This window comes from Anoxybacteroides voinovskiense (assembly GCF_014196205.1).
Taxonomy (GTDB): Bacteria; Bacillota; Bacilli; order Bacillales; family Anoxybacillaceae; genus Anoxybacteroides; species Anoxybacteroides voinovskiense.
On sequence record NZ_JACIDE010000023.1, the window covers coordinates 1 to 51421 of the forward strand.

The following is a 51421-nucleotide window of genomic DNA, read 5'->3' on the forward strand; positions in this document are numbered from 1 at the left end:
CGTATTATCCGGTATTAGCACCGATTTCTCGGTGTTATCCCCGTCTACAGGGCAGGTTGCCCACGTGTTACTCACCCGTCCGCCGCTAACCGAATAGAAGCAAGCTCCTATTCGATCCGCTCGACTTGCATGTATTAGGCACGCCGCCAGCGTTCGTCCTGAGCCAGGATCAAACTCTCCATCGAAAGTTTTGTTCCAAACTCATATTTTACTCGTTCATTCACGAGGACGCTTCGTTTTGTTCAGTTTTCAAAGAACATTTATTTTTATTAGTCGCTTAAGGCGACCTCTTTAATATATCACGTTCTATTTCCTGTAGTCAAGATGTTTTTTGTTTTTTTGTTCACCAAGTAAAAAATGACGTTTTTTAATTTACCATACTGGTTATTCTAAGTCAACTATCATTTTTGGAGAAATAGGGAGCACTATTATTTTGCGCTCCCTTAGCTAAATTATTTATTGCGCATTTGTGGAAATAATAACACATCACGAATGGATGGAGAGTTTGTTAGCAACATAACAAGACGGTCAATACCAATTCCTAATCCACCTGTTGGAGGCATACCGTATTCTAACGCTTCAATGAAATCTTCATCCATCTCGTGCGCTTCGTCATTTCCTTGTTCTCGTTCTTTTAGCTGGGCTTCAAACCGCTCACGCTGGTCGATCGGATCGTTTAATTCGGTAAAGGCGTTAGCGTGTTCACGTCCGACGATAAACAATTCGAAACGATCAGTAAAGCGCGGATCTTCTTGGTTTTTCTTTGCCAACGGTGAAATTTCGACAGGATGGCCGTAAATAAACGTCGGCTGAATGAGTTTATCCTCTACTTTTTGTTCGAAAAACTCGTTTACGATATGTCCAAATGTCATATGCGGCGCTACTTCTACCCCATGTTCTTTTGCTAGTGCTCGCGCTTCTTCATCGCTCATTTGTTTCCAGAAGTCAACCCCAGTGTATTCTTTAACGGCATCCACCATATGCAGCCGCTTCCATTTCGGAGTCAAGTCGACTTCATGTTCTCCGTATTGAATTTTTGTCGTTCCTAATACTTCTTGAGCAATATGAGCGATCATATTTTCCGTAAGTTTCATAATGTCCTCGAAGTCGGCATATGCTTCGTACAACTCAAGCATTGTAAATTCAGGATTATGGCGTGTAGATACTCCTTCATTGCGAAAGACGCGACCAATTTCGTATACTTTTTCTAGCCCGCCGACAATCAATCGTTTTAAGTGCAATTCAATCGCAATCCGCATATACAACGGGATGTCCAACGCATTATGGTGCGTAATAAACGGACGGGCTGCTGCTCCACCAGCAATCGAATGCATCATCGGTGTTTCCACTTCTAAATACCCGTGGTTGTCTAAATAACGGCGCATCGATTGGATAATTAAGCTACGCGTAATAAACGTATTTTTACTTTCTGGGTTCATAATTAAATCTAGGTAACGCTGACGGTAGCGTTGTTCGATATCTTTTAATCCATGATATTTTTCTGGTAAAGGACGTAATGCCTTTGTTAATAACTCATAAGAAGAAACTTTAACAGACAATTCGCCCACTTTTGTTTTAAATATCGTTCCATGGACACCAACAATATCCCCTAAATCCGATGTGTCGAACAATTCATATTGTTCTTCGCCAACATCATCTTTTCGAACGTAAATTTGAATTTGTCCCGTTAAGTCTTGAATGTGGGCAAAGCCAGCTTTCCCCTTGCCACGTTTTGTCATAATACGTCCAGCGATTGCTACTGGAATTTGTTTTTCTTCTAACTCTTCTTTAGATAAGTCTCCATATAACTCAAACAGCTCTTGCGCTTTATGAGTGCGCTCAAACCGTTTCCCAAACGGGTCAATCCCTTTTTCTCTTAGCTTATTTAATTTTTCTCGACGAACTCGTAGCTGGTCATTTAATTCTTCATGACTCATAACATTCACTCCATTTTGCAATTTTATTAAAAATACTGCCAGCAAAAGCTGGCAGTGAACGAAACCGGTAGACATCTTTCATTACACAGCCTGCGCGTTTTGTTTTGCTTCTACTTCTTCCACAAAATTCATTAATAAAGAAACAAGCTCCTCACGAGTATTACATTCATTAACCGCGTTACGTACTTTCGCATTTCCACGAACGCCCTTTAAGTACCAAGCAGCATGTTTCCTCATTTCTTTGACCGCAATATGCTCGTTTTTTAAAGCAATCAACCGGTCAAGATGTAAAATGCACACATCGATTTTTTCGCGGACAGAAGGTTCTGGAATCAATTCCCCTGTTTCTAAATAACGAACTGTCCGATAAATCATCCAAGGATTCCCAAGGGCAGCACGACCGATCATTACACCGTCTACTCCTGTTTCTTCAAGCATTCGTTTCGCGTCTTGCGGCGTTTGGACATCACCATTTCCAATAACAGGTATATTTACTGCTTCTTTCACTTGTTTAATAACGTTCCAATCTGCTTTTCCTTCATACATTTGTGCTCTTGTTCTACCGTGCACAGCAACCGCCTTTCCGCCAGCCCGTTCGACGGCTTGGGCATTTTCGACCGCGTAAATATGGTGTTCGTCCCACCCGATCCGCATTTTTACGGTGACTGGTTTTTCGACGGCGTCGACAACAGCACTTACGACATCGTAAATTTTATTCGGGTCTAACAACCATTTTGCCCCAGCATCACATTTGGTAATTTTCGGAACAGGGCATCCCATATTAATATCAATGATGTCCGCATTTGTATGTCGGTCAACAAATCGTGCTGCCTCCACCAACGTTTCCTTTTCTCCACCAAAAATTTGTAAACTCAACGGTTTTTCTCGTTCATCGATGTAAAGCATATCTAACGTTTTTTCGTTATTAAATAAAATCCCTTTATCACTCACCATTTCCGCACAAACAAGCCCGGCGCCAAACTCTTTCACCGTCAAACGAAACGCAGAGTTACATACGCCCGCCATCGGGGCAAGCACGACGCGGTTTTTAATTTCAACATCGCCAATTTTAAACATACTATCCCTCCTTTCTGCATATTTAACGCACAAATAATGTTGTTGCCAGGCGTGTTGATTAACCAATAAAAACCAGTTGACATCGCTCTATTTCTAGCTTTTCTGCCTTAGTCGGCAAGCGAACCGCTTGCCGACTGGGCATGCGCACAGCATGCCCTCCGCGAACAATGAACGCTTTGCGGGCAAATGTCATTTGCCCGCCGGCGTTCTTGTTCGAGGGAAGAGGCAGAAAAGCTTGTGTTCAGTCATATGATTCTGTGTTTTTTTAGTAAAATAATGGATAATCAACACCCGTGTGTTGTTGCTACTTTTGTTTCATTGCCGGTACAGCTTCTTCCATAGGCGACATTAGTCCTGGTGGGTACAATTCTTCGACCGTTACGTTTAAACAATTAGCTGCTTTTTGTAAAAATTGCGCGGTCGGTAGCCGGTTTCCACGTTCAATTTCTCCTAAAATGGACACCGACACGCCTAAATCTTTCGCAAATCGTTCTTGTGTATAGCCTTTTAACTTTCGAAAAGCGCGAATACGTCTCCCCCATTTTTCTGCTTCCATAGGCGTACCCCTTCTTTGTCTGGTAGTTCATCTATCTGTGAAGCCACACAACGTTGCACCGTCGGAATATATATGTCCCCATTCAATTCGAATAACGGAACTAACACAAACGCTCGTTCAGTCATCCGAGGATGCGGAATCGTAAGTCGCTCTGTTTCAATATTTTCGTGATTATATAATAAAATGTCAAGGTCTAACGTGCGCGGCCCCCAGCGAATTTCCCGTTTTCTTCCTAATTCCTCCTCAATTATTTGCGTTGCTTCAAGCAACGCAAACGGTGAAAGAGACGTTCGAACATGAATAACCATATTTAAAAAATGGTCTTGTTGAACGTAACCGATAGGAGCGGTTTCATAAATCGAAGACGTGTCGATAACAGAAATTTGTTCATGCGTTGCTAACTTTTCGACCGCCTCATGTAAATAGCGAAGACGGTCACCTATGTTTGAGCCAAGCGCAATATAAGCATAGTTTTCCATTTAACGACCCCTTACTATTTCGACTGCAACTGATTGATAATGTCCTTTAATCGGTGGGTTTGGTTTGCTCACCTTTACTGTACACTGCTCAATTGTTGGAAACGAAGATAAAATACGCGAAGCAATTTGCTCTGCAACTGCTTCAATTAAGGAAAATTGCCTTTCTTCCACTATTTCCCGACATATTTCATACAGTTGTGCATAGTTAATCGTATCGGTCAAACAATCGCTTTCTCCTGCTTTTTTTACATCTGTTTCTACGATTATATCGACAAGAAAGCGTTGGCCGAGTACGTGTTCTTCCGGAAGTACCCCGTGATAGCCGTAAAATTCCATGCCGGTCACATAAATTTTATCAATCGTCTTCGCCCCCTTTTCCAAGCATTGCATCCACCATTTTTGCCATTCTTGCCATCGGCAACACGTCATGGACACGAACAATATGCGCACCTTTCGCAATGCCAAGACAAACAGTCGCTCCTGTTCCTTCCACTCGTTCGTTTACCGGCAAATCAAGAACGTGACCGATAAAAGATTTTCGCGACGTCCCTAGCAATAGCGGATAGCCTAGTTTGGTAAACTCCTCTAAATGGCGCATTACTTGCAAATTGTGCTCTGCTGTTTTCGCAAAGCCGATGCCTGGATCTAAAATAATCGCCTCGTCTTTTACCCCTGCTTTTTTTACAATTTCCACACTTTCAAGCAAATCGGAGATCATATCTGGAATTAAATGTCGGTAGTCCGGCTTTGGGCGATTGTGCATCAAAATGATGGGGACACGATAATGCGCCGCCACTTCTGCCATTTTCGGGTCAGCTTTTGCCCCCCACACATCGTTAATGATATCGGCGCCTGCTTCGATCGCTTGTTTTGCCACTTCTGCTTTATACGTATCGATCGAAATAGGGACATTTACTTCGTTAGCTACTGCTTTTATGACTGGAATTACCCGTTGCAATTCTTCTTCAAGCGGCACTTGTTCCGCCCCTGGACGCGTCGATTCTCCACCAATGTCGATGATATCCGCACCTTCTGCGACTAGCTGTTTTGCATGCTCTACGGCGCGGTCGAGAGCATTAAATTTTCCACCATCAGAGAATGAGTCGGGAGTGACGTTTAAAATGCCCATAATGATTGTTTTTCGTTGAATGTTTAGTGTATACCGCCCACACGGAATGGTTTTTACCATTTGTTAGTCGACCCTTTCTATTAACTCATGTCTTGTCCATAAATGAGTAACGTAACGTTCATAATATTCCTTGAGCTGTTTCGTCACCGCTCCTTCTTTTCCAACGTAGCATCGGTCATGAAGACGGACAACCGGTACAATTTCTTGGATTGAGTTTGTTAAAAATAGTTCATCTGCTGCTTCTAATGCAGACAACCGATATAACCCTTCTTCATACCGAATTTGTAACGTCGTAAGGAGCGATAATACAAATTGACGTGTAATGCCATTTAACGCTCCTGTGTCAATAGAAGGGGTGTATACGATGCCGTCTTTCACCCAAAAAAGGTTAGAAACAATCCCTTCGGTCACAAATCCTTGTTCATTCAGAAAAATACCTTCTACCCGAGGATCGTTACCGATTTCTCGTTTCCCAAGGATGTTGTTTAAATAATGGTGCGATTTCCATCGCTCTTTTCCTTCTGGACTATTTCTTCTCGTTTTTAAAACGGTGCATACTTTTTCCATCGAAATAGTGGAAGGAAGCGGCTTCATATAGACAATGACAACAGGTGCTACATAACCGTCGGTTTGTAAGCCGATATCGCCAATGCCTGCAGATACATTTAAACGTACGTACGCATCTTTCAGCCCGTTTGCTTGCAGCAGCTGATGAACAATCTTCACGACTTCTTCCCGCTGTAAAGACAAACGAATGTTCATCTCGGCTAGACTATTATTTAGTCGCGCAAGATGGTCGTCTAATAAAAAAGGGTGGCCATTATACGTACGAAATGTTTCAAACGCCCCGAGCCCATACATAAAGCCATGGTCAAAAGGGGAAATGCGCGCTTCTTCTCGATGAACAATCTCTCCATTAACGTAAAGATACATCATCGTTCAACCCTTTTTGTATGTGTGAATAAAGTTTCGTAACAATTCCATGCCATGTGTCGTCATAATCGACTCCGGATGAAATTGAACACCTTCCACCGGGAGCGTTTTATGGCGAATGGCCATAATTTCATCGTCCGCTGTCCACGCCGACACGTCGAAGCAAGTTGGCAACGTTTCTTTTTTCACAATAAGCGAGTGATACCGTGTTGCCGTGAACGGGTTAGGGAGATTAGCGAAAATCGTTTTTCCGTCGTGAAAAATTTGTGACGTTTTCCCATGCATTAATTTTTGCGCTCGAACGACATCCCCGCCAAACACTTGGGCAATCGATTGATGTCCTAAGCAAACACCAAAAATCGGGATTTTTCCAGCGAAATACTCAATGGCAGCTAAGCTAATGCCTGCTTCATTCGGGCTGCAAGGTCCTGGTGAAATCATCAAAAAATCCGGACGCATCGCTTCAATTTCCTCAACGGTTACTTCATCGTTTCGCTTAACGATTAGCTCTTCGCCTAATTCCCCTAAATATTGAACTAAATTGTACGTAAACGAATCATAATTATCAATCATTAAAATCATCCATCTCACCTCGTCATAAATGGTTACTCTGCTTCACTCAGCTCTTTTGCTTTCCATAAAGCAATCGCCTTTTTTAAACATTCTTTATACTCGTACTCCGGTCGGGAGTCGATGACGATTCCTGCCCCCGCTTGAACGTGTGCAACGCCATCTTTCGCAATCATCGTCCGAATGGCAATGTTCAACTCCATATCGCCATCAAATCCAATCCAGCCGATGGAGCCTGTATAAACGCTGCGTCTTACCGGCTCCAACTCCTCGATAATTTCCATCGTTCGTACTTTTGGAGCACCAGTAATCGTCCCGCCTGGGAAGACGGCACGAATGACATCGAACGCATCTTTGTCTTCTCCCAATTCGCCAGATACGTGAGAGACGATGTGCATGACGTGAGAATATGCTTCAATCGTCATCCACTCATCCACTTTTACTGTACCATATTTGCATACCCTTCCTAAATCATTTCGTTCTAAATCAACAAGCATTACATGCTCTGCCCGCTCTTTTTCGTTTTCCAACAACTCGCTCGCAATGTGGCGATCTTCCTCTGCTGTTTTTCCGCGTGAACGCGTTCCAGCAATCGGTCTTGTACTTACAAAAGCGCCACGTTTTTTCACAAGCAGTTCTGGAGAACCGCTGACGAGTTGGAAATGTGGCGTATGAATATATGCCATATACGGAGAAGGGTTGAGTAGCCGTAGCTGTTCATAAATGTGAAACGGATGTGTCCGCAGCGGCTTCGATTGCCGTACGGATAAATTTACTTGAAATACATCCCCTTGAGCAATGTAGCCTCTGACTTTCTCGACCGCCTTCATAAATTCTTCTTCCGTCATCGACACAGCTTCTTCGTCCGCCGTTATGGTAAATGGAAAATGCTTTATTTCGTCGTTACCTTTTCCCCATAATGATTCATACATAGACAAACGTTGTTCCGCTTCTTGCTGTTTCCCCTCGTCATAATGAACGAGGACATGTAACACTTGTTCTTGGTGGTCATAAACAAAAACATCGTCAAAAATGAAAAAGTATACATCAGGGAGATTAAGATCATCTTTCGCCATTTCTGGAAGCCGTTCAATATAGCGAGCGCAATCGTAGCTAATATACCCGATTGCTCCACCTTGAAAATCCGGACCATCAGAAATGCGTTCCACTTTCCATTGTGAAAACCATTGTTTCATTAAATGAAGCGGGTTTCCTTGTAGCCGAGTTTCTTCGCCTTTATATTGAATAACTAATTCTTCGCCTTTTCCTTGCACGATGCCGATCGGACGCATGCCAATGATGCTATAACGCCCTGCTCTTCCGCTTTCTAATAATACATGGTACGGTTCGTTTTGAATAAGCGATTTATATTGTTGAAACCAATCTCGTTGTTGATACGAAATGCGTCTTGCTGCTATTTTCCGCAGTCCCATAAGAGGCGGTTACACTCCTTCCTTTGCTGCACATGCCGATTAATTGCTTGTTCCATACATACTACTTATTTTAATATATATAAAAAAATTTCGACAGGGAATATCCCTGCCGAAATGATGCTTTCCTTATTCCTCGAATTGATATAGAGCCGTACTTAAGTAGCGTTCGCCGTTACTTGGAATAATGGCTAATACTTTCTTCCCTTTTCCAAGCTGCTTTGCTACCTTTAACGCGGCATGAATCGCTGCACCCGAGGAAATACCGCCCAAAATTCCTTCTTCTCGCGCTGCACGGCGAGCGGCATCGAACGCTTCTTCTGTTTTTACAGTAATCACTTCATCATAAATTTCCGTATTTAAAATATCTGGGACAAATCCCGCACCAATTCCTTGAATTTTATGTGGGCCTGGTTTTCCGCCGGACAATACCGGAGAATCCGCTGGCTCTACGGCATAAATTTTGATGTTTGGATACGCTTTTCGCAATACTTCACCAGCGCCTGTAATCGTTCCGCCAGTGCCGATTCCAGCCACAAACGCGTCTAGTTGGTCACCCATTTGCTCGACGATTTCTTTTCCTGTCGTCAGGCGATGAATTTCTGGGTTCGCTTCGTTTTTAAATTGTTGCGGCATAAAGTACCCGTGTTCGCTCGCAAGTTCTTCCGCCTTGCGAATCGCTCCACGCATTCCTTCGCTTCCTGGCGTTAATACTAACTCTGCTCCATAAGCACGCAACAAGTTTCGGCGCTCTAAGCTCATTGTATCTGGCATAACAAGAATCGCTTTATAGCCTTTTGCAGCTGCTACCATCGCTAATCCGATTCCTGTGTTTCCGCTTGTCGGCTCAATAATGGTATCGCCAGGCTTGATTTTTCCTTCTTTTTCTGCTGCTTCAATCATTGCTAGCGCAATCCGATCTTTCACGCTGCTTCCTGGGTTCATGAATTCTAATTTGACATATACGTCTGCACTGTCTTCATCCACGATGCGATTTAATTTGACTGCCGGTGTATCCCCAATTAATTCTGTAATGGAGTTTACTGCGCGTGCCATATTATCCACCCCTAATCCCGAGTAATTTTATCGAATTTGTTTAAAATTTATCAACTATTTTCTCAATTGTCAATTATTTTTTATTCTGCTGGTGATTCTGCCAGTTGTTTTAGTTTTTCCAAGTCTTCTCGTGTAAAATAATATGTTTCATTACAAAAGTGACACGATGCTTCCGCATGTCCTTCTTCGTCGATGATATCTTGAATTTCTTTCGGTCCTAAACTGATGAGCGCATCAGCAATTCGCTCTCGCGAACAACGGCATACAAAAGCGACTGGGACTGTTTCCAACACTTTGACATTCCCTTTTCCAAGCAACTCTTCTAAAATTTCTTCCGGCGTTAGTCCTCTTTCCACCATTTTAGACACCGGTGGAATCGCTTTTAATCGTTGTTCAATTTCGTCAATCGTTGCATCCTCCACATCAGGCATTAACTGAAGGATAAATCCACCAGCAGCGAGAATCGTGTAGTCCGGATTCACTAACACCCCTACCCCGACAGAGGAAGGGACTTGCTCAGAAGACGCGAAATAATACGTAAAATCTTCCCCAAGTTCACCAGAAACGAGCGGAACTTGCCCAGTGAAAAAATCGCGTAAGCCTAAATCTTTTACGACCGTTAACATACCGCTTGTCCCGACCGCTCGAGCAACATCTAGTTTCCCATGCTGATTTAACTCAAAGTGAACATGAGGATTCGTTACATATCCTCTGACTTCCCCGTTGGCGTTGCTGTCTACGAGAATGGCGCCGAGTGGACCGCCGCCTTCAATTTTAATCGTTAGTTTGCTGTCACCTTTTAGCATCGCTCCCATCATGACACCTGCTGTCATCGCGCGTCCGAGCGCTGCAGAAGCCGTTGGCCACGTTTGATGGCGACGCTGTGCTTCACGAACGGTTTCGGTCGTTCGCACCGCATACGCCCTTACTTGGCCGTCATATGCTAACGCTTTTACTAAGTAATCTGACATAACATGCTCACCTTTTTCTATTTTTTGTCTACGTTTTTCATATACAAAAGATGCAAGCCTTTCAACGTTAAAAATGGATCAACAATATCGATGACGCTCGACTCGTGAGCGATTAGAGGAGCCAATCCCCCTGTGGCAACGACTTTCGGCGGAACAGGGCTTTTTTCTTTCATCCGCGATACAATTCCTTCTACTTGTCCGACGTATCCGTATACGATGCCAGCTTGCATCGCGCTGACTGTATTTTTTCCGATAATATCGTCGGGGCGGGCAATTTCAATACGCGGTAATTTCGCGGCGCGCGAATAAAGCGCTTCCGTCGAAATCGTAATCCCTGGCGCAATAGCTCCCCCCATATATTGTTTATGTTCGTTAATGTAACAATACGTCGTAGCCGTACCAAAATCGACAATAATTAATGGGCTGCCGTATAGATGAATACCTGCAACAGCGTTGACGATACGGTCCGCCCCGACTTCTTTCGGATTGTCGTATTTAATGTTTAATCCTGTTTTAATCCCTGGACCAACAATTAACGGCTTAATGTGAAAATACTTTAGACACATCCGTTCTAAAGCGAACATAATCGGCGGAACGACCGAAGAAATAATAATGCCGTCAATATCCGAAAAATGAAGACCGACGTGATTCAGCAGCGCTTTAATTACCATGCCGTATTCATCTTCTGTTTTCCCGCGGCTCGTTTCAATGCGCCAATGATGTTTTAGTTCATCCCCATCATACACACCTAATACCGTATTCGTGTTGCCGACGTCTAGTACAAAAATCATCGCTTCATCCCCACTTCTCACAAATGCTTACTTTTTTTCATCATACCATAAGAGGAGAAAACGGTAAAAAAAGATGTCCCTTTAAAGAGACATCTCATTCTTCTTTCTTCGATTGGATATTTACTTTTACATCTTCTTGTTTTCCGTTTCGATCCGGCAATGTTCCGTGCTCAAACAAATGCTTAATTTGTTCTGCGTCTAACGTTTCTACTTCAAGCAATGTTTTCGCAATAAGCTCTAGCTTGTCACGGTTTTCCGTTAAAATTTGTCGCGCCTTTTCGTAACACTCTTTAATAATGCGCTGAATTTCTAAATCAATTTCATAAGCAATTTGATCGCTGTAGTTTTGTTCGTTATGCAAGTCGCGACCTAAAAACACTTGTCCGTGTGACTGGCCGAATTGTAATGGGCCTAACTTTTCGCTCATTCCGAACTCGGTTACCATCCGGCGAGCAATGTTTGTGGCGCGTTGGAAGTCGTTATGCGCTCCGGTGCTGACTTCGTTGAAGACAATTTCTTCCGCGACACGACCACCTAGTAAGCCTACGATTTTATCTAACAACTCCGGCTTCGTCATAAAATAACGGTCTTCCTTCGGCAACATGACGGCATATCCACCTGCTTGGCCGCGTGGAACGATGGTTACTTTATGCACCATTTCCGCATCCGCTAACACCATGCCAATAACGGTATGACCTGCCTCATGGTACGCGACAATGCGACGCTCTTTTTCAGAGATGACGCGACTCTTTTTCGCTGGTCCAGCAATGACGCGGTCTGTCGCCTCGTCAATGTCGCTCATATCAATTTTCTTTTTATTTTGCCGCGCAGCAACGAGTGCTGCTTCGTTCAATAAGTTTTCTAAATCCGCACCAGAAAAACCTGGTGTTCGCATCGCTATCGCTTTTAAATCCACCGACTCATCGAGCGGCTTGTTGCGAGCATGGACGCGGAGTACCGCCTCGCGACCTTTGACGTCTGGACGGTCGACCGTGATTTGTCGGTCAAAGCGCCCTGGGCGCAACAAGGCAGGGTCTAAAATGTCTGGACGGTTCGTTGCTGCGATAATAATGATACCTTCATTGCCGCTAAACCCGTCCATCTCAACAAGCAATTGGTTGAGTGTCTGCTCGCGCTCGTCATGGCCGCCGCCAAGTCCGGCGCCACGTTGACGACCGACCGCGTCAATTTCGTCGATGAAAATGATACAAGGTGCATTTTTCTTTGCTGTCTCGAACAAGTCGCGGACACGCGACGCCCCGACCCCGACAAACATTTCGACAAAGTCTGATCCGCTAATCGAGAAAAACGGTACGCCCGCCTCTCCAGCGACCGCCCTTGCTAATAACGTTTTCCCTGTCCCTGGAGGTCCAACGAGCAGCACGCCTTTTGGAATACGTGCGCCAAGTTCGACAAATTTGCGAGGGTCTTTCAAAAACTCAACGATTTCTACAAGTTCTTGCTTTTCTTCATCCGCTCCAGCGACATCGCGGAAACGAACTTTCTTCTTATCCTCGCTATATAACCTTGCACGGCTTTTGCCGAAATTCATCACCCGACTACCGCCGCCTTGCGCTTGGTTCAGCAAGAAGAAAAACAGAATGAAAATAATGACGAACGGAATAATGGAAGTGAAAAACGTCACCCAACCACTCGTTTCATCTGCTGGCATTACTTCCACTTTTGTCCGTTTGGCAGCTGCATCAATCCGGTTTAAAATCGGATCACTGTTCATGACATACGTCGAAAAATATTGTCCTTCGGCATATGTTTTCAACTGCCCGCGAATTTCATATACGCCGCGTTCCGGCTTCATCGAAAACGACTTTACATCGCCGTTTTCAAGATGTGCGATAAAAGCATCGTACGTCATCGGTTCCGTCCGTTGGTTCGTTCCATTAAAGAAGCTGACAACTCCAATGACGACGAGAAAAATCAGTAAATAAAAAATCGTATTACGGAAGATCCGATTCATTTCTTGCCTCCTCCCATATGAAACACACTATACTCAATAGTATCATAGAAAATCATTCCAATACAACCAATTCGCCATACGGACGGATTGCTTTATTTGCTGTACACTTCTGGCTTTAATACCCCAATGTAAGGAAGGTTCCGGTATTTTTCGCAATAATCTAGTCCATATCCTACAACGAACTCATCCGGAACGATAAACCCGACGTAATCCGCTTCAATATTTGCTTTACGGCCAGACGGTTTATCTAACAGCGTGACAATTTTAATCGTTTTTGCTTTTCGATAACGGAACAAATCGACTAAATAACTTAACGTTAAGCCACTATCGATAATGTCTTCAATAATTAAAATGTCGCGCCCTTCGACAGAGGTGTTTAAGTCTTTTAAAATTTTGACTTCTCCTGATGAAACAGTTGCGTTTCCATAGCTTGATACATCCATAAAATCCATTTCTAAATATGTATCTACATGCTTTAATAAGTCCGCCATAAACGGCATTGCCCCTTTTAACACCCCGACAGCCAACGGAAAACGCCCTTCATACTCTTCTGTCAACACTTTGCCCAATTCTTTCACTTTTTCTTGAATTTGCTCTTGTGTGACTAAAATTTTTTCAATATCTTGATTCATCCCCATTTTCATTTCCTCCTAGATGTTCATTGCTCTTTATAGTGTAATACAAGATAATGCGTTTTTGTAATATCTGTTGCTTCAAAAGCAGATTTTTTTAGCTTTGGTAGCCATAAAATCCTCCCTTGCCCATCTTCCACCACCGGCCACATGTCTCGATCATGTAACGGGATTTTATGTTCGATAAAAATTTCCTTCAGCTTCTTCGTCCCGTTCATTCCTTTCACCGTCATTCGATCCCCAGTACGTCTCGTTCGCACACGCAACGGGAAAGTAATCGCTTCGGGAGAAATGACGAAAATATCAGCCCTTTTTGCTTCCTCCGGATAGTGTTCCCGAAATTCGCTTACAATTACATGTCCATTTGGCAAATCAATCGTTGCTGGAACGGGTACATCCAATACATAAGCATCCGCTTTTTTTTCCTGAAATGTAAAATAACAAACATCGTACGCGCGGATGATTTTTAAACCATCTGGAAAATCTAACTTGCCAGAAGGATGGTTATTCATCAACAAAGCTAAAGCACTGCTTATATGTATGGAGGACAAAGAAGAAGGAATGCCGTCATAGAGATAGTTCAATATTAGTTGAATCCCTCTTCTTTGTAAAGGCTTTGGCATTGCTTGAAATGGACGAATATGCAACCTAACTTCTCTCGGCGTTGTTTCCATTACGTTATTCATCGCTTCATACGTTAATTCCTCTAAAAATGCTTCGTCTTCTAGCACCATTTCACTATAATGCTGGAAACGCTCATGGACACGCGGGTTTTCTTTTTTTAGAAAAGGGAGCACGACATGACGAAATCGATTCCGCGTGTACTCATCTTTTTCATTGCTGGCATCATAGCGTGGCTGAAGGCGATGCTTTTGGCAATACATTTCAATTTCTGCACGGCTGACGCATAAAAACGGACGAATGATATACCCTTCTTGAAACGGGCGTTTAAACGGAATGCCTGCATAGCCTTTTTTGCTACTGCCTCGGACGAGTCGCATTAAAATCGTTTCGATTTGGTCATCGCCGTGATGTGCTAACGCCAAAAAGGAAGCAGCGTGCTTTTCCATTACTTCTTGGAAGAAACGGTAGCGGCATTCGCGCGCCGCTTCTTGTGCTCCCATTTTCGTCTGACGTTGAAAAGCAGGAACGTCGATTTGTTTTGCCTCACATATAATACCGAGCTGGTCGCAAAAATGTTTCACAAAATGCATTTCTTCTTCCGATTGGCGACCACGAAACATATGGTCGACGTGAGCAGCAACAATGGTGATGTTCCATTCTGTTTGGATCGTATAAAAAAAATGAAGTAACGCAAGCGAATCTGGGCCGCCGGAAACACCGATAACCACGGTTGTATTCGGTATTAATAGCTGATGTTTTTTGATAAACGAACAAACGGTTGAGCGCATATCGCCAAAACCTCTTTAACGAATGGTTTATATTATTAATCGTATCATTAATAAAATATTTTCTCAAAAAAGAAGTTCGGATTTAAAGAATTTGTCCATATAAATACAAGGCGTACATACACAATAGTGTCACAACAATGAAGGCAGTTTCAATCATGCCGCTCCGTTTTTTCTTATGATGCTGTTTTCGCGATGGCGATTGCTTTATGCCCGCCCGCGGCACATCGTGGTGAATGGCAGCTACAAGTTCTCGTTTCATGTCCATCGCTCGAACATACGAGCCGTCAATAGCTTTCATCAATACGTGCTCATATTTGCGTAACGTAGCATCAGCTTGAATCATCGTAAATAGCTGCTTTCGACCATTTTCTTTCCGCTCGAATTTAGTCGGGTAACATGCATGAATCATCATCATTGCCACGGCAAACAAATCGTAAGCAGGGTCTGCTTTGCGCGAGCCTAGTCCCCAATAGCCTCGATCATAAAATTCAGTAAATTCTTTGACAGCTCGTCCTTGCAGCGTTGTGCCTCCAACATCGAGCAATCGGATAGTTGGTGGATTGCCCGCCACTAAAACATTTTCGGGCTTTAAATCTCCAAATACCCATCCTTCTTCATGAAGCTGCTCCAACGCAGATAATAGTTGAAGCACTAAAATAACGAGCCATTCTTTCCCGCGTTTTCGAATAAAAGAAAAAAAATCTTCCCCCTTTATATACTCCATCACATAAAATGGAATCGTTCGGTTTATCTTTTGGTCCCACCAGTCATCCATATCTAGCAAAGAAGGTCCAAGGGCGGCTCCCTGGACCTTGGAAAATCGTTTTAATACATTTACTTCAGACGTAATCGTTGTGCTGCTGTCGCTTACCTTTATCGCGACAAGTCCTTTCTTGCTTTCTGCTAAATAAACAGCCCCGTTCGCTCCGTTGCCGAGCGGTTTGACGATTTTATACGCCTGCTTGTGCCATTTTCCAACGATCACTGTACCAGCCGGTAGTTTACATAGACGATTCTTCAAAATAGGATTCATCACGCCCAATCAAGCTCCTTAACGAACGTTTTTTCTGAAAATGGCTGATCGCTTGGCGCAGAGCTGGTCCCGTTGGCGTAAGCCCACCCGATGTTAGTTTAGGAAACACCGACGAAAGCGCCTCAAGCTTCGGTGTCCAATCTAATATTTTTTCCACGTCTTCCTGTTTCCCTGGAAATACAAATACAGAGAAGAGATTATCACCCATGCGAGCATTTAAGCTGAGCGATAAATCAAACAGCGCTTCTTTTACCGTCGGTAACTTTGTTTTCATGCTTCCGCTCGTATCTATTAATATTAAAACTTCCAATTCGACCGTTTCACCGAGCTCATCGACAATTTCCATCACTTCTCCGCGCTTTTCTGGCGGTAAATCTTCCATTGAAATATTTGATCCTAAAATTTGCTTTAACTCCCGATTAACCACCCCTTGTAACGTCTGTGTCATCGCTTTGCGTGTCACCATTTGCACCGTTTGTGACAATTGCTTTGCATATACTACTTGGCTTATGCCCCCTCCTGCCGTCGCAATTCCTTCGACTTCTCGAAGTCCATGTTCGTCCATTACATCTTGGTCAAGTACCCCAATCACGTTCACCGTAATTCCTTGTTCTTTTGCGAGTGCTGCCATAGCGATTGGGTCTTCTCCATGGTTAGAACAACCGTCCGTAATTAATAAAATTTGCCGTAGCGTTCCTTTCCGCACCTTCCATTCCCTCCTCACTTGTAGTATTCCCATCATTGCCGGAATGGAAGCATTTTATACTTATTGCGCCTTTTTCGTATACATATACGCTGGAATAGTTGCCCACTTTGGCGTATTATGTTTAATTTTTGCGACGACGATTGTCATGTCGTCTTCGATTCTTCCAGAGCTCGCACGAATTACCTCCTCCATAATGACATCCGCTACCGCTTGCGGATCAGTCGTTTTTAGTTCTTTAATTTTCCGTTTCATCCATGCTTCGTGATTTTCTACTAACGGTCCTTCAAAAATCCCATCGCTCATCATTATCAACAAATCACCAGACTTTAGTTGTTCATTGACTATTTCAAACTCGGCCTCTTTAATAATGCCAATCGGCAAGTTGCTTGACTCCACTTTTATGACATGATTCCCCCGCTTAATAAAGCTAGGGCTTGAACCGATTTTTAAAAATTTCGTTGACGCATTTTGCAAATCAATCATTGCTAAATCTAGCGTAGAAAACACTTCGTCTGTCGTTCGCAACGAAAGAATCGAGTTAATAGACTTAATTGCAATTGTTTCATCAATGCCTGTTTGTAAAATTTTTTTCAACAACTTTAACGTTTCATTGCTTTCGTAATACGCTCGTTCCCCATTTCCCATCCCGTCGCTGATGGCAATGGCGTATTTTCCTGTGCCAAGCTCGATGAGCGAATAGCTATCCCCCGATACAAATCCTCCCCCCTTCGCAGCAAAAGCAACTCCTGTTTCCACAACAAACGCTTTCGTTGAACCAAACGCCACACGGCAATACCCGTTTGGATAGGCAGAGCATTCTTCCCGCTTGACAACAATCGTTTCGTCCAAAATATCAGAAAGCATCGGGGCAATAAGTTTTTCACATTCTCCCCGTCCTTCGCAGTACGGAATGCTCATTTCGATATCAACGTTCCCTTTTTCCAAACTGTAAATATCGACGTGACCAATCTCAACTCCAAACTCTTGCAATGCATGGAAAATTTGCTCTTCTTGCAAGTAATGATTTTCTTGTTCACGTTGAATTTCTTGTGCGAAATCTTCCATGACTTGTGAAACGCCAAGTAATTGTTCAGCGACTAATTTCCGACTCTCACGAATTTGCCGACGCAACTTTTTATTCGCTTGATAATTAGCCACCTCTTTTTCCATCGTGGCGATTACTTTTTTCCCTTTTGCGCAATACCGATTCCATTCGCGCAATAAAGAATGGTTTTGCATTAACGTTCCTGCATCCGCCTCTAACATCATTTGTTTCATATACTCATACGTTTTATCAAATTGTTGTGCCCAACATTGTTCTTTTTTAAAGCACGTTTGGCACGTTTTTTCCGTCACATCGCCAAGAAAGTAGTCAATCTCTCTCTCCTCTTGCTCCTCACCTAAAAAGCGCTCGGTTGAAAAACTGTTCGCAAGCGCTTGAAAAACGCGGGAAAACTGGGAAACACGTTGTGCCGTCACATCACGAATTTTTCGCATATATTGCTGCTGTTCATTCACATACTCTATCGTTCCTGGGATATATTTCGCTACCGTTTCTGTCCATGCCCGTGGGGTAAGGAGAAACAAGATGGATGCCAAACAAGATTCAACGATTGTTGGAAGCGCTTCTGCCTTGCCATTTCCGTACAGACCAATCAACAATGTCGCTACTAGCAGTCCGAGCGACGCGCCAATTTTCTTTCCTTCTTTTAACAGGCCACCTAAAAGGCCTGCGAACGCTAATAAACTCATTTGATATAAATTATCGATGTTAGCTAAACTCAAAATAAGCCCTGTGACTACTCCTACCGTCGAGCCAATAGTTGTTCCAGCGACAAACGCAAAGAGAAGGACGAGATAGCGCGATAATATATGTTCAAGCGACAATTGAGATACTTCCCACCCAATCGTCCCCGTTAACATCGAAGCGAGCAAAATAACGAGTGAAACAATTTCTTCTGCCCGTAATGTGTGCTTATATTTTTGTGCAGCTAATAGAGGAATGCTTTGTAAAAAAATAAGGGTAAGAACAAAACTAAGACCTGCCTCAATGAATGCCATGACGCTCTCATACGTCGTTGGCGGACCGTTCCATAAATAAATAACCGCTAATTTTGTAGAAAACGATAGACAAAATACAACAAAAGGTGCTATTTTTAGCGCATCGCTCCAAAACTTCTTCCCTGCTTGATGTAATAATAGGAAGCTAAACATCGCTGCAAACACAAAAAACGCCGCTTCAAACGATATCGTTAATGCCCCAGCTACTAACGCAATAAACGCCAACCCAGCTTTCTCACGCCGCAACGTATACACCGATACAAAAAACGGAAGCGCAAACGGAATTAGTTTCGCTAAAATAAGGGCTCGTCCAAGCAAAAAGCCGATGATTAACAAAATAAACCCTTTCTGGATAAACAAATGCCCTAGCCTTATTTTCAAATGCCTTGTCCAACGCGAAAAAACAGCCGGCGTGTCATTTAACGGCACTTCTGAAATTTGTGTTCCCATACGTCTTTCGATTCTTTGCATTTCCGATCTCCACTCCTTTGCTTTTCTATTGACTCTATTATATCGTTTGAATTATCAGAAATTTGTCAAAATAGGAAGACGAGATAAAAAAGTGTTCGACGATTTTTTCGGTTATGTGTCATTGTTATACAAATGTGTCGAAATAAAAAAGGATGCTTCCAAATAGGAAACATCCTTTTCCGATGACCCGTACGGGATTCGAACCCGTGTTACCGCCGTGAAAGGGCGGTGTCTTAACCACTTGACCAACGGGCCATTTGATTTCATTTGTTATAGCGGCGGAGGGAATCGAACCCCCGACCTCACGGGTATGAACCGTACGCTCTAGCCAGCTGAGCTACGCCGCCATACAGACAATTAATATAATAATATTTGTTTGATTTTTTGTCAACACTTTTTCATATAAAAAGCATCCAACCAATGGATGCTTTTATCCTCATGTTCTTATCGTTCAGCAGCAAGTTATCCGCGTCGCGCGCCACGACCTCCCCGCTTCGATTCCGTATGACGCTTCAACGACGCCAATCGGTCTTCACTTTCTTTTAAAAAGCGGCTAATTTTTTGTTCAAAACTTTCCTTTGCAACACGATCATTTGTTTTTGTACGCGGACGCTGTGAAGGCTGAGACTCTTTTGCTTTTTTAATCGATAACCCGATTTTCCCGTCTTTCTCTACATTGATTACGCGCACCTCGACGACATCGCCGATTTTCAAATGGTCGTTAATGTCTTTCACATAGTTATCGGCTACTTCACTAATATGCACTAACCCTGTTACGCCTTCTGGCAGCTCCACAAATGCTCCGAATTTCGTAATGCCTGTTACTTTGCCTTGTAACTTGCTGCCTACTTCAATCGACATAAAAAAAGTGCTCCTCCTTAAAAAATCAAAATCGTTTTCTTTATTATAACGAATAGAAAAAACAAGTGTCAATAAGCCGTACGCCTAACACGCTTCACCGCTTATTTGCCTGGGACAGCAAAAATGATTTCTCCTTCTTTTGACAAATAGTATTTTTTTCGTGCTAATTCGGCGATGTATTCGTCATCATGCAGCTTTTTAATTTCTTGTTCGAGCCGTTTTTGTTTCTTTTCTAACGATTCAAGCCGCTGTTCAAGCCGCTTTTGCTCGCGCACTTTCGCTTCCATGTTAACAGACTGAGAGTGGATAACATATAAAAAGAGCGCCGCTACTATGCTTAACAGCACGCCAAAAAACGTGAAGCGAATAATGGCGACACGCTTTCTTTTCGCTGTTTTCTTTTCTTGCTGTTCATGCGCTGACACGTACGAAGACGGAAGCTTCGTTACTTTCTTTTGCTGTAAAGCACTCATTTTCCTCCACCCTCCACTCTTACTTTCTCCATTTAATACTCCATCTTAACATCCTATTCTTCGCTTTTTGTATAAATCCTGCCAATACACGTAAAAATTTTTCTACTGGTTCTCGCCATTTCCACGGAATCATCGACCAAAGCCATTTTCCAAGCGCCCGGAACGGCAATAGAAAAAAAACGATGCAGCGAAAAAGTATTCTTATGAAAAATAAAACGACTCGCCAAATAAGTAGCGCCGTCCATAAAAATAGCTGCAAAAGCAGCCGAAGCGGCTGCACGATGACATAGTAGCATGTCCGAAGGAAAAAACGATATAGTGCAATACAGCAACGAATCATCGTTTCAAGCAGCTTTAAGTACATATGGCGAAATAAACTTTGATACGCCGCGTATCCACATAATAGCGCCAAAAAAATGTATACTCGTAGCTCCCCGTCATTCGTAAGTAACAATACGTAAAAAATGAATAACGCTTGCAACATCCAAAAGAAAAGGTCGTGAAAAAAGACGATGAAACGGCTCCGCTTCGAGCGTTTTAAAAACCGGTTGTACGTATCAAGCGCAATGCCAAGCCAACCGCCCATCCCGATCATCGCAAGCATCGTTTCTAGCTGGGTCGTTAAGCTCATTTGAACAACTTGCTAAAGAACCCTTTAGCTTTCTCCTGATGATGCTCATCTAAATAAATAAGGTCAAAAATTTTCCCTTTAATCGATACGATTCCTTTATCGACGTCTAAATTTTTCATTTGTAAATTTTGGCCGCGAATCGACAAAAAACCCATGACGGTTTCTAACAAAAATTCTTCGCTGTCAAAACTTTCAACTTGTTTTACCCCAGTAATATCTAACGTCCGTCTCCCGCGCATGATGACGTCATGCTCCTGAACAGATCCTTTTCCTTCATATTGGTTCATTTTTCATCCCTCGCATTCATCCTTTCTGTTTGTATATGTATGAATGCGCGAGACAGTTTAGAACAAGCTATGCTTGTCCATTTTCCATCGACAGACGCTCTTCTTTGATGACCTCGTAAAGAGTAGCTGCTTCTTCTTTTTTCGTTGTTTCTTTTAAATCGATGATTTTCACCGTCACTTGTTTGTCTCCAAATTGAATCGTCACTTCGTCGCCAATTTTCACGGTAGAGCTTGCTTTAGCAGTCACGCCGTTAATCGCAATTCGCCCTTGGTCTGCCACTTCTTTTGCTAACGTCCGACGTTTAATTAAGCGCGATACTTTTAAAAACTTATCCAACCGCATCTTTATCGTCCTTTCTTTTTTGCTTCTTCCCAAAAATAATCAAGTTGTTCAAGCGATAGTTCTTCCATACGAAGCCCGCGACTTTTTACTTGTTCTTCAATATACGAAAATCGGCGGTAAAACTTTGCGTTCGTTTGATGTAACGCTTCTTCTGGGTTGATGTTATAATAGCGAGCAACGTTGACAAGGGCGAATAAAATATCGCCGAATTCTCCAAGCCGCTTTTGCGGAGAGTGTTCACGCTGAAATTCATTCATTTCTTCCGCGACTTTCTCCCACATCGGGCGAACATCGTCCCAGTCAAAGCCAACTTTCGCGGCTTTCGCTTGAAATTCATACGCTTTTAATAAATTCGGCAAGCTTTTTGGAACATCGTCTAATAAAGAAGCCTTTCGATCTTTCTTCTCTTCTTCTTTCAAACGCTGCCAATTTTGTACGACTTCGTCCGCATTTTGTACCGAAACATCGCCAAAAACATGCGGGTGACGGCGAATCATTTTTTCTGTGATGGCTTTAATCACGTCGTCGATGGAAAAAATACCATCATCTTCACCGATTTGCGCATGCAACATCACTTGCAATAACACATCGCCAAGCTCTTCGATAATGCTGTCATCGTCTTGTTCGTCGATCGCTTCAAACAACTCATATGTTTCTTCTAGCAAATATTTTTTCAACGATTCATGCGTTTGTTTTCGATCCCACGGACAGCCGTTTGGCCCGCGCAATGTAGCAATGACGCGCCGCAACGTATCAAACCGATGATACAACATCGCTTCGTCTTTCACTGGCGGCACATAGACGCTCGTTAAATTGTTGAGCGTTGCCACACGGTCTAACTCATATAGCGGAATTTCTACTACTTTTTCTTCTCTGCTTCCCGCAGCCGTCACGACATATACACGATAATCATCCGGCAGTTGCTCCATAAGCGAAAGCTTCACGTCTGACGCAATGAATGCGTCATACACTTGACAAAAAATTAGATGGGTTGTCGGCTGCCAATCGCCGCGCTGAAAAGAAGTTGCATCGACTAATTGAAATCCTTCGACCGGGTCGATGCGTAGCGCTGTAAACAGTGCATCAAGAAAGCTTTGCCCTCCTTCTATTTTCACTTGGCAACGTCCTTGTTTTTCCGCTTCTAATAAGAGTTGAACCGTCTTTTCCGCTACAAGCGGATGCCCTGGAACAGCGTAAAACACATCGCCTGTTTGAACGTGTTCTAACAAGGTCGCGACGATTGTTTCATACACTTGTTCAAACGTAGCAAACTGCTCGTACACATCATCGAACGATGTAAACGACACGCCTTCTTCTACAAGCGCCTGCACGACTGGATGTTCTTTTGTCCGCAAAAAAAGCGGCGATGCTCCTTTTAATTTCCGGTACACCCCAAGCGGTAGTTGGTCAAAATCTCCCGCACCTAATCCTAAAATAAAAACGGTATTCATCGTTCACCCCTCATTTTCGAAAGAAATATGCGCAATTTTTCTCCAAATGGAAAAAAAGCGACTTCTTGCGGAGAGAAAAGTTTTCCTTTAAACACCATTATAATATAAACAACGCCGCCAAGCAGCACGCCAGTCAATGCTTGCCATGTTGCACCAAAACGGTTTTCTCCCCATTGTCCGGTTACCCATATATACAGTGTGAGTACCACCACCATAACTAATGCGGCACGCAATGTCCAATAAATTTCTTTTTTGCGAACGGGCTGTACCCCTATAGTTCGTACTAACATTCGGTACAAAAAAAGCGACATCGCCATATACGCGAGGAGTGTAGCAACCGCTGCCCCATTGACACCAAAAAAAGGAACAAATAAAACGTTGCCTAGCCATTTGCAGCTAACAGCAATCCCGACGCTAAGCACTGCTCCCCATTCATAACCGATGCCTTGCAAAATAGCCGACATCGTAAGCGACATCGTCGTAAAAAAAATCGAAAGGGCTAGCACGGCAAGCGACAACGACCCTGCATCGTTTTCAAAAAGCATGACATTCGTCGGCCGAATTAATGTAGCAAGACCAAATGCAGCCCCCATTCCAACGACCATCCCCACTCGAACAGACAGACGCGTTTTTTCTAAAATAAATGCCTGCTCTCCGCGCTTTTTCGCCCCAGCAATAAGCGGAACGAGCGTAAACGAAAAGGACGTTGCCACGACCGTTCCGAGCTGAATAAGCGGTTGACCACGGTCGTACACCCCTTTTAATGCTTGAGCAACTCGCTCGCTTACACCACTCTCTTTAAGCAAAGATAGTAAAGTGAGCGCATCGACTAGTTGCGTTAACGTCAACACCATATTCGCTACACAAACCGTTAATCCTTGCAGCAATAAATAACGTACGAGCGGTTTCCCAACCCCTTTTTTTCGTTGGCGCATACCACTTTTTAGCCAATAAGCTGTTAACACAAAAAGAGCGGCAAATCCTCCCGTGACCGAACCGAAAATGGCCCCTGCGCCAGCTTCGTACAACGTATGCCCCGTTCGGATAAGGATGTACGAAAAAACAAGAATGGTTGCCACGCGAACAGACTGCTCGACTACTTGCGAAATAGCGGTCGGAACCATATTATTTCTCCCTTGAAAATAGCCGCGCAATACTGCCAAAAACGGAAAGAGCAAAAAAGAAAAGGCGACGACTTGAATGAGCGAAGTTAGTCGCGCGTCTCCCATCCATTTCGCCAGCTGTCCTCCACCGATATAAAGCAAAAAAAAGAAAAACATACCGATTGCGCTTAACACGAAAAACGATGTACGTAACACATCGAAAACACCTTGTTCATCATTTTCCTCTACTCGCTCCGCGATAAGTTTGGAAATAACGACTGGGTAACCAGACGTCGCTAGCGCCATCATCACCGCATAAATTGGATATACTTGCTGATAAATATAAAACCCCACATCCCCGACAATGTTCTGGTATGGAATGCGGTAAAATGCACTTAATATTTTTGTTATCAACGCAGCAACAGCTAACACAACCGTTCCATGCCAAAGTCTCACCGTCCGCGGCCGCTCCATCTAGCTTCACCTTCCCTATTCATCATAGCCCTTTGCCATTATACCGCAAAAGAAAAAGACAGCATAGAAGCTGTCTTACGTGTTAGCTGTTGGAAAACGCTGCGTCATTTTATTGTTCCATTTGCCGTGCTAAAAAGCTGGCAGCAGTTTCAACCGCTTTATGCTCCACTTCTCCAATCGTTTTGTCTTTCGACAAAATGACGACCGCTCCAATTGGATCACCGTTTGCAATAATTGGGGCAATCGTGTACGATTTCCACCGTTCCGCATGACCGTCCACCATTTCTGCTTCCCCTTCTTCGGTACGAAGCACCGGCTGACGTTCCTCCATAACTTTTTCAAGCAAGGAGCTCACGCTTTTATTAAGAAATTCTTTTTTCGATACTCCCGCCACCGCAATAAACGTGTCACGGTCACAAATCAATACTGCATGCCCTAAACTGTCAAACAACGCTTCCGCATACTCTTTTGCAAAATCCCCTAATTCACTAATTGGTGAATATTTCTTTAAAATGACTTCTCCGTCACGATCAACAAAAATCTCTAGTGGGTCTCCTTCGCGGATACGCAACGTTCTCCGAATTTCTTTCGGGATAACAACCCTTCCTAAATCATCAATTCGACGAACAATACCTGTTGCTTTCATCTATTGATGCCTCACTTTCATCATAAATTAAATACATCGATGAATTCTTCGTTGAAGAATTCTTCGTTGAAGAATCCACCATTGTTGAAATTAGTATCCTTCACAAACCAACTTCTATACATGATGAAAGTGATTTTTGCAAACTTAGATAAAATTCCCCACCATTCATTATCGACCATTTTTTCAAACGATAAACTTATGCCGTAACGGATTTTTCATTTTTCTCAACATCGAGCGCTTTTAACGTTTCGTATAAAATGACAAGCCATTCTTGTGGTTTCATGCCTTTCACATGAAGGACGATTTTAAACTTTTCTCCTTCCATGCCAAATCCGAACACGCGGCCGTAACGGTTGCCAATTTTTGATAACCGCTGAATTTGCACTTCTTTTGATGCCTGCTCGGTAAATAAAATATCAATTTGCTGCTTATGTTGCTTAATCGATTGTACGCCGTTTTGTTTCGCATATACTTTCATTTCAGCAATTTGGAACAAATAATCGACTTCATCTGGATATTCGCCAAACCGGTCGAGCATTTCATCGCGTAGTTCTTCTAGTTCATCTAGTGTGCTAACTGCTTTAAAGCGCTTATACATATTAATTTTTTGCAGTTCGTCATCAATATACGTATCCGGAATGTATGCATCGACTTCGATATCGATTTCGACTTCCGACACCTTTTCGGTTTGCGGAATTCCTCTTCTTCTTTCAATCGCTTCTTTTAACATTTGCGAATATAAATCAAAGCCGACGGAGTCGATAAAGCCGTGTTGCTCCGCTCCTAATATATTGCCCGCTCCGCGAATCGATAAATCGCGCATTGCGATTTTAAACCCAGACCCAAGCTCTGTAAACTCTTTAATCGCTTGTAGACGCTTTTCGGCTACTTCATTTAATACTTTATCTTTTCGATACGTAAAGTACGCATACGCTACGCGATTTGACCGTCCGACACGTCCACGCAGCTGATAAAGCTGCGACAATCCCATTCGGTCCGCGTCATACACGATTAACGTGTTGACGTTCGGGATGTCGACACCCGTTTCGATAATCGTCGTCGTCACAAGCACATCGTATTGCCCTTCTAAAAACGAGAGGATGACATTTTCGAGTTCGGTTTCCGTCATTCGTCCGTGGGCGTATGTGACGCGTGCATCTGGAACGAGGGCAGCAATTTCTTCCGCTTTGACATCAATATCCTCAATGCGGTTGTAGAGGACAAACACTTGCCCGTCCCGTGCTAATTCGCGTTCAATGGCTTCGCGAACTAACTCCGGTGTATACTCCATCACATATGTTTGCACCGGAAAACGGTTTTCCGGCGGTGTTTCAATGATGGATAAGTCACGCACACCAATCATTGACATATGCAACGTCCTTGGAATCGGTGTTGCCGTTAATGTCAACACGTCGATGTTTGCTTTTAGTTGCTTAATTTTTTCTTTATGGCTGACGCCGAATCGCTGTTCTTCGTCAATAATAAGCAACCCTAAGTCTTTAAACGCCACATCTTTTGATAAAAGCCGATGCGTGCCGATAACCATATCAATCGTGCCTTCTTTTAAACCTTTGATCGTTTCGGTTTGCTGCTTTTTCGTACGGAAACGGTTCAATAGTCCTACATTAATCGGATACCCTTGAAAACGCTCCCGAACAGTTTCGTAATGTTGTTGCGCCAAAATCGTCGTCGGCACTAAAAATGCGACTTGCTTTCCATCCATAATCGCTTTAAACGCCGCCCGCAATGCTACTTCTGTTTTTCCGTAGCCAACGTCGCCGCATAACAGCCGATCCATCGGTTTTTCACTTTCCATGTCGCGTTTAATTTCTTCAACGGAACGAAGCTGGTCTTCTGTTTCTTGATAAGGGAAAGCCGCCTCAAACTCCCGCTGCATTTCCGTATCTGGCGAAAACGCGTATCCTTTGCTTGCCTCACGCTCGGCATAAAGCTTAATTAAATCTTCGGCAATATCTTGAACCGATGATTCAACCTTTTTCTTTACCTTTTTCCATTCCGTTCCGCCAAGTTTATAAATTTTCGGTTCTTTTCCTTCTGAGCCGACATATTTTTGTACTTGGTCAATTTGGTCAATCGGAACGTATAGCGTATCGCCACCTTGGTATTGAATGTGAATATAGTCTTTGTGAATCCCGTTAATTTCTAACGTTTCAATCCCTAAATATTTACCGATTCCGTGATTGACATGCACGACATAATCGCCGACTTGCAGCTCGGAATAGCTTTTAATTCGTTCAGCATTCGATAGCTTTTGCCGTCGAATCGGCTTTTTGACTCGTTTTTTGAACAATTCTTCTTCTGTAATGACCGCTAACTTTTGTAGTGGCAGTTCGAAGCCGCTATTTAAGTCGCCTTGCAATAGCTGGCATTTCCCATGCATGAGCGGTGTTCCGTCCGGCAACGGCGCTACGTCTATTTCGTAATCTTCTAAAACCGTTTGCAATTTTTTGAGCCGTTCTGTGGTTGGCGCTAAAAAAGCAACCGCATATTTCGCTTTTTTCCACCGTTCCAATTCCGTCTTTAACAGTTCCATCTGACCATGAAAATGTTGCATCTGCTTGCAGGAAACGCTCACAATATTTTGTGGATGCGTATGTGGAACGTGGCGCAAAAATAGCGATAAATAGACACGCGGCTGTTTGCACGTTTGCAATAAGTCGGAAAACGAATGGGAAATCGGGAGGTCATGAATGATTTTTCCAGCCGATAATAAACTTGTGTACCATTCCGCTTCCTCTTTATCTAAATTTTCCGACGTTTCATAAATCCGGCTTGCTTCATCCAATAACAGTAAGCCGTTTTCTGGCATATAATCTAGCAAACTAGCAGGCCATTCATAAAAAAGCGATGCATACTTATATTGCTGTTCAATCGTTTGCCCTTGTTTCAGTTGTTCTAGTTCTAATGACAAATGTTCGAGTAACAGTTGTTTTGCTTTTTCGTCTTTTAGTTTTTGCAGGCTTTCAGAAAGCCCTTGTTCAATGCGTTCGATTCCACGTTGCAATATTTCCCCGTATACGAGCATTTCATCCGCTGGACCGATCAACACTTCGTTCACTTCCGCTTGGGAACGTTGGTCATCAACAGTAAACGTCCGAATCGATTCGACCTCGGTATCAAACAACTCAATTCGATACGGAAGTTCGGCCGTCAACGGGTACACATCAATAATGCCGCCACGAATGCTAAATTCCCCTGGGGTTGACACTGTTGCCGTCCGTTTATACCCCATTTGCACAAGGCGGTGTTTATATGTTTCAAGATTTAGTTCGTTTCCTACCGTAATCGTCAGTAAGTTTTCTGCCCATAACGATTTTGGCGGCAATAAGCGGCGAATACCGGCAACCGGGGTAACAACAATTCCTTTCTTTTGTTTCGCCCAATAGTTCATCACTTCTAACCTTTGCGCCTTTAACTCTGGGCTGGCGATAGCCATTTCCGCGGCAATCATTTCATTGACAGGATAAAGGAATACTTCCTCCGTTCCAAGTAGCTGCACAAGGTCATCGTATATTTTTTGTGCTTGAAATAAGTTATGTGCGACGACAAGTAGCGGCCGGTTCATCTCGTTGTAAATGGAGGATAAAAACACCGACCGCGCCGAACCGGACAACCCGGTCACTAACTGTTCTTTTAATCCAGCTTCCACGCCTTTCAAAATCAATTGAATATCTTCGTTTTCTACAAAATAATGATGCAGTGCGCGCACCTAACTCCCCTCCTCTCATAAACAGTAAATGCAAAAACGCTTTGGTTTGCCCAAAGCTCTCTATTGAATAAATTTCTCGTATTGATGCCATTCTGGATACCGTTCTAGCGCTTCTTGGCAATCTTCGCAAATCGTTTTCACTTGAATGTCGCCGTTTGATAAATAAGAAATCATCTCTAGCCGTTCTTCTTCTGTTAAATGATGAAAACCTAGCTGTTCGCTATCGAGCGAAACGCTATCGAGCGTTCCGATTTTGACGCCGCAATGTCGGCAATAATAATGCAGTGCCATGTCCGCAACCTCCTAATGGGTCTTTCCATACATTTATTTTTCACCATTAGGAAAAGTTTTATTCACGCATTAAACTCATTCATCACTTGCACAAACGATGCACCGACAAATTTTTCACAGGCGTCTGCCGCACGGTGAATGGCTTGTTTTATTTCGGGCACTTCTTCCACCGGAAATCTCCCTAAAACGTAATCTGTTATTTTTTGTCCGTTTTGTGGTCTACCGATGCCGACACGAATTCGTTTAAACTGCTCTGTCCCTAAATGGTGAATGAGCGATTTAATGCCATTATGCCCTCCGGCGCTTCCTTTTGTCCGTAACCGAATTTTCCCGACAGGAAGGTCTAAATCGTCATAAATAACAACAACATCCTCTATGTCTATTTTAAAATAATCGATGAGCGGACGAACACACTCGCCTGACAAGTTCATATATGTCAGCGGTTTACATAAAATAACTTTTTCTCCAGAAATGACATGAGAGGCAAAAATGCCGTGAAACTTTGCTTGGTTATAAGAAACGTTCCACCGTCGTGCCAATTCATCGATGACCATAAATCCGACATTATGCCTCGTTTCTTCGTATTCTTTTCCCGGGTTTCCTAAACCGACAAACAGTTTCAACAGTTGTTCTCCTCTCTTTATTCATATGCAAAAAATGTGCACCTTTACATGATAGTACAAAGATGGTGTCCCAAAAGCAACGGGACACCTCTTTTTTTATCACCATATATACGCACGAAATACTTTCGCAAAACGATATATTTCATCTTCCATTATGACACTGGGGCTGTTTCTCGACCTTCTTCTGCCTCCGGTCGTCCAGCCTCTTGTTGCTCGCCACTATGAATTTCTTCTTCTTGTTTCGGCGGCAAAATCGAGGCGATGGCTTCCGTCGGCTCATGATTAATTTCGTATTTTCCACCTGTTTGAATATCGCCAACCGTCAACGTATCGCCAACTTGTAAATGAGAAATATCAATGTCAATGGAAGGCGGGATGTTTGCTGGCAGTGCGCGAATCGATAGCTGGTGCAGCGATTGCTGCAATACGCCACCGTCTTTCACACCAGCGGCATCTCCAATTAAATGCACGTTTACCTCAATCTCTACTTCTGTTGACATATCGACCGCTTGGAAATCGACATGCGTGATTTCACTGCGCAACGGGTCTTTTTGAATGTCGCGAAGCAAAGCCGTGAAACTCTCACCATCTACATTTAACGTAATTAATGCATTGCGGCCTTCGTCGCGAATCGTTTTAATAAAGTCTGCTGCATTCACAAAAATTGCATGACTTTGAACATTTTTTCCGTACAATACGCCTGGAATGTTTCCTTCTAATCGAAGGGAACGAATGTAAGAGCGTTTTTCGTCTGTTCGTTTTTTTGCTTCTAATACAGCCATGAATGAGTCACCCTCCTGTTTTAGAATCTATGGATTACTTTGTCCTAAAACAAGAAGATTTAAACATCATGGATTAATCAAATAGTGCACTAATCGATTGTTTTTCGTAGACGCGAATAATCGCTTCGGCAATTAAAGGAGCTACCGATAGCTCGACAATTTTTTCAATTTTCTTCTCTTCTGGAAGCGCAATAGAGTTTGTGACAACCAATTCTTTAATTTTCGAGTTTTGAATTCGTTCAATTGCTGGCCCAGACAATACTGGGTGCGTGCAACATGCATACACATCAGCCGCCCCGTTTTCGACTAACGCATTCGCTGCTAATGTAATCGTCCCCGCCGTATCGATGATATCATCAATTAGAATAGCAGTTTTTCCTTCTACTTGTCCAACGATATTCATAACTTCCGCCACGTTTGGTTTTGGACGGCGCTTATCGATGATCGCAATCGGCGCTTTGAGGCGGTCTGCTAATCGGCGCGCCCGTGTTACTCCGCCGTGGTCTGGCGATACGATAACAATGTCTTGGAGGTTTTTGTTTTTAAAGTAGTCCGCTAAAATTGGCACGCCCATTAAATGATCGATTGGAATGTCAAAAAACCCTTGAATTTGCGGCGCGTGTAAATCGAGTGTAATGACGCGAGAAGCACCCGCTGTTTCTAAAAGGTTTGCCACTAATTTTGCCGTAATCGGTTCACGCGAACGCGCTTTACGGTCTTGGCGTGCATAGCCGTAATACGGCATGACAATGTTAATCGTCTTAGCAGAAGCACGCTTCAATGCGTCAATCATAATGAGAAGTTCCATTAAATGCTCGTTCACAGGTGCACTCGTCGATTGGATAACGAACACATCTCCACCGCGGATACTCTCTTCGATGTTAATTTGAATTTCCCCATCACTAAACCGAGATACCGAACATTTTCCAAGCTGTACACCGATAATTTGGGCGATTTCTTCCGACAACTGCTTATTCGAATTCAACGCAAACAACTTTAAGCTCGAATCAACATATTGAGACATGATAAACCTCCATTAGGATTTTTTCTTCGCGTTTAGACGGTCGACATAATTTTCTTTATTCACTTGACGGGCGCGGGCAATCGATAATGCATTTCCTGGAACGTCATCGGTAATCGTAGAGCCAGCTGCTACATATGCTCCTTTTCCAACCGTTACAGGAGCAATTAAATTCGCATTGCACCCAATAAATGCGCCGTCTTCAATTTTTGTCAAATACTTATTTTTCCCATCATAATTCACGGTAATCGAGCCACAGCCTAAATTTACATTTTCCCCTACTTCTGCATCGCCAATATAGCTTAAATGGGATGCTTTGCTTCCTTTTCCGAACGTCGATTTTTTAATCTCGACAAAATTTCCAATCCGAACGTCGTCACCAATTTGCGAAGACGGACGAATATGAGCAAACGGCCCGATCGTTACATGATTTCCAATTTCACTATCGTGGGCGACAGAGTGACGAATCGTTGTATTGTTTCCGACGACGCAGTTTTTAATTTCTGAATGCGGACCAATGACGCAGTCTTCACCAATCACCGTTGCTCCTTCAATAATCGTGCCTGGATAAATAATCGTGTCACGTCCAATTTTCGCTTCCGGTGATATATACGTATGCTCTGGAGCAATAATCGTCACGCCGTTTGTCATATGGTAGCGATTAATGCGGTCGCGCATTATTTTTTCGGCTTGCGCAAGCGCAATGCGATCATTGACGCCAATGGTTTCGGCAAACGAAACAGCTTGATACGCGGAAACAACTTCCCCTTTTGCTTTTAAAATCTCAATGACATCGGTCAAATAATACTCACCTTGCACGTTGTTATTGGATACATTTGTAAGCGCTTCAAATAACGAGCGGTTGTCGAAGCAATATGTACCCGTATTAATCTCATTGATCGCTCGCTCTAATTCTGTTGCGTCCTTATGTTCGACAATTTTTTCAACGTGTCCTTCTTCGTTCCGAACGATGCGACCATATCCTGCTGGATTTTCCGCCATCGCTGTTAAAATCGTCGCTTTTGCATTCGTCGCAAGGTGATGTTCTAACAACGCTTTCATCGTTTCCGCTGTAATAAGAGGAGTGTCACCGCAAACAACTAACGTTACACCATCTTTGTCTTGCAAATACGGAGCTGCTTGCATTACCGCGTGTGCTGTCCCGAGCTGTTCTTCTTGCAACGCAAACTCGCTTTTGCTGCCGATTTGCGCCTTTACTTGTTCGGCACCAAATCCAACAACTGTAATCAGTTTTTCGAGACCAAGCTGCAACACTTGATCGACTACATGCTGAACCATTGGCTTGCCGCAAACAGGGTGTAGCACTTTATATAGCTTTGATTTCATGCGCGTCCCCTGTCCCGCTGCCAATATTACCGCATATCGTTTCATGAATAGGGCCTCCAATTACCTTTTTATCCATATTGAATATATCTCAATTAGCTATGTATTTCAAGGCAACATTCGCTTTTGTCAAAAATTAAAAGCCTGTCCGATGTCGGACAGGCTTTTTCTATTTAAGAAGCACCGGCTTCTTCAAGTTCTGCTTCAAGCTCACCTAAGCGGTGATACTCGGCCAATACAGCCTCTTGAATTTTCCCGCGGGTTGTGGAATTGATCGGATGCGCGATGTCACGAAATTCCCCGTCAGGAGTACGCTTGCTTGGCATAGCGACAAACAAGCCGTTATTGCCGTCAATTACGCGGATATCATGTACAACAAATTCATTATCCAACGTAATAGACGCAATCGCTCTCATACGTCCTTCGGTATTCACGCGGCGTAATCTTACGTCAGTTACTTCCATTATGCTCACCACCTTTTCCCTATATCAGAACTTAGTTAATGTTATTCCACATTTCTCCCGTATTTCCTTCTTTTTTTATAAATTTTTTTTAAAAAATACCTAAAACGACCGGTTTCTGTCAAAAAGGAAAGGGAAAACAGGTGAGCGAAAGATCAAATTATTTCACTAACGCAACGACTTCGATTTCCACAAGTGCGTCTTTTGGTAGTTTTGCAACGGCCACGCAAGAGCGCGCTGGTTTATGTTCGTTGAAATATTGTCCGTATACTTCGTTCATCGCAGCAAAATCGTCCATACTCTTTAAAAACACGGTTGTTTTCACAACGGTATCAAGCGATGCACCGGCTGCTTCTAAAACGGCTTGTAAATTTTTAAATACTTGATGCGTTTGCTCTTTCACATCGCCTTGTACCATTTCTCCTTCTGGCGTTAACGCAATTTGCCCCGAGCTGTAAAACATATTATTGACAATAATGCCTTGCGAATATGGTCCAATTGCTTGCGGTGCTTTTGTTGTTTCGACTTTTTTCATAAATAACAGTCTCCTTTCATTACATAAAGTTCATGTAGTTTCCTTCGTTAATGGTTATTTGCTTCTCTTTTATATTAACAGATGAGAGCTTCACTAAGGAAATGTATTCGTCGACGAGCCGTTCACTCGGTTCTTCGGATTCAACGAGCACACCGATGCCAGCTACTCGAGCGTTAAATTCGTTTAATAAACTAATCATCCCGTTGATTGTTCCGCCCGCTTTCATAAAATCATCGACGATTAACACGTTCGTCCCCTCTGCCAAGCTTCGTTTCGCCAATACCATCGTCTGGATGCGCTTAGACGAACCAGAAACGTAATTAATGCTTACCATCGAACCTTCTGTCACTTTATTGTCATGGCGAACGATGACAACAGGAACGTTTAAAAAGTGAGCGACAGCATAAGCTAACGGAATTCCTTTCGTAGCAATCGTCATGACCACATCAATAGCCCGGTCGGCAAACAGCGACGCATATAGCCTGCCAATTTTATTGATAATCCGCGGGTCACCAAGAATGTCCGTCATATACAAATACCCACCCGGCAATAGCCGATCCGGATTGGCTAACTGCTCGCATAAATACGTAACCGTTGCCTTTGCTTCTTCCATCGATAGTTTAGGAATATATTGCACACCGCCTGCTGCCCCTGAAATCGTTTTTAACGTTCCAACACCTTGTTGCTCAAACGTTTGCTTAATAATCGCTAAATCTTCGCTAATCGATGATTTAGCCGATTGGTACCGCTCTGCAAAAAACGTCAGTGGCACTAACTGGTGTGGATGCTCAAGGAGATAATGCGTCATATCGACTAAGCGGCTACTGCGCCTTAACTTCATACATGGACCTCCCGAAAAACCGAATATTTTAAACTAAATATACCATTAATGTACGCGTTTAATCAAATGAATTTCGCTCCCCTAATAACCGAACAGCAAACACTTGGTCGCAAAATCCACGGAGCCCGTTATAAATACGCTGTAACCGTGAATCGTACTGCACTAATCCGAAAACAGTCGGTCCACTCCCGCTCATTAAAACGGCATCTGCGCCGAACCGTTTCATTTGTTCTTTAATGTGCGCAACTTCTGGGTGCATTTTTAGCGTCACATCTTCAAGCGTGTTGCCGACAAGCGAACAAATCCGCTCGTAATCCCGGTCTTTAATGGCTTGCACCATTCCATCGACATCAGGGTGAAAAGTTCGTTGCACGTTTAAGTTGCGATACACTTCGGCGGTGGAAACCCCAATGGTTGGCTTCGCTAAAATAACCCAGCACGGTGGTGGTGCAGGGAGATGTTCAATTTTCTCCCCCCGTCCTGTCGCAAGTGCTGTTCCACCGTACACACAAAACGATACATCCGAACCGATTTTTGCTCCAAGTTCCGCTAATTCATCAATCGTCAGCCCTAATTGCCAAAGCTTATTTAACCCACGCAACGTCGCAGCGGCATCGCTACTCCCACCCGCTAGTCCAGCAGCGACGGGAATCGTTTTTGTAATCGAGATTGCTACACCTTTCCGAACACCAAACGTTTCTTTTAACAATTTGGCAGCTTGGTACGCCAAATTGCGATGATCATCCGGCACAAACCGATTATGTGATATAATTTGAATCGTATCGCTAGCAAGCGGTGCTAACTCTACCCGATCTGCCAAATCAATTGTCGTCATTACCATTTTGACTTCGTGGTATCCATCTGGCCGCTTATGTAGCACATCTAGCGATAAGTTGATTTTTGCCGGAGCTTTTACCAATAGTCTCAACTTGTCCACCTACTTTAACGACTTCAAAACTTATACGAACATTTTACCACAAAACCGCACCAATCATTAATATTATCAAGAAACATTCATAATAGAAAACAAAAACCGAAGCGAGACGCTTCGGCTGCCGCGGATATTATTTTTATTCCTTCGTTTTGTTGGCTAAATGCTGTTCGGCCAGTTGTATCGCTAGTTTCACCATATTCCCTGCATCTTTCGCACGGATGGCTCCCCAGCCTTCTTTTTGCACCACGTCGTAAAACCCGAGCTCTTTCGCTAACTCTTCTTTAAACCGTTCCGACATGATTCCCCGACGTCGTCCCAAACAAAACAGCTCCTTTCTAATCCCGCGACACTTTTAGTATTCGCTGTTTTTAAAAAAACACAACAAAAAAAGCAGCAAACAAGCGTCTACTGCCTCCCCATCGCCATATGATCATCGTCGAAAAACGTTAGTTGAACTGTTTCTGTTAATACGTCTGCATAGCTGTAAGATACGCGCTCGAACGCATTTTCTGTTTGATCGAGCTCAATGACAAAGACGGAAGGATACGTTTCCGCCAAAATCCCACAACGTTCAATCGTCTTCCTTCTTCCGCCGTTTGCTTTTAATGTCAAGCGTTTGCCGATATTCGAATCTAACGCTTTTTTAATATCGGATAAAGTTTTTGCCATTCGCTCTCCACCTCACTAATTTTTATTATAACAAATATTAATAAAAAAATCAAAAATAAAAAATTATATCAATGCTCTTCCGCTTGTGTCAATGTGTTTTTTTCTACATTTTTCTCATTTCCGCATATAGTGTATACCTAGATGGCAAAAATTATGTATAAAAAACAGAAAAGATCGCCCGCCTCTTATTGGTCGTCGCGATCTCGTTACTCTTCTTGAATTAAACGAAACGGCATCCCTGTACGCAACACCCCTTTCGTTTCCACTCCCCCCAATCCTTTTTCCCCTGTTAATGTATTGCGTAACACATCCCACACGTTCACTGTTTCAATAAATGGGGTAAAGCTAATTCTTGACACAATATACACTGGATCGAGTGCATGAATATTAACGCGAGCAGGCGAGCTCGCAAAATTAGCACCTGCGCGAATGAGCGATTCAAAATGCGATTGACATGCACCTGCAAAAATGACAAGTTGGTCAAGATGAGGAATTTTTTTTCGTGCCTCTTTCACGGTTTGCACAAAATATTTCGAATGACGGTATGCCCGTAAATCTGTTATTTTCCCTTTCGATTTCGAGTAAGAATCATGGCCGGTAACAACTAAAATATCGGGTCGAACTTGCTCTAAAAGTACACCAATTTTCTCAGGCATCTCTTTTTCCTCACAATACACTCCATGTACTGGGACACCGATTCGTTCATATAAATTTAAACATTTTTGCAAATAAACAGGGTCGCCATCTAGATGAAGAACGCGCCCTGGAATGTGAAAAAAATCTTTGTCCGTTTGATATCCACCGGTCGCTCGATATTCCGTCTTTTGTTTTAATAAATGGTAATCTTGACGAAACAATTTAAACGATTGCTCAATGAGCTCTTGTTCTTTTTTCTCCCTAAGTTGTCGTTCGAATTCATCAACAATCAATAAATCGTCAAACGGAGCATCCGCCATTAACCGTACATCCTCTCCATAAAGAATCGCTTCTTTCTCTCCGTTTTTCTCTTTGATGTCCACAACTCGAAACAATAGATCACATTCGTACGACTTTCTTGCCACAATATCCCCTATTTTTATCTCCATCTTTTGTTCCCCCAATCCGATTTATTAAGTACAATATGCATCGACACAAAAGAAGTGAAGGAAAAAGAAAAAGACCTAAAAATTAGGCCTTTTCCTTCCATTCCTTCACTAACCGATTGCTCAGCTTAGCGAATTCCTCGATTGTCAACGTTTCTCCTCGCCGACGCGAATCAATTTGCAGCTCTGTCAGCACACGTTCGATTGCTTCTTTTTGTTGCTTACCATTTGGTAATTGGCTCGTTAAATTATTCAAAATCGTTTTGCGCCGCTGGCTAAAACTTGCTCGGACGACTTGAAAGAAAAACGACTCATCGATAACGTCAACCACTGGTTTTTCTCGTTTGGTTAGCCGAATGACCGCCGAATCAACATTCGGTTGTGGGATAAAAACGGTTCGTGGAACGGTCATGACCGTTTCTGCTGTCGTATAATATTGAACGGCAATAGACAAAGAACCATAATCTTTCGTGCCTGGTTGCGCTGAAATGCGATCTGCTACTTCTTTTTGCAGCATTACAACAATACCACGAATCGGCAAATGGTCTTCTAACAATTTCATAATAATTGGCGTTGTCACATAATACGGCAAGTTCGCCACAACCATGACATCATGAACGCTAGAAAACTCTTCTGCCATCACGCGACGAATGTCCGCTTTGAGCACATCTTGATGAATGATGCGCACGTTCGGATACGGTGACAACGTGTCCGCTAAAATCGGCAACAAGCGCTGGTCGATTTCAAATGCCACCACTTTTTTCGCGCGGCGAGCAAGTTGTTCAGTAAGCGCCCCAATACCAGGGCCAATCTCAATGACACCCGTTTCGTCGGCTATTTCTGCGTAATCGACAATGCGCCGCAAAATATTTGTATCGATTAAAAAATTTTGCCCTAAACTTTTTTTAAACGAAAATCCGTATTTCTCTAAAATCTCACGTGTTCGTCCTAGTGTGGCAATATCTTTAGTCATTTTCTTTTTCCTCCCGAAGCACTTGCTGCAACGCATCGTAAAACGCATGTTTGGAAATGCGGAACATTTGTAATCGCTTATACAGTTGTTTCCCATTCGTATACCCGATTTTCAACAGCTGTCCTAGCCGTTGTCGCCGCGCTTTCGCTAACGCACCGCCGACTAACCCTGCCGCAAGTAAATCGTCCAACGTAATTTCTTCTTCCCATTCCACCGCTTCTTCATATACATGTTCAAGGGCATGCCGAATGGCTTCTACCGTCGCATACTCTACCCCAACGCCTTTCCCTTTTTTCGAAAGCGCTGATTGTTTTGGCAAAAACGCATGTTTACAGCCAGGAACGTGTTCTGCAATCGTTTTGCGGATTTTCTCTCCTGGGAAATCCGGATCTGTCAAAATAATGACGCCACGCGTTTCTTTCGCCAGCTTAATTCGCTCAATCGTTTCTTCGTTAATCGCTGACCCGTTCGTTTCGATCGTATCGGCTTCCACTGCTCGCCGAACAGCCACTGTATCGTCTTTTCCTTCTACCACAATAATCTCTTTAATTTTCAACGTAATGGTACGTACCCCTTTCATCGCCTTTTCTTTTTAGCATTCCCGCTAAAACGTGAAACTTTTTCGCGTTTCTTTCGTCTAAAGAAATAGAAAATCATCTTTCATTATAACGAAAAAACAGAGGGTGAAAAATCCCTCCGTTCAATCAATAATTCTAATTTTTACGCGTCTTGCTCCCCAACGAAACGCAGCAGACTTTTCTGGGAAAAACACATCGATTTTATATCCCCCAATTCCTGCTCCTGTGTCCGCCGCAATCGCATAACCGTATCCTTCAACATATACTTTCGAACCGAGCGGAATGATGCGTGGGTCGACGGCGATTACTTTTAGATGAGGGTTAGCGCGTAAATCAATGCCCGTGCTCGTTCTTCCCGAACAACCACCGCAATACGCCGTATAGGCGGTTGCCGTGACATACATTTCTCGCACCGCTTCCGACGACCCGCGCGACGTGAGTGCTCTTTCCTTTGTGCCGACCGCTATCACACGGTCTTTACTCTGTTTTACCGTTTTCGTTTGTACTAATGTCCGCGATACTTCTTTTCCATTTTCAAGCACGACTTCATATTGTTTTGATACGAGCCCTTTTTCGCCGGATTGAATAACCCGTCTTTCTCCTTTCGGCAATCGGTCGTCTTTGCGAGTGACGACTGCGAAATCTACTGCTTCTTCCACTACATCGGTGACTTTTTGAACTTTAATAACTTTTACGACCATATTTGCTTTTATTTTTTCATGTAGCGATGGCTCTACACGGTCGAGTTCGTTTAACACGATGCTCTGCTGCTTTAAAAAGTCAGCGACAGTAGTCGAAGTTGCCCATACTTGCTGTTGTTTACCGCCGACATTCAATTGAATCGGAAATGCTTTTTCCAAAGAAATCGTCATACCCTTTTTTATTTCTGCCTCTAGCGATGGAAACACGCGATCATACGGTCCGACAGCGATATGTTGGGCGGCTAGTAATTCTTTTACGTTTTTCGCAGTCGTCCATACTTCTTTTTTTGCTTCATTTACCGTCAGCGTCACCCGCTTACTCGCTTGCCAAACGATTTGCAAATCATCGGTAACGGCTGCATTAACCGCGGGGTATATGTAATCTTCCGGACGTGGATGAATATTTAGTTCTTCTAGTACTTCTGCTACCGTGTTGGCATGTGTGCGAATCTCTCGCCTCTCGCCATCTTTTATAATCGTGACATGCTCCTTTGTCGCTTCATACCCCGTAAACCCTGTTGTCGCTGAAAGCGCTATCATCCCACTAGCTGTAACAGCTAAATTTTTCCTTAACGAACTAGAAAATAAACTCCTTACATTATTTAACATGTTGAAAAACCTCCTTTTTTCTCCTCCCTCTCACCTTTACGCTTACGTATACTCTATTATGCAAAAAATAGCATTGAAAGGAAAGGAAGACTTGTCGACATTCTATCGTATGCACGATGCTAAATTTGTAGAACTTTTTTTCTTATCGCAATCGTTAGACAAGCCTCCCAAAAAAACGACACGTTTCGTTAGCGATTAATGCCGAACAATTTTTTCGCATTCTCCGTTGTTTGCCGTGCTACTTCTTCTACCGAAATTCCTTTTAATTCCGCAATCGCCTCTGCAACGTATTTGACGTAACTCGGTTCATTCCGTTTGCCACGAAACGGATGCGGGGTTAAATACGGGCAATCTGTTTCAATTAACAAATGTTCCAACGGAATTTCTTTCGCCACTTCTTTCGGTTTTTTCGCATTTTTAAACGTCACAGGACCACCGAATGAAATATAAAAATTCATCGCGATGCATTGTTTCGCCACTTCAACACTTCCTGTAAAACAATGCATAATACCGCCGACTTCTTGCGCATTTTCTTCTTGTAAAATCGTTAAAATGTCTGCTGTTGCTTCACGGTTATGTATAATAATGGGAAGCTTCACTTTTTTCGCGAGCGCAATTTGCTTGCGAAATACGTCTTTTTGTACATCTTTCGGCGATTTATCCCAGTAGTAATCTAAGCCCATTTCACCAAGTGCAACGACTTTTGGGTGCGCTGCTAGCTGTTCGAGCATATATAAATCTTCATCGGTCATGTCAACCGCGTCCACTGGATGCCAGCCAACAGCCGCATAAATAAAATCATATTGCTCTGCCAGTTCAATCGCGCGTGCTATCGTCGGGCGATCGAAGCCGACGACAACGATATTGCATACCCCTTCGTGCTCTGCTCGTTTGATTACCTCTTCGACATCCTCACTATATTGCATCGCATTTAAATGTGCATGTGTATCAAATAACATTTTCCCTACTCCTTTTTCGTTGTTAAGTGTATCATAGGAAAAGATTACATATGTCACAGTCGCTTAACATTTCCGTTACAAAACGACAACAAAGAGGTGTCACGCGCCGTTTGCGCCCACCTCTTCGCGGTATGTTTTATTTTATTTTTGTTCCATTTGGCAAACGTTCATCAACTGTAGCAAGTGAAAGCACCCCGTTTTCTTCTCCTGCTAAAATCATCCCTTGCGACAATTCGCCGCGTAGTTTCGCTGGTTTTAAGTTTGCGACACAAATCACTTTCTTTCCAATCAGTTCTTCTGGTTTGTAAAATTCCGCGATTCCTGAAATGACTTGACGTTTCTCATATCCGAGATCGAGCTGCAACTTCAACAGTTTATTCGTATTTTTTACCGGCTCTGCATGCACTACTTGCGCAACTCGCAAATCTACTTTCAAAAAATCGTCAATCGCGATTTCCGAAACGGTTTCTTTCGGTTGTGCAGAGGCTGGTTTATCGCCTTGCATTTGCGCTTTAATATACGCGACTTCTGTTTCCATTTCTAACCGTGGGAAGAGTGGTTCTCCTTTTTCCACTTTTGTTCCTTCTTTGATAAGACCGAACGTATATAAACTTTCCCATGTTTTTAATTCCGCTTGCGTCACGCCAAGTTGTTGGAAAATTTTTTCTGGTGTTCGTGTTAAAAACGGCTGCAACAACACCGCAATTTGACGAAGTACTTCGGCTAAGTGAGCCATCACAGACGCTAATTTCTCTCGATTCGCTTCTTCTTTCGCTAACACCCATGGCTGTGTTTCATCAATATACTTATTGGCACGACCAATTAATTGCCAAATGGCTGACAACGCTATAGAAAATTCCATTTTCTCCATCGCTTCTTCTACTTGTTTCACCGTTTCTTGCGCCACATGAACAAGGTCGTTGTCATAGATTGTTTTCGCTCCCTCATAAACCGGAATAGCGCCAGCGAAATATTTTTCGATCATCGCTACCGTCCGGTTTAATAAGTTCCCTAAATCGTTCGCTAAGTCGTAATTAATCCGCTCGACAAATCCTTCCGGCGTAAATACCCCATCCGAACCAAACGGAACTTCACGAAGCAAATAATAACGGAGCGCATCTAATCCATAACGGTCAATAAGCGTCACTGGATCGACGACGTTCCCTTTCGATTTCGACATTTTCCCATCTTTCATCAACAACCATCCATGAGCGAACACTTTTTTCGGAAGCGGTAAGTCTAACGCCATGAGCATAATCGGCCAATAAATCGTATGGAAGCGAACGATCTCTTTTCCGACAAGATGCACATCCGCCGGCCAATAAGTCAAAAACTTTTCATCGTTGTCTGTACCATAGCCTAATGCCGTAATATAATTTGATAGCGCATCAATCCATACGTAAATGACATGTTTCGGATCTCCTGGCACTTTAATTCCCCAATCAAACGTCGTTCGCGATACAGCTAAATCTTCTAAGCCTGGCTTAATAAAGTTGTTAATCATTTCATTTTTTCGCGATTCCGGTTGAATAAACTCTGGATTTTCTTCATAATACTGCAACAGACGATCCACATATTTGCTCATATTAAAGAAATACGATTCTTCCTTCACTTTTTCGACCGGACGTCCACAGTCTGGGCAATTTCCATCAACGAGCTGCCGCTCCGTATAAAACGATTCACAAGGTGTGCAATACCATCCCTCGTATTTATCTAAATAAATATCCCCTTGTTCCACAAGACGGGCAAAAATTTTCTCGACCACTTCTTTATGCCGGTCTTCTGTTGTTCGAATAAAATCATCGTAGGAAATATCAAGCTTTTTCCATAGTTCTTGAATCCCAGCGACAATTTCGTCCACATATGCTTGCGGCGTTACCCCTTTTTCCTCTGCTTTGCGCTGAATTTTTTGTCCGTGTTCATCCGTTCCTGTTAAATACATCACATCATAGCCGCGAAGACGCTTATATCTGGCCATCGCATCCCCTGCTACTGTCGTATACGCATGACCAATATGTAGCTTCCCGCTCGGATAATAAATCGGCGTAGTAATATAAAACGTTTTTTTCTCCATCTGTACACCCTCCTCAATATAGAAAAACCCCCGCCCAAAGGACGAGAGCGATCCGCTTCTGACATCTATTTTATATGATTTTTTCGCTAAAAACATCTATTTCTCTTCTCTCGAAAAAATATACCTCTATCCCACTATTTTGTACGACAAGAACGTTGAATTTTGTCGAACAATCTGGTCGTTTGTCTTTTGTTTAGCAACTTCCAATCGGAAAAAATGATTGCAAATTAGGAACGAAAACACATTATTTCAAATAATAAAGTAAGATTTTTTATTTTTTTAATATATATTTTAAAAAGGTTAAACACTTATTTTATAATAACTATCTGATGTATAATATTTTTCAAAAATAATAAAATACATTTTTTTTTATTTTTACATATAAAAGGATTGACGTATAATGGAAACGCTGATATGATTAGGTTGTAGGAAATTTGTCGAATATTGACGAATGAAGCCTAAAAAACAACATATAGAAAAACACAACATTACTTAAAATGGAGAGGAGATTGTTCAATGAAATCTACAGGTATTGTTCGCAAAGTGGATGAGTTAGGTCGTGTGGTGATTCCAATTGAATTGCGCCGTACATTAGACATTGCGGAAAAAGACGCATTGGAAATCTATGTTGACGATGAGCGCATCATTTTGAAAAAATACAAACCAAATATGACATGTGTTGTCACTGGCGAAGTATCGGATGACAACTTCAAACTTGCTGGCGGCAAAATCATTTTAAGCCGCGAAGGTGCAGAAATTCTTATGAAAGAAATCCAAGAGTGCCTAGAAGCATCGAAATAATGTAAAAAAGGATGTTCTTCCTAGAACATCCTTTTTTATTGGTGATACGCTTGGTAAATTTCCCGCTTTGGTATGTTGCGGTCAACCGCTACTTGTTTAATTGCTTCTTTTGTGTTCATATGTTTCTCTTGCACGTAATAATCAACATGCTCGACAATCGACAAAGGTTGCCACCATTCATCTTGCGCTTCTTCGCACTCTTTCGCGCCGTCAACGACAATGCAAAATTCCCCGCGTACTTCTTCTTGTTTTGCCCACTCAATTACTTCGCTCACCGTCCCACGAATAAACTCTTCAAACCGCTTTGTTAATTCGCGGCATAATGCTATCTTTCGCTCTCCTAGTACTTCCTGCATCACGAGCAACGTATCTTCGAGCCGATGCGGCGCTTCATAAAAAATAAGCGTATCGCGAACTCGTTTTAACGCATCAAGCTGCTTTTTCTTTTCCTTTTTTGTACGATCAAGAAACCCAAAAAAATAAAAATGCTCTGTCGCAAGACCAGAAGCAACGAGCGCCGTCACCGCTGCATTCGCACCAGGAAGCGGAACTACTTTACATTTTGCCTCAATGGCCGCTGCGACAAGTTCATATCCGGGATCGGAAATTGCCGGCATCCCTGCATCGCTAACAAGCGCTATACTTTTTCCTTCTTGAAGCCACTCGACAATTTTTGCACCACTTGCGTATTTGTTATGCTCATGATAGCTAATGACAGGAGTCGTGATTTCAAAGTGGTTCAATAATTTCTTCGTTTGCCGCGTATCTTCTGCCGCAATCCAATCTACTTCCTTTAACACCCGTAACGCCCGTAATGTAATATCTTCAAGATTGCCGATCGGCGTCGGAACGATATAAAGCATACCAACGCTTTCTTCTGCAAAACTTTTTTGCTGCCACATCCTCATCTTTCTCCTTTATTTGGAAGTACCATACAACAGTTGTTTTACTTCATCTGTATACTCATCATCATCGCGATACACAATTAAAGGCGGCAAAATTTTTAAATCAGGGCTTCCGTCTTTTATCCCTTCAATTAAAATCGTGTTCGCCTCTTTTCCAAGCTTCGGATAGACAAACCTCAACCGTTTCGGTTCGAGGCGATATTGCCGCATGAGCGTAACAATATCTAACAACCGACCCGGCCGATGAACAAACGCGGCTTTTCCGCCTTGCTTTAACAACTGGCTGCTTACGCGAACGACGTCTTCTAACGTACAGTAAATTTCGTGACGCGCAATGGCTAAATGTCGGTTTTTATTTATTTCCTCCTCGCTCACGGTCGGGAAATATGGCGGGTTGCACGTTACAACATCGTATTTGCTATAACCTAATTGCTTCGGCATCTCTTTAATATCGCCGTGAATAAGTTCAATTTGTTTGTCTAATCCGTTATACTGTACGCTTCGTTTCGCCATGTCATACAGGCGGTCTTGAATTTCGACACCAATAATTTTGCCTTTCGTTCGCTTGCTCAACAACAAAGGAATCACGCCGTTTCCCGTGCATAAATCGATAATATTCCCTTTTTGAATCGGCATATACGCAAATTTCGCTAATAGCACCGCATCTAACGAAAAAGCAAAAACAGACGGGCTTTGAATAATGCGCATATTTTCGTTTAGAAGATAATCAAGTCGTTCATCCTCGTAAAGTTTGATCATCTACTCCAACCTCTTTCGTTCACTTAAGAAAAGCGCAAAGCGCCCGCCTATCGGCGAAGATCGCACAAGCCCCACCGAGGAGGCTTCGCCGCCGCAGCGTGGGGCGGAGCGACTCGAGCCGATGGCGCTTGGAGCTAGACAGCGCTCCACCTAATCGTAAAATTTTATACTTTCCTATCTTTCAAGAAAAGAGCCTCTCCTTCATTGGAAAGGCTTTACTATTTTTTATTTAAAAACGATAAGCAAAATAAACAATCTTCTTTACGAACGCTTCCGTAATGAACGTTGCAAATATGAAACCCTTCTTGGTAAAGTCGCGCTAAGTTATCATATCCTTCTCCGATATCAATCAGCTTTCGTTCGTTCTTCTCTTTTTTCCTAGAAGGCACTGTTTCTCCTGCAAGTTCTTGTAGCCGCTGCCGCAAATGCGTATTTTCCACTTGTAAATGGTGATTTTCTTCCAGCAACTGTGCAAAATGTTCTTTCAATTCTACAAGCTGACGATAAAATTGGCTAATTTGTTCTTCCATATTTGTTATGGATTGAAAAATCTCCTTCTTATTCACTATAAATCCACCCCAATTAATCCGTGGCTTGAATCGACAAAACTCCCTCTTTTATTAACTCATCAATCGTGTACTCTACTACTCGCTCATGCTCGGACAACTCCACCTGCAACACTCTTTCTAAAATATTCAAGCCGACTACCCTTCCGACACCATGTGGAGTTTCAATATATTCCCCTAAATCCGGAAGTTGTTCTTTTGCCGTTTCATACTCATCATTTTCATATTTTAAACAACACATTAACCGACCACAAAGCCCCGATATTTTCGTCGGATTTAACGATAAGTTTTGGTCTTTCGCCATTTTAATCGAGACAGGGTCAAAATCACCAAGGAACGTCGAGCAGCACAACATACGTCCGCACGGTCCGATACCGCCTAGCATTTTCGCCTCATCGCGCACACCGATTTGGCGCAACTCAATCCGCGTCCGAAAAATGGCTGCCAAATCTTTCACTAGCTCGCGAAAATCGACACGCCCGTCAGCAGTAAAATAAAAAATGACTTTATTGCGGTCAAACGTATATTCCACATCGACGAGTTTCATTTCCAGCCCGTGTTCCTCAACCTTTTTTAAACAAATTTCGTATGCTTCTTGCGCTGCTTTTTTATTATCCTCCACAACCATTCTATCTTTTGCATCCGCAATACGGATAACTTTTTTTAGCGGCAACACGATGTCGTTTTCGTCTACTTGTTTATTGCTAATAACAACCTTACCAAACTCAATGCCGCGGACGGTTTCCACGATGACAAATTCCCCGGTTTGAATCGTTAATTCGCCAGGATCAAAATAATAAATTTTGCCCGCTTTTTTAAAACGAACACCTACTACATTATACAAACGTCGTTCCCCCCTTTAAGTTGAGGATAAGCTGTTCCATTAAAAGATGTACGTTCATATTTGTATTTAAACGCGCTTTTGCCTGCAAAATAGTCGTCATATTATTGATGGTTCGCTTTTGCGAGCATGCCAACGCCCACTGCCGCAAATCATCTAATCGGTCACAATAAACGACATGTTCTCGTTGGCCAAGCTGCAAATGCAAAATATCTCTATATAAGTACAATAATAAATCCAGTCCCATGTCTACCTGCTGCTTCTCCTGAAAATGAGGCATCCATTTTTCTTGGAGAAAGAGAAGCGCTTGAACCTCGTTTTGGTTTAACGCTTCATATAATTGTAACACTATTTTTCGCGACTCTGCAAACCAATCGTTTCGACTCCATTCGAGCGCTTCTTCGTAATTATTCGTCACATGTGCCGTAAGCATTGCCAGATGAGGCGGAATATGCTCTTCTTTTAATCGATTAGCAAGCAAAAGCGGCGGTAACGGCTGAAATGATACGACTTGGCAGCGCGAAATAATGGTTGGTAACAAACGATGAAGTTGTTCCGTCAACAAAATAGCAGTTGTTCCTGTATGAGGTTCTTCCAAAAATTTTAATAAACTGTTCGCCGCATTCGTTGTCATTTTATCTGCATGGACAATGACGTATAATTTTTTCCTCGATTCTACACCCGTTTTCGCAAATTCTGCTTGCAACGCCTCAATTTGCCCTTTTTTAATCGATTGCCCGTCCGGCTCAATCCAGTGGACATCTGGATGGTTTCGCGACCCGATTCGTCGACAGTTGCTGCATTCACCACAAGGTTGATAGCCATCTCGATTGAAACAAAACAAACTTTTGGCAAATAAAAGGCTCGCTTCACGTTTTCCAGTTCCTCGTTGCCCTTCCAATAAATACGCATGGGCAACCCTTCCTTTTTCAATGCTATTGGCTAACATTTTCATGGCAACTGGCTGGTATTGCTGAAGTTGTTCCCAAATGACTGCCACATTTATCACTCGCTTATTAATCGTCTATATTCTCCTTTATTCTAACACGTCTTTATCATTTCATCATTTGCAGTTCACGGCATGTTTTTTTCCAAGTTCCCCATTAAAATAGAAATCGCGTCAGCAAACACATCAGCAACCGATTTTGACGCATCAAGCAAAACAATCCTCTCTGGAAATCGTTCGACTAGTTGCAAATACCCTTTCCGGACGTTTTCATGAAATGACAAACTTTCCAAATCTAAACGATTGATTTCTCGTTTTTCGTTTCCATAAATTCTCTCTAGTCCTATTTTTGGATCAATATCAAAATAAAGCGTTAATGTTGGAAAATAGCCTTCGATGGCAAATTGATTAATGCTTAGTACCTCATCTATTCCTAACCCTCGCGCAAACCCTTGATACGCAAGCGAACTATCAATAAAGCGATCACATAACACAATTTTCCCGTCTTTTAACGCCGGAATCACTTTTTCGACAAGATGTTGCCGACGTGCCGCAGCATAAAGCAACGCTTCTGTACGACCGTCCATCACCTTATGAGCAGGATTTAAAATAATGTCGCGAATTTTTTCGGCAATCTCAATGCCACCCGGCTCACGTGTCGCGACTACGTCCCATCCTTTGTCCCGCAAAAACGACTCCACCATCGATATAATCGTTGTTTTTCCTGCCCCGTCTGGCCCTTCAAACGAAAAAAAATAACTTGTCATTACTTGTCTCCTTTCTTGTTGCGTTATTGTTCCACCACTTCTATTTGATAAGAAGATAAATAAGTTCCTCCTTGGAATCGGGCACCATATTGCTTTAATGCCATGATTTGCTCGATATGCTCTTTGCGAATCACTTCTCCCATACATAACAATGGTATTCCTGGTGGGTATGGGATAATCGTTTCCGCAGCGACTAGTCCTTCTGCTTTTTCAAGCAGAACAACCTTTTTCGGTAATTTCGCTAACACGCGATAAGAAATCGATGGAGAAGCGTCCATAAATGAATAAGGGACAAACGCCATTGTCCGTGCATCATCATGCATTCCTTTAAACGCCCGCTTCATCTTTTCAATAATTGCTGGCAAATCTTTCACCGGCGCCAATGGGTACACAAGAAGAACATTAAACGGATCAGCTAGTTCAGGAAAAATCCCTTGTTGTTCAAGTCGCTGTTGCAACTCATACCCTGAACATTCGCTTCTCGTTTGAATAGTAATTTTTAATAAATCCGTCGTTACTAATGGATCGTTCGAGTGGACGACTGTTACCCCTTCGCTTTCATTTATCTTTTCTTTCAACTGCTCAATTTGCGCTTGAATATGTTGGATGTCCTCTAAAGCCACATTAGCTACATAACTTCTTGCTAAATCAAGCGAAGCCATAATTGGATAAGACGGGCTGCTCGACTGAAACACTTGCAAAAAATAGCGCAATTTCTCTTTATCTACAAGCGAACTATTCACATGTAAATAAGAACCCATCGTCATCGCTGGTAACGTCTTATGCGCCGATTGAACGACAATATCTGCACCATAGACAATCGCTGATGTTGGAAATGGCGGACCAGCAACAAAATGTGCTCCATGCGCCTCATCTACAAGTACTGGAATGTCGCGGCTGTGAGCAATTTTTATTATTTCTTCTAAATGAACCGACATACCGTAGTAGTTCGGATTTGTCAAAATTACTGCTGCTGCATCAGGATGCTCCTCTATTGCTTTTTTTACTGTAGCAAAAGAAACGTACGATGCAACCCGAACCGTTTCGTCAAATTCAGGAGAAAGAAAAACAGGTGCCGCACCAACTAACTGAAGTGCATGAATCACCGACTTATGGCAATTCCGTTGAACAATGACCTTTTTATGTTCTTCACACGTTGCAAAAATCATCGCTAAATTTCCTACTGTTGAACCGTTCACTAAAAAAAACGTTTCCTCCACACCATAAAGCTCAGCAGCCAATTGTTGCGCCTCAGCAATAATAGACTCCGGATGGTGCAAATCGTCGAGCCCGCTCAATTCCGTCACATCAAGCCGCAACAACTTCCTGTAATCTTCTCTAGCCTGCATCGGAAAAACAGTTCCGTATTTATGGCCAGGCACATGAAACGAAACTGGGTTAACTGAAGCATGTTGTGTTAAAGCATTATATAGCGGTGTGTTTTTTTGTTTGTTCATTTAAACCATCCCTTTAAGATTTGCGTTCACCACTTAATATATAATAAAACAGGTCCTATTAATAGGACCTGTTCTATGAATATATTTCCCGATTCATAATTTTTTTCAACTGTTGTAAGTAAAAGCGATATTTCGGATCGACCGTATCTGTCCGAACTATTTCTTTCTCGCAGTCTATGCAAAGAAATTTTGTATAAATATGAATTCCTTGTTCTTTCGGTTGTTCGCAAACGATGCATGTTTCCCCAATCGATTGATTTGTCATCGCCACCTTCCACCTCCCATTTGCTATTTTTCCCCCATTTATAAGTTTCTATACTTACAAGATATGTATTTTCAGTTTGTTTGTATCAATGAAACAAAAAGAAAAGACTGACTAAACATTTGTTTAGTCAGTCTTTTCTGCCTAGCAACGTCCTACTCTTGCAGGGGCGCTAGCCCCAACTACCATCGGCGCTGGAGAGCTTAACTTCCGTGTTCGGGATGGGAACGGGTGTGTCCTCTCCGCTATCGTCACTAGACGAATGAAGGATTGTTCCTTCAAAACTAGATAACAGGGGCAGAAGAAAAGGAGTTGCAGTGGCTGAACAGTCGCCTACGCTTTTCGTATTGTCTAGCTCCGAACTAACATCCTCCTCCGCGTCCGCTTTCTCCATCGACGTGCAAGCACGTCTTCGTCGAAAG

At 42.8% G+C, this 51421-nt stretch carries 54 protein-coding genes, 2 tRNA genes and 2 rRNA genes; 1 reads left to right on the forward strand and 57 read right to left on the reverse strand.

Annotated elements, in window-relative coordinates; all coding sequences use genetic code 11:
- The 48 genes from GGR02_RS13475 to metG all read right to left on the reverse strand — a co-directional run.
- A 16S ribosomal RNA gene (locus GGR02_RS13475) occupies positions 1-185 on the reverse strand; the annotation flags it as partial.
- 267 nt (positions 186-452) lie between these two features.
- The gene (gene lysS / locus GGR02_RS13480; protein ID WP_183185526.1) at positions 453-1937 is read right to left on the reverse strand and encodes a lysine--tRNA ligase; all 1485 of its coding nucleotides are present in this window, start codon (positions 1935-1937) and stop codon (positions 453-455) included.
- Positions 1938-2018: 81 nt separating this feature from the next.
- Positions 2019-3014: a tRNA dihydrouridine synthase DusB gene (gene dusB / locus GGR02_RS13485; protein ID WP_183185527.1), complete on the reverse strand. Its 996-nt coding sequence runs from the start codon at positions 3012-3014 to the stop codon at positions 2019-2021.
- Positions 3015-3072: 58 nt separating this feature from the next.
- Positions 3073-3207, reverse strand: coding sequence for a hypothetical protein (locus tag GGR02_RS17645; protein ID WP_260175134.1), 135 nt, complete (start codon positions 3205-3207; stop codon positions 3073-3075).
- Between the two features lie 111 nt (positions 3208-3318).
- Complete coding sequence (locus GGR02_RS13490) at positions 3319-3570, reverse strand: helix-turn-helix domain-containing protein (protein WP_183185528.1); 252 nt, start codon at positions 3568-3570, stop codon at positions 3319-3321.
- Entirely contained in the window at positions 3522-4049 is a 528-nt protein-coding gene (gene folK / locus GGR02_RS13495; protein ID WP_183185529.1) for a 2-amino-4-hydroxy-6-hydroxymethyldihydropteridine diphosphokinase, read from the reverse strand. The genes GGR02_RS13490 and folK overlap by 49 nt, the downstream gene beginning before the upstream one ends.
- Positions 4050-4430, reverse strand: a complete 381-nt coding sequence (folB, locus tag GGR02_RS13500; RefSeq protein ID WP_306415783.1) for a dihydroneopterin aldolase — start codon at positions 4428-4430, stop codon at positions 4050-4052.
- Complete coding sequence (folP, locus tag GGR02_RS13505; protein ID WP_183185531.1) at positions 4405-5238, reverse strand: dihydropteroate synthase; 834 nt, start codon at positions 5236-5238, stop codon at positions 4405-4407. Before folP ends, folB begins: the two co-directional genes overlap by 26 nt.
- Positions 5239-5241: 3 nt before the next feature.
- Complete coding sequence (pabC, locus tag GGR02_RS13510; protein WP_183185569.1) at positions 5242-6111, reverse strand: aminodeoxychorismate lyase; 870 nt, start codon at positions 6109-6111, stop codon at positions 5242-5244.
- Between the two features lie 6 nt (positions 6112-6117).
- A complete protein-coding gene (gene pabA / locus GGR02_RS13515) occupies positions 6118-6693 on the reverse strand; it encodes an aminodeoxychorismate/anthranilate synthase component II (protein WP_183185532.1) in 576 nt (191 codons plus the stop codon).
- 23 nt (positions 6694-6716) lie between these two features.
- Positions 6717-8114 carry an aminodeoxychorismate synthase component I gene (pabB, locus tag GGR02_RS13520; protein ID WP_183185533.1) on the reverse strand — a complete coding sequence of 466 codons (1398 nt, stop codon included), beginning with the start codon at positions 8112-8114 and terminating at the stop codon, positions 6717-6719.
- Positions 8115-8240: 126 nt separating this feature from the next.
- Positions 8241-9167, reverse strand: a complete 927-nt coding sequence (gene cysK / locus GGR02_RS13525; protein WP_183185534.1) for a cysteine synthase A — start codon at positions 9165-9167, stop codon at positions 8241-8243.
- An 80-nt stretch (positions 9168-9247) separates the two neighbouring features.
- A complete protein-coding gene (gene hslO / locus GGR02_RS13530) occupies positions 9248-10138 on the reverse strand; it encodes an Hsp33 family molecular chaperone HslO (protein WP_183185535.1) in 891 nt (296 codons plus the stop codon).
- Positions 10139-10155: 17 nt separating this feature from the next.
- Positions 10156-10929: a type III pantothenate kinase gene (locus tag GGR02_RS13535; RefSeq protein ID WP_183185536.1), complete on the reverse strand. Its 774-nt coding sequence runs from the start codon at positions 10927-10929 to the stop codon at positions 10156-10158.
- A 94-nt stretch (positions 10930-11023) separates the two neighbouring features.
- Positions 11024-12904, reverse strand: a complete 1881-nt coding sequence (gene ftsH / locus GGR02_RS13540; RefSeq protein ID WP_183185537.1) for an ATP-dependent zinc metalloprotease FtsH — start codon at positions 12902-12904, stop codon at positions 11024-11026.
- Positions 12905-12996: 92 nt separating this feature from the next.
- Complete coding sequence (gene hpt, locus GGR02_RS13545) at positions 12997-13542, reverse strand: hypoxanthine phosphoribosyltransferase (protein ID WP_183185538.1); 546 nt, start codon at positions 13540-13542, stop codon at positions 12997-12999.
- A gap of 20 nt (positions 13543-13562) precedes the next feature.
- On the reverse strand, positions 13563-14948 hold the full coding sequence (tilS, locus tag GGR02_RS13550; protein ID WP_183185539.1) for a tRNA lysidine(34) synthetase TilS: 1386 nt from the start codon (positions 14946-14948) through the stop codon (positions 13563-13565).
- An 82-nt stretch (positions 14949-15030) separates the two neighbouring features.
- Positions 15031-15981, reverse strand: coding sequence for a serine/threonine protein kinase (locus GGR02_RS13555; protein WP_183185570.1), 951 nt, complete (start codon positions 15979-15981; stop codon positions 15031-15033).
- The gene (locus tag GGR02_RS13560; protein WP_183185540.1) at positions 15950-16687 is read right to left on the reverse strand and encodes a vWA domain-containing protein; all 738 of its coding nucleotides are present in this window, start codon (positions 16685-16687) and stop codon (positions 15950-15952) included. Before GGR02_RS13560 ends, GGR02_RS13555 begins: the two co-directional genes overlap by 32 nt.
- 60 nt (positions 16688-16747) lie before the next feature.
- The gene (gene spoIIE / locus GGR02_RS13565; RefSeq protein ID WP_183185541.1) at positions 16748-19219 is read right to left on the reverse strand and encodes a stage II sporulation protein E; all 2472 of its coding nucleotides are present in this window, start codon (positions 19217-19219) and stop codon (positions 16748-16750) included.
- Between the two features lie 183 nt (positions 19220-19402).
- Positions 19403-19474: transfer RNA gene (locus tag GGR02_RS13570), tRNA-Glu, on the reverse strand.
- Positions 19475-19492: 18 nt separating this feature from the next.
- Positions 19493-19566, reverse strand: a tRNA-Met gene (locus GGR02_RS13575).
- Between the two features lie 115 nt (positions 19567-19681).
- Positions 19682-20080 (reverse strand): S1 domain-containing RNA-binding protein, encoded by a 399-nt coding sequence (locus tag GGR02_RS13580; RefSeq protein WP_066322168.1) that lies wholly within the window; start codon positions 20078-20080, stop codon positions 19682-19684.
- A 101-nt stretch (positions 20081-20181) separates the two neighbouring features.
- On the reverse strand, positions 20182-20553 hold the full coding sequence (locus GGR02_RS13585; protein WP_183185542.1) for an FtsB family cell division protein: 372 nt from the start codon (positions 20551-20553) through the stop codon (positions 20182-20184).
- Between the two features lie 19 nt (positions 20554-20572).
- Positions 20573-21184: a spore cortex biosynthesis protein YabQ gene (gene yabQ, locus GGR02_RS13590; protein WP_183185543.1), complete on the reverse strand. Its 612-nt coding sequence runs from the start codon at positions 21182-21184 to the stop codon at positions 20573-20575.
- The gene (yabP, locus tag GGR02_RS13595) at positions 21181-21471 is read right to left on the reverse strand and encodes a sporulation protein YabP (RefSeq protein ID WP_066322172.1); all 291 of its coding nucleotides are present in this window, start codon (positions 21469-21471) and stop codon (positions 21181-21183) included. The genes yabQ and yabP overlap by 4 nt, the downstream gene beginning before the upstream one ends.
- A gap of 67 nt (positions 21472-21538) precedes the next feature.
- On the reverse strand, positions 21539-21814 hold the full coding sequence (locus tag GGR02_RS13600) for an RNA-binding S4 domain-containing protein (RefSeq protein WP_183185544.1): 276 nt from the start codon (positions 21812-21814) through the stop codon (positions 21539-21541).
- 2 nt (positions 21815-21816) lie between these two features.
- Positions 21817-23265 carry a bifunctional methyltransferase/pyrophosphohydrolase YabN gene (gene yabN / locus GGR02_RS13605; protein ID WP_183185545.1) on the reverse strand — a complete coding sequence of 483 codons (1449 nt, stop codon included), beginning with the start codon at positions 23263-23265 and terminating at the stop codon, positions 21817-21819.
- Entirely contained in the window at positions 23262-24842 is a 1581-nt protein-coding gene (locus tag GGR02_RS13610) for a putative polysaccharide biosynthesis protein (RefSeq protein WP_183185546.1), read from the reverse strand. Before GGR02_RS13610 ends, yabN begins: the two co-directional genes overlap by 4 nt.
- A gap of 109 nt (positions 24843-24951) precedes the next feature.
- Positions 24952-25488, reverse strand: a complete 537-nt coding sequence (gene spoVT, locus GGR02_RS13615; RefSeq protein ID WP_183185547.1) for a stage V sporulation protein T — start codon at positions 25486-25488, stop codon at positions 24952-24954.
- A gap of 196 nt (positions 25489-25684) precedes the next feature.
- A complete protein-coding gene (gene mfd, locus GGR02_RS13620) occupies positions 25685-29218 on the reverse strand; it encodes a transcription-repair coupling factor (RefSeq protein WP_183185548.1) in 3534 nt (1177 codons plus the stop codon).
- A 60-nt stretch (positions 29219-29278) separates the two neighbouring features.
- The gene (locus tag GGR02_RS13625; RefSeq protein WP_183185549.1) at positions 29279-29509 is read right to left on the reverse strand and encodes an anti-sigma-F factor Fin family protein; all 231 of its coding nucleotides are present in this window, start codon (positions 29507-29509) and stop codon (positions 29279-29281) included.
- Positions 29510-29571: 62 nt separating this feature from the next.
- Complete coding sequence (gene pth, locus GGR02_RS13630; protein ID WP_183185550.1) at positions 29572-30132, reverse strand: aminoacyl-tRNA hydrolase; 561 nt, start codon at positions 30130-30132, stop codon at positions 29572-29574.
- A 152-nt stretch (positions 30133-30284) separates the two neighbouring features.
- Positions 30285-30914, reverse strand: a complete 630-nt coding sequence (locus GGR02_RS13635) for a 50S ribosomal protein L25/general stress protein Ctc (protein WP_183185551.1) — start codon at positions 30912-30914, stop codon at positions 30285-30287.
- Between the two features lie 73 nt (positions 30915-30987).
- The gene (locus GGR02_RS13640; RefSeq protein WP_221210860.1) at positions 30988-31938 is read right to left on the reverse strand and encodes a ribose-phosphate diphosphokinase; all 951 of its coding nucleotides are present in this window, start codon (positions 31936-31938) and stop codon (positions 30988-30990) included.
- A 12-nt stretch (positions 31939-31950) separates the two neighbouring features.
- Positions 31951-33327: a bifunctional UDP-N-acetylglucosamine diphosphorylase/glucosamine-1-phosphate N-acetyltransferase GlmU gene (glmU, locus tag GGR02_RS13645; RefSeq protein ID WP_183185552.1), complete on the reverse strand. Its 1377-nt coding sequence runs from the start codon at positions 33325-33327 to the stop codon at positions 31951-31953.
- A 125-nt stretch (positions 33328-33452) separates the two neighbouring features.
- Complete coding sequence (spoVG, locus tag GGR02_RS13650; protein ID WP_066322204.1) at positions 33453-33743, reverse strand: septation regulator SpoVG; 291 nt, start codon at positions 33741-33743, stop codon at positions 33453-33455.
- Between the two features lie 157 nt (positions 33744-33900).
- A complete protein-coding gene (locus GGR02_RS13655) occupies positions 33901-34275 on the reverse strand; it encodes a RidA family protein (protein WP_066322206.1) in 375 nt (124 codons plus the stop codon).
- A 19-nt stretch (positions 34276-34294) separates the two neighbouring features.
- Positions 34295-35116 (reverse strand): pur operon repressor, encoded by an 822-nt coding sequence (gene purR / locus GGR02_RS13660; RefSeq protein WP_183185553.1) that lies wholly within the window; start codon positions 35114-35116, stop codon positions 34295-34297.
- A 58-nt stretch (positions 35117-35174) separates the two neighbouring features.
- Entirely contained in the window at positions 35175-36044 is an 870-nt protein-coding gene (gene ispE, locus GGR02_RS13665; RefSeq protein ID WP_183185554.1) for a 4-(cytidine 5'-diphospho)-2-C-methyl-D-erythritol kinase, read from the reverse strand.
- Positions 36045-36186: 142 nt separating this feature from the next.
- Positions 36187-36369: a small, acid-soluble spore protein, alpha/beta type gene (locus GGR02_RS13670; protein ID WP_183185555.1), complete on the reverse strand. Its 183-nt coding sequence runs from the start codon at positions 36367-36369 to the stop codon at positions 36187-36189.
- A gap of 86 nt (positions 36370-36455) precedes the next feature.
- Positions 36456-36719, reverse strand: a complete 264-nt coding sequence (gene veg, locus GGR02_RS13675) for a biofilm formation stimulator Veg (RefSeq protein WP_066322212.1) — start codon at positions 36717-36719, stop codon at positions 36456-36458.
- Positions 36720-36925: 206 nt separating this feature from the next.
- Positions 36926-37804, reverse strand: coding sequence for a sporulation peptidase YabG (yabG, locus tag GGR02_RS13680; RefSeq protein WP_183185556.1), 879 nt, complete (start codon positions 37802-37804; stop codon positions 36926-36928).
- Positions 37805-37886: 82 nt separating this feature from the next.
- On the reverse strand, positions 37887-38774 hold the full coding sequence (gene rsmA / locus GGR02_RS13685; RefSeq protein WP_183185557.1) for a 16S rRNA (adenine(1518)-N(6)/adenine(1519)-N(6))-dimethyltransferase RsmA: 888 nt from the start codon (positions 38772-38774) through the stop codon (positions 37887-37889).
- The gene (rnmV, locus tag GGR02_RS13690; RefSeq protein ID WP_183185558.1) at positions 38767-39354 is read right to left on the reverse strand and encodes a ribonuclease M5; all 588 of its coding nucleotides are present in this window, start codon (positions 39352-39354) and stop codon (positions 38767-38769) included. Before rnmV ends, rsmA begins: the two co-directional genes overlap by 8 nt.
- Positions 39355-39474: 120 nt before the next feature.
- The gene (locus GGR02_RS13695; RefSeq protein WP_183185559.1) at positions 39475-40662 is read right to left on the reverse strand and encodes a G5 and 3D domain-containing protein; all 1188 of its coding nucleotides are present in this window, start codon (positions 40660-40662) and stop codon (positions 39475-39477) included.
- A gap of 188 nt (positions 40663-40850) precedes the next feature.
- Complete coding sequence (locus tag GGR02_RS13700) at positions 40851-41621, reverse strand: TatD family hydrolase (RefSeq protein WP_183185560.1); 771 nt, start codon at positions 41619-41621, stop codon at positions 40851-40853.
- A gap of 136 nt (positions 41622-41757) precedes the next feature.
- Positions 41758-43713 carry a methionine--tRNA ligase gene (gene metG / locus GGR02_RS13705; RefSeq protein ID WP_373286635.1) on the reverse strand — a complete coding sequence of 652 codons (1956 nt, stop codon included), beginning with the start codon at positions 43711-43713 and terminating at the stop codon, positions 41758-41760.
- 498 nt (positions 43714-44211) lie between these two features.
- On the opposite strand from metG, the gene GGR02_RS13710 reads away from it, so the two are divergent.
- A complete protein-coding gene (locus GGR02_RS13710; protein ID WP_066322225.1) occupies positions 44212-44496 on the forward strand; it encodes an AbrB/MazE/SpoVT family DNA-binding domain-containing protein in 285 nt (94 codons plus the stop codon).
- A gap of 35 nt (positions 44497-44531) precedes the next feature.
- On the opposite strand, the gene rsmI is transcribed toward GGR02_RS13710, so the two are convergent.
- From rsmI to rrf, 9 genes are all read right to left on the reverse strand, one after another.
- On the reverse strand, positions 44532-45398 hold the full coding sequence (gene rsmI, locus GGR02_RS13715; protein WP_183185562.1) for a 16S rRNA (cytidine(1402)-2'-O)-methyltransferase: 867 nt from the start codon (positions 45396-45398) through the stop codon (positions 44532-44534).
- A gap of 15 nt (positions 45399-45413) precedes the next feature.
- Positions 45414-46160, reverse strand: a complete 747-nt coding sequence (locus GGR02_RS13720; protein WP_183185563.1) for a tRNA1(Val) (adenine(37)-N6)-methyltransferase — start codon at positions 46158-46160, stop codon at positions 45414-45416.
- Positions 46161-46378: 218 nt separating this feature from the next.
- On the reverse strand, positions 46379-46726 hold the full coding sequence (gene yabA, locus GGR02_RS13725) for a DNA replication initiation control protein YabA (protein WP_183185564.1): 348 nt from the start codon (positions 46724-46726) through the stop codon (positions 46379-46381).
- 16 nt (positions 46727-46742) lie between these two features.
- Positions 46743-47570 (reverse strand): PSP1 domain-containing protein, encoded by an 828-nt coding sequence (locus GGR02_RS13730; RefSeq protein ID WP_183185565.1) that lies wholly within the window; start codon positions 47568-47570, stop codon positions 46743-46745.
- Positions 47563-48567 (reverse strand): DNA polymerase III subunit delta', encoded by a 1005-nt coding sequence (gene holB, locus GGR02_RS13735; protein ID WP_183185566.1) that lies wholly within the window; start codon positions 48565-48567, stop codon positions 47563-47565. The genes GGR02_RS13730 and holB overlap by 8 nt, the downstream gene beginning before the upstream one ends.
- 74 nt (positions 48568-48641) lie before the next feature.
- The gene (gene tmk / locus GGR02_RS13740) at positions 48642-49280 is read right to left on the reverse strand and encodes a dTMP kinase (protein ID WP_183185567.1); all 639 of its coding nucleotides are present in this window, start codon (positions 49278-49280) and stop codon (positions 48642-48644) included.
- A gap of 23 nt (positions 49281-49303) precedes the next feature.
- Positions 49304-50737 carry an aminotransferase class I/II-fold pyridoxal phosphate-dependent enzyme gene (locus GGR02_RS13745; protein WP_183185568.1) on the reverse strand — a complete coding sequence of 478 codons (1434 nt, stop codon included), beginning with the start codon at positions 50735-50737 and terminating at the stop codon, positions 49304-49306.
- A 73-nt stretch (positions 50738-50810) separates the two neighbouring features.
- Positions 50811-51002 carry a sigma factor G inhibitor Gin gene (locus GGR02_RS13750; protein ID WP_183185572.1) on the reverse strand — a complete coding sequence of 64 codons (192 nt, stop codon included), beginning with the start codon at positions 51000-51002 and terminating at the stop codon, positions 50811-50813.
- A gap of 139 nt (positions 51003-51141) precedes the next feature.
- Positions 51142-51258, reverse strand: a 5S ribosomal RNA gene (gene rrf, locus GGR02_RS13755).
- Positions 51259-51421: the final 163 nt, after the last annotated feature.

What these genes read in the sequence shown, in the direction of transcription:
- yabG (WP_183185556.1), bottom strand. Translation starts at nt 37,804, where the DNA reads ATGGAGATAAAAATAGGGGATATTGTGGCAAGAAAGTCGTACGAATGT.
- GGR02_RS13695 (WP_183185559.1), bottom strand. Translation starts at nt 40,662, where the DNA reads ATGTTAAATAATGTAAGGAGTTTATTTTCTAGTTCGTTAAGGAAAAAT.
- folP (WP_183185531.1), bottom strand. Translation starts at nt 5,238, where the DNA reads ATGGTAAAAACCATTCCGTGTGGGCGGTATACACTAAACATTCAACGA.
- pabA (WP_183185532.1), bottom strand. Translation starts at nt 6,693, where the DNA reads ATGATTTTAATGATTGATAATTATGATTCGTTTACGTACAATTTAGTT.
- GGR02_RS13585 (WP_183185542.1), bottom strand. Translation starts at nt 20,553, where the DNA reads ATGAGTGCTTTACAGCAAAAGAAAGTAACGAAGCTTCCGTCTTCGTAC.
- GGR02_RS13710 (WP_066322225.1), top strand. Translation starts at nt 44,212, where the DNA reads ATGAAATCTACAGGTATTGTTCGCAAAGTGGATGAGTTAGGTCGTGTG.
- rnmV (WP_183185558.1), bottom strand. Translation starts at nt 39,354, where the DNA reads ATGAAAGGGGTACGTACCATTACGTTGAAAATTAAAGAGATTATTGTG.
- yabP (WP_066322172.1), bottom strand. Translation starts at nt 21,471, where the DNA reads ATGAACCAATATGAAGGAAAAGGATCTGTTCAGGAGCATGACGTCATC.
- rsmA (WP_183185557.1), bottom strand. Translation starts at nt 38,774, where the DNA reads ATGACTAAAGATATTGCCACACTAGGACGAACACGTGAGATTTTAGAG.
- ftsH (WP_183185537.1), bottom strand. Translation starts at nt 12,904, where the DNA reads ATGAATCGGATCTTCCGTAATACGATTTTTTATTTACTGATTTTTCTC.
- folK (WP_183185529.1), bottom strand. Translation starts at nt 4,049, where the DNA reads ATGGAAAACTATGCTTATATTGCGCTTGGCTCAAACATAGGTGACCGT.
- GGR02_RS13720 (WP_183185563.1), bottom strand. Translation starts at nt 46,160, where the DNA reads ATGATCAAACTTTACGAGGATGAACGACTTGATTATCTTCTAAACGAA.
- GGR02_RS17645 (WP_260175134.1), bottom strand. Translation starts at nt 3,207, where the DNA reads ATGACATTTGCCCGCAAAGCGTTCATTGTTCGCGGAGGGCATGCTGTG.
- spoVT (WP_183185547.1), bottom strand. Translation starts at nt 25,488, where the DNA reads ATGAAAGCAACAGGTATTGTTCGTCGAATTGATGATTTAGGAAGGGTT.
- GGR02_RS13655 (WP_066322206.1), bottom strand. Translation starts at nt 34,275, where the DNA reads ATGAAAAAAGTCGAAACAACAAAAGCACCGCAAGCAATTGGACCATAT.
- GGR02_RS13580 (WP_066322168.1), bottom strand. Translation starts at nt 20,080, where the DNA reads ATGTCGATTGAAGTAGGCAGCAAGTTACAAGGCAAAGTAACAGGCATT.
- lysS (WP_183185526.1), bottom strand. Translation starts at nt 1,937, where the DNA reads ATGAGTCATGAAGAATTAAATGACCAGCTACGAGTTCGTCGAGAAAAA.
- glmU (WP_183185552.1), bottom strand. Translation starts at nt 33,327, where the DNA reads ATGAAACGATATGCGGTAATATTGGCAGCGGGACAGGGGACGCGCATG.
- dusB (WP_183185527.1), bottom strand. Translation starts at nt 3,014, where the DNA reads ATGTTTAAAATTGGCGATGTTGAAATTAAAAACCGCGTCGTGCTTGCC.
- tilS (WP_183185539.1), bottom strand. Translation starts at nt 14,948, where the DNA reads ATGCGCTCAACCGTTTGTTCGTTTATCAAAAAACATCAGCTATTAATA.
- hslO (WP_183185535.1), bottom strand. Translation starts at nt 10,138, where the DNA reads ATGTCAGATTACTTAGTAAAAGCGTTAGCATATGACGGCCAAGTAAGG.
- yabN (WP_183185545.1), bottom strand. Translation starts at nt 23,265, where the DNA reads ATGAATACCGTTTTTATTTTAGGATTAGGTGCGGGAGATTTTGACCAA.
- purR (WP_183185553.1), bottom strand. Translation starts at nt 35,116, where the DNA reads ATGAAGTTAAGGCGCAGTAGCCGCTTAGTCGATATGACGCATTATCTC.
- tmk (WP_183185567.1), bottom strand. Translation starts at nt 49,280, where the DNA reads ATGACAAGTTATTTTTTTTCGTTTGAAGGGCCAGACGGGGCAGGAAAA.
- rsmI (WP_183185562.1), bottom strand. Translation starts at nt 45,398, where the DNA reads ATGTGGCAGCAAAAAAGTTTTGCAGAAGAAAGCGTTGGTATGCTTTAT.
- veg (WP_066322212.1), bottom strand. Translation starts at nt 36,719, where the DNA reads ATGGCAAAAACTTTATCCGATATTAAAAAAGCGTTAGATTCGAATATC.
- GGR02_RS13635 (WP_183185551.1), bottom strand. Translation starts at nt 30,914, where the DNA reads ATGGCTGTATTAGAAGCAAAAAAACGAACAGACGAAAAACGCTCTTAC.
- cysK (WP_183185534.1), bottom strand. Translation starts at nt 9,167, where the DNA reads ATGGCACGCGCAGTAAACTCCATTACAGAATTAATTGGGGATACACCG.
- GGR02_RS13625 (WP_183185549.1), bottom strand. Translation starts at nt 29,509, where the DNA reads ATGGCACTGCATTATTATTGCCGACATTGCGGCGTCAAAATCGGAACG.
- GGR02_RS13600 (WP_183185544.1), bottom strand. Translation starts at nt 21,814, where the DNA reads ATGCGGTTGGATAAGTTTTTAAAAGTATCGCGCTTAATTAAACGTCGG.
- GGR02_RS13610 (WP_183185546.1), bottom strand. Translation starts at nt 24,842, where the DNA reads ATGGAGCGGCCGCGGACGGTGAGACTTTGGCATGGAACGGTTGTGTTA.
- GGR02_RS13700 (WP_183185560.1), bottom strand. Translation starts at nt 41,621, where the DNA reads ATGTTATTTGATACACATGCACATTTAAATGCGATGCAATATAGTGAG.
- GGR02_RS13640 (WP_221210860.1), bottom strand. Translation starts at nt 31,938, where the DNA reads ATGTCTCAATATGTTGATTCGAGCTTAAAGTTGTTTGCGTTGAATTCG.
- hpt (WP_183185538.1), bottom strand. Translation starts at nt 13,542, where the DNA reads ATGGGGATGAATCAAGATATTGAAAAAATTTTAGTCACACAAGAGCAA.
- GGR02_RS13490 (WP_183185528.1), bottom strand. Translation starts at nt 3,570, where the DNA reads ATGGAAGCAGAAAAATGGGGGAGACGTATTCGCGCTTTTCGAAAGTTA.
- GGR02_RS13745 (WP_183185568.1), bottom strand. Translation starts at nt 50,737, where the DNA reads ATGAACAAACAAAAAAACACACCGCTATATAATGCTTTAACACAACAT.
- yabQ (WP_183185543.1), bottom strand. Translation starts at nt 21,184, where the DNA reads ATGAGCTTAACGACCCAGCTAGAAACGATGCTTGCGATGATCGGGATG.
- pabC (WP_183185569.1), bottom strand. Translation starts at nt 6,111, where the DNA reads ATGTATCTTTACGTTAATGGAGAGATTGTTCATCGAGAAGAAGCGCGC.
- GGR02_RS13750 (WP_183185572.1), bottom strand. Translation starts at nt 51,002, where the DNA reads ATGACAAATCAATCGATTGGGGAAACATGCATCGTTTGCGAACAACCG.
- pabB (WP_183185533.1), bottom strand. Translation starts at nt 8,114, where the DNA reads ATGGGACTGCGGAAAATAGCAGCAAGACGCATTTCGTATCAACAACGA.
- GGR02_RS13555 (WP_183185570.1), bottom strand. Translation starts at nt 15,981, where the DNA reads ATGAATCCTATTTTGAAGAATCGTCTATGTAAACTACCGGCTGGTACA.
- spoIIE (WP_183185541.1), bottom strand. Translation starts at nt 19,219, where the DNA reads ATGCAAAGAATCGAAAGACGTATGGGAACACAAATTTCAGAAGTGCCG.
- GGR02_RS13535 (WP_183185536.1), bottom strand. Translation starts at nt 10,929, where the DNA reads ATGATTTTTGTACTAGACGTCGGCAACACGAATACGGTATTAGGTGTG.
- spoVG (WP_066322204.1), bottom strand. Translation starts at nt 33,743, where the DNA reads ATGGAAGTAACTGACGTAAGATTACGCCGCGTGAATACCGAAGGACGT.